General features: G+C 70.0%; 26 protein-coding genes and 1 pseudogene. 10 read left to right on the top strand and 17 right to left on the bottom strand.

Annotated features, from left to right (window positions below; all coding sequences use genetic code 11):
- Window positions 1–122: 122 nt before the first annotated feature.
- The 6 genes from CAP_RS44785 (at window position 123) to CAP_RS16595 (ending at window position 23,567) form a co-directional block, all read left to right on the top strand.
- On the top strand, window positions 123–7,328 hold the full coding sequence (locus CAP_RS44785) for a hybrid non-ribosomal peptide synthetase/type I polyketide synthase (RefSeq protein WP_081864959.1): 7,206 nt from the start codon (window positions 123–125) through the stop codon (window positions 7,326–7,328).
- Window positions 7,321–12,957 (top strand): type I polyketide synthase, encoded by a 5,637-nt coding sequence (locus CAP_RS16615; protein WP_081864958.1) that lies wholly within the window; start codon window positions 7,321–7,323, stop codon window positions 12,955–12,957. Before CAP_RS44785 ends, CAP_RS16615 begins: the two co-directional genes overlap by 8 nt.
- 1 nt (window position 12,958) lies before the next feature.
- The gene (locus CAP_RS16610) at window positions 12,959–18,754 is read left to right on the top strand and encodes a type I polyketide synthase (RefSeq protein WP_044241706.1); all 5,796 of its coding nucleotides are present in this window, start codon (window positions 12,959–12,961) and stop codon (window positions 18,752–18,754) included.
- A gap of 103 nt (window positions 18,755–18,857) precedes the next feature.
- Window positions 18,858–19,718, top strand: a complete 861-nt coding sequence (locus tag CAP_RS16605) for a lysophospholipid acyltransferase family protein (RefSeq protein WP_052375394.1) — start codon at window positions 18,858–18,860, stop codon at window positions 19,716–19,718.
- Between the two features lie 11 nt (window positions 19,719–19,729).
- On the top strand, window positions 19,730–20,650 hold the full coding sequence (locus CAP_RS16600) for an NAD-dependent epimerase/dehydratase family protein (protein WP_052375393.1): 921 nt from the start codon (window positions 19,730–19,732) through the stop codon (window positions 20,648–20,650).
- 244 nt (window positions 20,651–20,894) lie between these two features.
- On the top strand, window positions 20,895–23,567 hold the full coding sequence (locus tag CAP_RS16595) for a hypothetical protein (protein WP_044241702.1): 2,673 nt from the start codon (window positions 20,895–20,897) through the stop codon (window positions 23,565–23,567).
- Here CAP_RS16595 and CAP_RS16590 read toward each other — a convergent pair.
- Window positions 23,543–24,760 (bottom strand): hypothetical protein, encoded by a 1,218-nt coding sequence (locus tag CAP_RS16590; protein WP_044241701.1) that lies wholly within the window; start codon window positions 24,758–24,760, stop codon window positions 23,543–23,545. The two genes, CAP_RS16595 and CAP_RS16590, sit on opposite strands and share 25 nt — an antisense overlap.
- Before the next feature lie 204 nt (window positions 24,761–24,964).
- Between CAP_RS16590 and CAP_RS16585 the strand changes: the two genes are divergently transcribed.
- The gene (locus CAP_RS16585) at window positions 24,965–26,032 is read left to right on the top strand and encodes a hypothetical protein (protein ID WP_197041205.1); all 1,068 of its coding nucleotides are present in this window, start codon (window positions 24,965–24,967) and stop codon (window positions 26,030–26,032) included.
- A gap of 34 nt (window positions 26,033–26,066) precedes the next feature.
- On the opposite strand, the gene CAP_RS16580 is transcribed toward CAP_RS16585, so the two are convergent.
- From CAP_RS16580 to CAP_RS16505, 16 genes are all read right to left on the bottom strand, one after another.
- The gene (locus tag CAP_RS16580) at window positions 26,067–26,993 is read right to left on the bottom strand and encodes a DMT family transporter (protein WP_044241696.1); all 927 of its coding nucleotides are present in this window, start codon (window positions 26,991–26,993) and stop codon (window positions 26,067–26,069) included.
- On the bottom strand, window positions 26,990–28,426 hold the full coding sequence (locus CAP_RS16575; RefSeq protein WP_081864956.1) for a diaminobutyrate--2-oxoglutarate transaminase family protein: 1,437 nt from the start codon (window positions 28,424–28,426) through the stop codon (window positions 26,990–26,992). Before CAP_RS16575 ends, CAP_RS16580 begins: the two co-directional genes overlap by 4 nt.
- Window positions 28,419–29,777, bottom strand: coding sequence for a lysine N(6)-hydroxylase/L-ornithine N(5)-oxygenase family protein (locus tag CAP_RS16570; protein ID WP_063748707.1), 1,359 nt, complete (start codon window positions 29,775–29,777; stop codon window positions 28,419–28,421). The genes CAP_RS16575 and CAP_RS16570 overlap by 8 nt, the downstream gene beginning before the upstream one ends.
- Window positions 29,778–29,854: 77 nt before the next feature.
- A complete protein-coding gene (locus CAP_RS53670) occupies window positions 29,855–32,368 on the bottom strand; it encodes an amino acid kinase family protein (RefSeq protein WP_231511522.1) in 2,514 nt (837 codons plus the stop codon).
- Window positions 32,369–32,370: 2 nt separating this feature from the next.
- Complete coding sequence (locus CAP_RS16560) at window positions 32,371–33,402, bottom strand: aspartate-semialdehyde dehydrogenase (protein WP_044241695.1); 1,032 nt, start codon at window positions 33,400–33,402, stop codon at window positions 32,371–32,373.
- The gene (locus CAP_RS16555; protein WP_231511521.1) at window positions 33,399–33,881 is read right to left on the bottom strand and encodes a cobalamin-dependent protein; all 483 of its coding nucleotides are present in this window, start codon (window positions 33,879–33,881) and stop codon (window positions 33,399–33,401) included. Before CAP_RS16555 ends, CAP_RS16560 begins: the two co-directional genes overlap by 4 nt.
- A 27-nt stretch (window positions 33,882–33,908) precedes the next feature.
- Window positions 33,909–35,090 carry a fatty acid desaturase gene (locus CAP_RS16550; RefSeq protein WP_081864955.1) on the bottom strand — a complete coding sequence of 394 codons (1,182 nt, stop codon included), beginning with the start codon at window positions 35,088–35,090 and terminating at the stop codon, window positions 33,909–33,911.
- Between the two features lie 143 nt (window positions 35,091–35,233).
- Entirely contained in the window at window positions 35,234–36,583 is a 1,350-nt protein-coding gene (locus CAP_RS16545) for an IS3 family transposase (protein ID WP_063748706.1), read from the bottom strand.
- Window positions 36,584–36,623: 40 nt separating this feature from the next.
- Window positions 36,624–36,932, bottom strand: a complete 309-nt coding sequence (locus CAP_RS16540; RefSeq protein ID WP_044241694.1) for an immunity protein Tsi6 family protein — start codon at window positions 36,930–36,932, stop codon at window positions 36,624–36,626.
- 9 nt (window positions 36,933–36,941) lie between these two features.
- Entirely contained in the window at window positions 36,942–38,381 is a 1,440-nt protein-coding gene (locus CAP_RS16535; RefSeq protein ID WP_044241691.1) for a polymorphic toxin type 46 domain-containing protein, read from the bottom strand.
- A 4-nt stretch (window positions 38,382–38,385) separates the two neighbouring features.
- Window positions 38,386–38,841 (bottom strand): DcrB-related protein, encoded by a 456-nt coding sequence (locus tag CAP_RS16530; protein WP_044241690.1) that lies wholly within the window; start codon window positions 38,839–38,841, stop codon window positions 38,386–38,388.
- A gap of 25 nt (window positions 38,842–38,866) precedes the next feature.
- On the bottom strand, window positions 38,867–41,644 hold the full coding sequence (locus CAP_RS44780) for a type VI secretion system Vgr family protein (RefSeq protein WP_052375391.1): 2,778 nt from the start codon (window positions 41,642–41,644) through the stop codon (window positions 38,867–38,869).
- Window positions 41,645–41,751: 107 nt separating this feature from the next.
- Window positions 41,752–42,402 (bottom strand): ankyrin repeat domain-containing protein, encoded by a 651-nt coding sequence (locus tag CAP_RS16520; protein WP_044241688.1) that lies wholly within the window; start codon window positions 42,400–42,402, stop codon window positions 41,752–41,754.
- A complete protein-coding gene (gene tssI / locus CAP_RS44775; RefSeq protein WP_052375390.1) occupies window positions 42,402–45,191 on the bottom strand; it encodes a type VI secretion system tip protein TssI/VgrG in 2,790 nt (929 codons plus the stop codon). Before tssI ends, CAP_RS16520 begins: the two co-directional genes overlap by 1 nt.
- 124 nt (window positions 45,192–45,315) lie before the next feature.
- Complete coding sequence (locus tag CAP_RS16510) at window positions 45,316–48,090, bottom strand: DUF2169 family type VI secretion system accessory protein (protein WP_044241686.1); 2,775 nt, start codon at window positions 48,088–48,090, stop codon at window positions 45,316–45,318.
- Between the two features lie 248 nt (window positions 48,091–48,338).
- Complete coding sequence (locus CAP_RS16505; RefSeq protein ID WP_044241684.1) at window positions 48,339–49,001, bottom strand: hypothetical protein; 663 nt, start codon at window positions 48,999–49,001, stop codon at window positions 48,339–48,341.
- Between the two features lie 1,680 nt (window positions 49,002–50,681).
- Here CAP_RS16505 and CAP_RS44770 point away from each other — a divergent pair.
- From CAP_RS44770 to CAP_RS55780, 3 genes and pseudogenes are all read left to right on the top strand, one after another.
- A complete protein-coding gene (locus CAP_RS44770) occupies window positions 50,682–56,561 on the top strand; it encodes an NHL domain-containing protein (protein ID WP_052375389.1) in 5,880 nt (1,959 codons plus the stop codon).
- A 9-nt stretch (window positions 56,562–56,570) separates the two neighbouring features.
- Window positions 56,571–57,386, top strand: a complete 816-nt coding sequence (locus tag CAP_RS50475) for a DUF6968 family protein (protein WP_156040869.1) — start codon at window positions 56,571–56,573, stop codon at window positions 57,384–57,386.
- A gap of 40 nt (window positions 57,387–57,426) precedes the next feature.
- A pseudogene (locus CAP_RS55780) lies at window positions 57,427–57,576 on the top strand (RHS repeat-associated core domain-containing protein); the annotation flags it as partial.
- Between the last annotated feature and the right edge of the window lie 95 nt (window positions 57,577–57,671).

Below are 57,671 nucleotides of genomic sequence, written 5' to 3'. Positions count from 1 at the left end.
TCGCAAGGTCTCCCTGAGTCGCTGCAAGGGACTTCTTGAAACTGCCATCCCTACATCGGCGTTCACGGCTGTGTGCCGAAGTCGGATGGCGGAGCAATCCTCCTCGGTAGGTTAGGTCAAGGATGAACCTGGCTGATACGCGCAGTCGTGCGGACTCGATTGCTGTCTTGGGCATGGCGGTACGACTCCCCGGAGCAAGCGGCGTGGAGGCCTTCTGGCGACTCCTCCGCGATGGCGTCGATACCATCACGGAGGTTCCTCCCGATCGCTTCGATATCGAGGCCCTTTACGACCCCCATCCGGGCAGGCGAGGGCGGATATCGACCCGATACGGGGGTTTCCTCGCCGGGATCGACGGATTCGACAATGCTTTCTTCGGCGTCTCTCCCCGCGAGGCGCTTCGCATGGACCCCCAGCAGCGCCTTCTGCTTGAGGTCGCATGGGAAGCCCTCGAAGATGCCGGGCAGGTGCTCGATCCGAGGCATGGCTGCCCCGCCAGCGTCTTCATCGGCGTGCTGTCGAGCGACTACGACGAGCGCATCGGCGCGGATCCCACGCTCCTCGATGCCCACGCCACGACAGGCTGCAGCAGGAGCTCGCTCGCGGGACGCCTCTCCTACACGCTCGGGCTCCACGGTCCCAGCATCGTCGTGGATTCTGCGTGCTCCTCGTCGCTCACCGCTGTGCACCTGGCCTGCCAGAGCCTGCGCTCTGGCGAGAGCGCGCTCGCCCTCGCTGGAGGTGTGAACCTCATCCTCCGGCCGTTCTACAGCATCTCCTTCTCGCAGGGTGACATGCTCGCCGCAGACGGTCGCTGCAAGTTCGGTGACGCAGCCGCCGACGGGTTCGTCCGGAGCGAGGGCGTCGGTGTGCTCGTGCTCAAGCGGCTTTCCGACGCCCTCGCCGCGGGTGACTCCATCCGCGCGGTCATCCGCGGCAGTGCCCTGAACAGCGATGGAGGGCGCAGCGGAAACCTGATGACGCCCAGCCGCGCGTCTCAGGAGGCGCTGCTCCGGGATGCCTACCGCAGCGCCGGCGTTCCTCCCTGCGACGTCTCCTACGTCGAGGTCCATGGCACCGGGACGAGGGTGGGTGATCCCGTCGAGATCGAGGCGCTCGCCGCTGTCCTCGGGGAGCATCGGCCGGCAGGTCGTCCCTGCCTCGTGGGCACTGCCAAAACGAACATCGGCCATGCCGAGGCAGCAGCGGGGATCGCGGGACTGGTGAAGGCCGTCCTGTGTCTTGAGCACCAGGAGGTTCCTGCGAGCCTGCACGTCAGGACGCCAAACCCCGACATTCACTGGGCCTCCCTGCCCATCAAGCTGCAGACCCTTCGTGGCCCCTTGCCCCAGCATTCGGAACGCGCCGTCGCGGGTGTCAGCTCGTTCGGGCTCTCGGGCGCCAATGCCCACGTCGTTCTTGAAAGTGCCCCTGCACCGCACCCGCCCACGGAGACGGCGCCGCAGGGCGCTGCGTTCCTGCTTCCCATCTCCGCGCGGGCGCCACAGGCCCTGAAACAGCTCGCCGGCGCGTACAGGGACATGCTCACCAGGGATACGGTTCCGATTGCGCTGCGCGATGTCGCCTTCACCGCGTCCCTCCGGAGAGCGCACCACGAGCACCGCCTCGCCCTCGTCGGAAGCTCACGCGCGCAGATCGTCGAAGGACTCGACCGTTTCATCGCCTCCGAGGAGCATCCTGGCGTCTCGTCCGGCGCCGCAGCGTCCGAGGCCGCGAGACGCCTCGTGTTCGTGTTCTCCGGCCAGGGCTCGCAGTGGCTCGGCATGGGATGCGAGCTACTCGGGCGAGAGCCGGTGTTCCGTGCCGTCATCGAGCAGTGCGACGCGGCGCTGAGAAACCACGTCGCCTGGTCGCTGGTCGATGAGCTCACCGCCTCCCCGGAGCGCTACCGGATCGACACGATCGACTTCGTGCAACCCGCGCTCTTCTCCGTGCAGGTTGCGCTCGCCGCGCTCTGGCGCTCCTGGGGTGTCGAGCCCGCCGCGGTCGTCGGCCACAGCATGGGCGAGCCCGCCGCTGCCTTCGTCGCAGGCGCCCTGAGCCTCAGTGACGCGGCGCGGATCATCGCCGAGCGCAGCCAGCTCATGCGCCGGGTGAATGGCCTCGGGACCATGATGGTCGTCGGGTTGCCGCTCCTCGAAGCCGGCGAAGCGATTCGGGGCCTCGAAGACTGCGTCTCCGTGGCGGTCAACAACAACCCTGGGTCCACCGTCCTCTCGGGCGACACCGCGACCCTGGAGGACCTCGCACGCAAGCTCACGGCGCGCGAGATCTTCTGCCGTTTCATCAAGGTGGACGTGGCCGGGCACAGCCCCCAGCTCGATCCGCTGCTCCCTGAAATGCGGCAGGCCATGAGCGGTGTCGTCCCTCGCGCCGCCGAGGTCCCCTTCTACTCCGCGGTCCTCGGTGCGCGCATCGACGGTCGAACGCTCGACACGGAGTACTGGGTGCGCAACGTCCGGTCTCCGGTGCTGTTCTGGCAAGCCATCGAGGCGCTGAGGCGTGACGGCCACGACACCTTCCTGGAGCTCAACGCGCATCCCATCGTGCTCACCTCGATCCAGCAGGGGCTGCACGGACTGGGCGCACAGGCGACGCTCTTGCCCTCCCTCAGACGCGATCAAGGAGAACGCGAGGTGATGTTGCGCTCGCTGGGGAGCCTCTACACGCGTGGTCTCTCTCCAGCCTGGGAGCGTCTCCATGCCGAGAGGGCCAACGTCGTGAGGCTTCCCCCGTATCCCTGGCAGCATCAACGCTTCTGGCCCGCTCCTCCCAGCTCGGAGCAAGCAGCGTCCACTGCGCCACGCCACCGCCTGGTGCGGCCTGGCCACGCCCTCCTCGCCAGGCGTGTGAGCCCGGCGAACGACCCGGGGACGCACTACTGGGAAGCTGATCTGAGCCTCGCCTCCCACCCCTGGCTCGCAGATCACCGCATCCAGGGCGACATCGTGCTCCCTGGGGCCGCCTACCTGGAGATGGCGCTTTCGTCGGGGCGCGAGTTGCTCCCGGAAGAACCTCTCCGCCTTCGCGACGTACAGTTCGCGGCTCCTCTCCTCCTCTCCGAGGAGGGGACCCACACCGTACAGCTCGCGATGACGAGGCATCCCTCAGGAGAGCTGACCTTCACCATCTCCGGTGCGGCCCAGCAAGCAACGGCGGACATCACCTGGATGCAGCACGTGACCGGACGGCTCTCACCGGCATCCGGGGTGCACGCAGCGCAGCTCTCCTCCCCTTCGCGTGACGCTCTCTCCAGAGGAACACACGTCTCACGCGACGAGCACGACCGCGTCGCGCGCGCTCTCGGCCTCGATCTGGGCACGAGCTTCCAGGCGGTCGAGGAAGTTTGGCGCGCCCAGGGTGAGGCTTCCGCCAGGATCTGCGCTCCTCCGGCGCTCCAGCGCGCCGCGGAATCCCTCCTGGCACATCCGGCGCTGCTCGATGCATGTTTCCAGGGGGCGCTGCACGTACTCCCGCAGGGTGCCGGCGATCTGTACCTGCTCGCGGGCATCGATACATTGACGGCCGTCAGCCCGCTCGGTGCCGAGGCGTGGAGCCACATCGCCGTGCGTCCGTCTCCAGGAGGCGACGAGGGAATGCTCGAAGGCGATCTCGTCGTACGCGACGGCCACGGCGACATCGCGCTGCACGCGGCGGGATTGAGGTTCCGTCGTCTCCCGGGCAGCGCACCACGGCGCGCGACCTCGCACGGCGGGCTCACGCGCGACGCCCTCCTCGCGGTCGGCTCCGAGGAACGCCAGCACCGCCTCTCTGCGTACCTCGTCACCCGACTGTCCCGTGTCCTCGGGTGCCCCGAAGCCCAGATTGACACCACCCAGCCCATGGTCCGCCTGGGGCTCGACTCCCTGATGGCCGTCGAGCTCAGGAACCGTGTCAGGCTCGATCTGGGGCTCGACCTGCCGCTCGTGAAGCTGCTGCAGGGAGCAACCCTCTCGCAGATGGCGACCCTCATCGACGATCGCGTCGTTGCCACCGGAGCGACCACCTTCACGCCGGAGCTCCCTCTCCTCTCTCCCCTCGTCCACCGCCCCGTCCCCCCTGGTACGCCTCAGCCCCTCTCCTTCGGACAGCGCGCGCTCTGGTTCGTGCACCAGACCGATCCGCGCAGCGCCGCCTACAACTATGGCCTCGCCGCGCGCCTCCGCGGCAACGTGACTCCTGAGGGCTTGCGATCCGCATTCCAGGAACTGCTCGATCGTCATGACGCGCTTCGCGCGACCTTCTCCGTCGAGGACGACGTTCCGGTGCAACGTTTCCACGAGCACGTGGACCTCGATTTCACCCCTGTGGATGCCACGGGCGACGATGACGAGGCGCTCCGGACGCGTGTCGCGGCGGCGTGGCACGCCCCCTTCGATCTCGGGGCGGCGCCCCCGGTCCGCGTGAAGCTCTTCTCCCGCAGCCCTGGCGACAGCGTCCTGTCCCTCACGTTCCACCACATCGTCATCGATTTCTGGTCGCTCCTCGACCTGCTCGACGAACTCTCCACGCTGCTTTCCGGCGGTACCCTGGCGCCTCCCGCATTCCAGTACGCCGATTTCGTCCGCTGGCAGGCCGAGCTGCTCACGGGCGCCGAGGAAGAACGCCTCTGGACCTACTGGTCTCGAAGGCTCGCAGGCGACCTCACGCCTCTCGCGCTGCCCACCGACTTCCCACGCCCACCGGTGCAGACCTACGAAGGAGGCTCTGTCTTCCACGCCCTGCACCCCGATCTCACCCGATCGCTCAGGATGCTGGCCAGCCGCCACGGAGCCACGCTCCACACCACCCTCCTCGCGTCCTTCCAGGTACTGCTTCACCGTTACACGGGCCAGCAGCGCATCATCGTGGGCTCGGTAGCGTCTGGACGCAGCCGCACCGAGTTCTCCAGCATCAGCGGCGATTTCGTGAACCCCATCGCCATCGACGGCGATCTCTCGGGTGATCCCACGTTCCTCGCCTATCTTGAGCGCGCTCAGGCCGTGGCGCTCGGCGCGCTCGACCACCAGGACTACCCCTTTGCTCGGCTCGTCGAACGCCTCAGGCCTCCGCGAGACCCGAGCCGCTCACCCATCTTCCAGGTCGCCTTCGTCCTGCAGCAACCACACCGCGCCCGCGCGTCGGTGCCCTTCATGCAGGGCCAGCCGGGAGGAACCCTGCAGCTCGGCGATCTCACCCTCGAGTCGTTCCCCTTCGAGCAGCGCGCTGCGCGCTTCGACCTCGACCTGATGGCTGTCGAGGCGGACGACGCCCTCACCCTGTTCCTCCAGTACAACGCCCACCTCTTCGAGCGCGCCACGGTGGAGCGATTGCTGGGGCATCTCACCGTCCTCCTCGAGGGAATCGTCGCTGACCCGGCGCAGCCTCTCTCCGAGCTTCCCCTCCTCGGGGAGGCCGAACGTCACCGCGTCCTCGTCTCCTGGAACGATACCCGCGTCGCCCCTCTCCCCGTGATCACCGTTCACGGCCTCGTCGAGGCGCAGGTCACCCAGACACCCCACGCAGTCGCCGCTGCCTTCGGGGACGACCAGGTGACCTACCGGGAACTCGACGCCCGCAGCAACCAGCTCGCCCACCACCTGCGTCGACGCGGCGCCGCCCCTGGCGTCCGCATCTGCCTGTGCACCGAGCGCTCCCTGGACATGCTCATCGGACTGCTCGCGATCCTGAAGGCAGGCGCCACCTACGTCCCGCTCGATCCCGCTTACCCGCGCGAACGGCAGGCATTCGTGCTGCGCGACGCAGGCCCCTGGCTCCTCCTCACGACCAGCGATCTCGTCGGCATGCTCCCCGCCCACGAGGCCCACCTCGTCCTCCTCGACACGGAGCGCGAGACGATCGACCGCGAGGACCCCACGCCGCTCTCCATCTCCCTCGCCGCCACGAGCCCGGCCTACGTCATCTACACCTCTGGCTCCACCGGGCTCCCCAAGGGTGTCGAGATCCCTCACGGCGCCGTCACCAGCTTTCTCCGCTCCATGCGCGAGCGCCCCGGCTTCGGCCCGAGCGACACCCTCCTTGCCGTCACCACCCTCTCCTTCGACATCGCTGGCCTGGAACTCTACCTCCCACTCACCACTGGCGGACGCGTCGTCATCGCGGATCAAGCCACCGTCACAGACGGCACCCGCCTCGCGCGCGCCATCACCAGCACGGGCACCACGGTCCTGCAGGCCACCCCGGCGACGTGGCGCATGCTCCTCGAAGCTGGGTGGCCAGGAGACACCGGCCTGAAGATCCTCTGCGGAGGCGAAGCCCTCCCTCGGCCCCTCGCCGACGCGCTGCTCCCGCGATGCGCCTCCCTCTGGAACCTGTTCGGCCCCACCGAGACCACCATCTGGTCCACGGTCGCCGAGGTGCACCCCGCGGAAGGCTCGGTCCCCCTGGGCCGCCCCATCGCCAGCACCCAGGTCTACATCCTCGATCCCCGGGGCCGTCCCACCCCCATCGGCATCCCCGGTGAGATCCACATCGGCGGCTGGGGTGTCGCCACGGGGTATCTTCACCGGCCTGCCCTGACTGCCGAGCGATTCTTGCCCGATCCCTTCACCGACGAGCCCGGCGCGCGGATGTACCGCACCGGCGACCTGGCGCGGTTCCGAGCCAGCGGCGACATCGAGTACCTCGGACGCATCGATCACCAGGTCAAGGTCCGCGGCTACCGCATCGAACTCGGCGAGATCGAGGTGCTCCTCGGACGCCATCCTGCCCTCTCCGAGGTCGTGGTCACGGCAACCGGAAGCCAGAGTGCCGGGGGAGAGCGAGAACTCACAGCCTACGTCGTGGCGCGCAGCGAACCGCCCTCCCCGCGGGAGCTGCGTGAGCACCTCAAAGCACACCTCCCCGACTACATGATCCCCACCTCGTTCGTCGCGCTCCCGGTGCTCCCTCGGACCGCGAACGGCAAGATAGACCGCCGTGCACTCCCGGAGGGGGGCCCTCGAGCGCCGCGGCTCGTCGAGGCCGACACGGGCGAGCCCGAGACGCAGCTCCAGCAGAGCATCGCTGCGATCTGGAGGGAGATCCTCAACCTCCCTGCCGTGGGACCCGACAGCAACTTCTTCGACCTCGGCGGCCACTCGATGCTGGTCTCCCGGGTCCGCATCCGGCTGGAGGGGGACTTCGGCCGCGAGCTCACCATGGTCGACATGTACAGGCACCCCACTGTACGCACGCTCGCGCGCTTCCTGGAGCGACCGCAGGCCGACGCACCTTCCATGGCGCACGCCCACGAGCGCGCAGACCGGCAGCGGGAGGCGAGGGGCAGACGACGCGAGTTGATGAAAGGCAGGCGCGAGCATGGCTAGCGGCGAGACACAGGAATCCGCTGGAGAGATTGCGATCGTCGGAATGGCCGGGCGATTCCCCGGCGCCGCAGGGATCGACGACTTCTGGCGAAACCTCCGGGATGGCATCGAATCGATCGAAAGACTCTCCGAGGCCGCCCTCGAAGCCTCCGGCGTGAGCCCCGAAGCCTCGCGCAGGCCGACCTACGTGAAGGCCAAGGGCACCCTCGCTGCCATCGACGGGTTTGACGCCGCCTTCTTCGGTGTCTCCGAGCGCGAGGCGACGCTCATGGATCCTCAGCAACGTCTCTTCCTGGAGTGCGCGTGGGAGGCGCTGGAGAGCGCAGGGTATGCCCCGGGGAGCGAGACAGCCCGGCGCGCGGGAGCCATTGGCGTCTATGGCGGCGTCGGCATCAACACCTACCTCCTCCGCAACCTCGACCCTCCCCACGGGATCGACTTCCTGAGCGCGCAGGGCTTCCAGGCATTCATCGCCAGCGACAAGGACTTCCTCGCCACGCGCGTCGCCTACAAGCTGAACCTCAGGGGCCCCGCGCTCACCCTCCAGACCGCGTGCTCGACCTCGCTGGTCGCCGTGCACCTCGCCTGTCAGGGGCTGCTCGACTTCCACTGCGACATGGCCCTCGCGGGTGCCGCCACGGTGGGCGTCCCCCACCACGTCGGCTACGCCTACGAAGAGGGCATGATTCTCTCGCCCGATGGCCACTGCCGCGCCTTCGACGCCGCGGCCCAGGGCACTGTCCCGGGCAATGGCGCGGGCGTCGTCGCCCTCAAGCGCCTCGAGGACGCGCTCCGCGACGGCGACGAGATCCTCGCCGTCATCAAGGGCTCGGCCGTCAACAACGATGGGGCCTCCAAGATTGGCTACACGGCCCCCAGCGTCGACGGCCAGGCCGATGTCATCGCCCAGGCGCTCGCGCTGGCCGGAGTGAACGCCGAGACCATCGGCTACGTCGAGGCCCACGGGACCGGCACGCCTCTCGGTGACCCCATCGAGATCCAGGCACTCACCCGTGCCTTCCGCGCGGATACCGACAGGAGAGGCTTCTGCGCCATTGGCTCCGTCAAGACCAACATCGGACACCTCGACACGGCGGCGGGCATGGCGAGCCTCATCAAGACGGTCCTCGCCCTGAAGCACCAGGCACTTCCCCCGAGCCTCCACTTCGAGCGACCCAACCCCGAGCTCGCCCTTGAGAGCAGCCCCTTCTTCGTGAACACCCAGCTCACGCCCTGGCGCGCAGGACGCACGCCTCGCCGCGCCGGGGTGAGTTCTTTCGGCATCGGGGGCACCAATGCACACCTCATCCTGGAGGAAGCGCCACCCGCGCCCATCCCGCGACCCGCCGCGGAACGTCCGGTGCACCTTCTCACCCTCTCCGCGAAGAGCGACGACGCTCTCCGAGCGCTCTCGACGCGCTACATCGAGCACCTAGAAGCCAATCCCACGACTTCCCTCGGGGACCTCTGCGCCGCCGCTGCCCTAGGGCGACCCCACTTCTCCCATCGTCTTGCCATCACAGCCGGCTCCACCGATCAGGCCCGCGAAGGCCTGCGCGCCTTCTCGGAAGGAGAGCGGCCCTCCAGCATCGCCAGCGGCCACGGTCAGGCGGAGGACCGAGAACCGGGTATCGTCTTTCTCTTCACTGGCCAGGGTGGCCATTACCCCGGCATGGGCCACAAGCTCTTCCAGTCCGAGCCAGTGTTCCGTGAGGCCCTCGAGGCGTGCGACGCCGCGCTGCGGCCCCACCTCGATCGTCCCCTGCTCTCGGTCCTCCATGCGACCTCGAACGACCACGCCCTGCTCGACACCCCGGAGTACTGCCAGCCGGCCCTGTTTGCTCTCCAGGTCGCGCTCGCGGCGCTCTTTCGCTCCTGGAAGCTCGAACCCGCCGCGGTCCTCGGCCACAGCCTCGGTGAGTACGCCGCAGCGTACGTCGCCGGGGTGTTCAGCCTCGCCGACGCCCTGAAGCTCGTCACCACGCGCGCGAGACTCATGAGCGCCCTGACGGAGCGCGGGGAGATGGCGGCAATCTTCGCCGACGCGGCGCTGGTCGAGGAGGCCCTCGCTCCATACGCCGCCGACCTCTCGCTCGCAGCGGTGAACGGCCCGAAGCAGGTGGTCGTCGCGGGCAGGACCTCCGCGCTGCACCCCCTTCTCGACCAGCTCCGCGTGCGCGGCATCAAGTCCCGGCGCATCACCGCCTCCAATGCCTTCCACTCTCCGCTCGTCGATCCGATGCTCGACACCTTCGAGCAGACAGCACGCTCCGTCCGGTTCTCCGCGCCCCGGATTCCCTTCTACGGAAACCTCGAAGGTCGCCGGCTCGAGCCGACCGAAGTGCCGGATGCACACTACTGGCGCCGTCATACCCGCGAGCCCGTGCAGTTCCTCCGAGGGCTCGAAGCCCTCCGCCACCGTGGCTACAGCCGTCACCTCGAACTCGGCCCCGACCCGATCCTGACAGCACTGGGACGGGAGCGCGACGAGGGCCGCGACGCCCTCTGGCTCTGCGCTCTCAGAAAGGGCCGTGACGATGACCAGCAGGTGACGGAGTGCCTCGGCAGGCTCTACGCCCATGGCGTCGATCTCGATTTCCGCGCCATCGACGGCGGGCGCTCCCGCCGCCGCATCTCCCTCCCCACCTACCCCTTCCAGCGCCGACGCTACTGGGTTGAGCCCAGGCCCCGCACGATCCCGGCCCCGAGCGCCCCCATCAGCGCGGAAAACCCGCTCCTTGGCCGGAGGATCCCCCTCCCTCTCGCGGAGACTGTGTTCGAGGTGCGCCTGAGCGGCGCGCTTCAGGCACTCGATCACCATCGTTACTACCGCCGGATCACCATGCCGGCAGTCGGCTACCTCTCCATGTTCCTCTCCGCCGCGGAGACCGCGCTCAACGGCGCGCGGGGCACCGACGGCGTGCCCGGTGCGAGGAGATACTCCTGCGCAATCGACGACGCTGCCTTTCTTCAGGCGCTCCTCCTCACCGATGGCGAGGTTCGGATCGCGCAGCTCGTCCTGCGCCCCCAGGGTGACGGCGAGGCCTCTGCGCAGATCTTCAGCCGCTCCGAGGCCGGCGACGAAGCAGCCCCCTGGACGCTGCATGCCACCTGCAAGCTCAGGGCGCATCTTCCCCCACCGGTCATCGCTCTCCCCGATCGCGACGCCCTGCGCCAGCGCGCCCGGCGTCACCTCCAGGGCAGCACCCTCTACGAAGCCCTCGATGCCCGCGAGGTCTCCTTCGGACCCACCTTCCGCTGGCTCGACAGTGTCTGGCTCGGTGACGGAGAAGCACTCGGCCGGGTGGCGCCTCCGCGGAGCCAGCAAGGTATCGACACCTCCAGCAGAACCATGAGCCTCCTGGAGACCTGCCTCCAGGTCCTCAGCACCGCGTCCGGTGCCTCCTTCGTCGACGGCGGCGAGCTGTCCTTGCGGGTGCCCGTCGCCATCGAGCGCGTTCACGTGCACCGCATCCCCGAAGGTCCCTGCTGGGCGCACGCCGGCCTCCGTGACGAGGCTGATCCACGTCACGATGCGGTGACTGGAGACGTCCTCCTCGTCGACGACGACGGCGAGCTTGTCCTCACGCTCGAAGGCGTGCGCTACCAGAAAGCCACCCGCCAGGCCATGGGGCGCTCCGCCGAGGTCGCGCAACACGACGACGTCTACACCCTCGCCTGGCGCCGCGCCGACGCCCCCTTCGGCATCCAGCCCCCGACCGGAGAGCCCCTGCTCGGCGAGCACCTCGAAGGACCGGGAGCGTGGCTCCTCCTCACCCCTCCTGACAGCGTCGGTGTCCCCCTCGCGCGCCTCCTCGAAGCGCGCGGGGACACGGTCGTCATCGCGCATCCCGGCGCATCCTTCGAGCCCACGGGTGAGCGCACCTACCGCGCGAACCTCAACCTCCCCGGTGACATCGAGCGCCTCCTCGACAGGCTACCGTCCGCGCTCCCGCTCCGCGGCGTCGTCCACGCCCTCTGCCTGGATCTCGTGGACCAGAAGGGCTCTGCGCTGATGCGCGCCGAGGTCCTCGGCTGCCACGTCACCCTCCACGTCCTCCGCGTCCTCTCCAAGCGGAGCACCCCCACCCCGCCCCGCCTCTGGATCGTCACGGCCGGGGCGCAGCCCGTCGGCCCCGCTGGGGCGGCCGTGGATTTCCCGGCGCAGGCGCTGGTCTGGGGCCTCGGCCGCGTGATCCCCTTCGAGCACCCCGAGATCTTCGGCGGCCTCATCGACCTCGATCCCGCGACCCCCGCCGATCACGCGACGCACCTCCTCGGCGAGATCTCCGTCGCTTCCCGGGGTGAGCAGGTCGGCTACCGCGCTGGCGAGCGCCATGTCGCGCGCCTCGCCCGGGGCCCCGCCGCTTCCCTGTCCACGTGGCGCCCCGACCCGGCGCGGAGCTACCTCATCACGGGCGGCCTTGGCAGCCTCGGCCTCCATGTCGCGCGCTGGATGGTCGAGCGCGGCGCACGGGCCATCGCCCTCCTCGGCCGCCGTCGCCCCGATGAGACCGCGCAGGCCGCCATCGTCGCGCTCGAGGCCAGGGGTGCGCACGTCCTCCAGCTCAAGGGTGACGTCGCCCGTGCCGAGGATGTCTCCCGCATCCTCGCGCAGGTCCAGTCCACCCTGCCTCCCCTCGCAGGCGTGGTGCATGCCGCCGGCGTGCTCGACGACGGTGTCCTCCTCCAGATCGACGGGAGCCGCATGGACCGCGTCCTCGCCCCCAAGATGGCTGGTGCCCACCACCTGCACGCGCAGACCCGCGACCTTCCCCTGGACTTCTTCCTCATGTTCTCCTCCGCGGCTGCCCTCCTCGGCTCACCCGGCCAGGGCAGCTATGCCGCGGCGAACGCCTTCCTCGACGCGCTCGCCCACCACCGCCGCGCCGCGGGGCTGCCGGCCCTGAGCATCAACTGGGGGCCCTGGGCAGGAGCGGGCATGGCCGCCACCGCGGAAGCCCGCGATCAGCGCCGCAGGATCGAGCAGGGCATCGTCGATCTCGCCCCCGTGGATGCGCTCCGCCGCGTGGAGCAGCTCCTCGCGGGCGACACTGCCCAGGCTGCCGTCATGCGTGTCACCTGGTCGAAGTACCTCGATCAGTTCGCCACGGGGCCTGTTCCCCCCTGGGTCTCGGACATCGCGCGCCTCCAGCATGCCACCGCCGATGCCGCCCAGCCTCCCCCGAAGCCGAAGGGCAGCGACGTCCCGCGGCAGCTCGAAGCCGCGACCCCGCGCCGCCGCCAGGAGATCGTGCGTACGCTCGTCGAGGAACAGGCCCGCCGCGTCCTCGGCATCGCCCCCGGCGCACCCTTCGACCCGAACCGACCTCTGAGCGAGCTCGGACTGGACTCACTCGCCGCGGTGGAGCTGCGCAACGCCCTCGCAACGGCCCTCGCGCGCGCCCTGCCCGCGACCTTGATCTTCGACTACCCCACGGTCGCCGCCCTCTGCGGATTCCTCGGCGCCCCGTCGGCACCCACCACATCCACCCTGCCCACTGCCGCGCGCCGCCCGGAGCCCGAGGCCGCCTCCCTCACCGACGTCGACGACCTCTCGGGCAACGAGGTCGAAGCCCTGCTCGACGCCAAGCTCGCCGAGATCGATCGCTGGATAGAAGGCCCCTGACATGAGCAACCCGACGGAGCGGGGCGAGGACGTCTCGCGCCTGAAGCGCGCCCTCGCCGCGCTCGAAAAGATGCAGCAGAAGCTCCAGACCCTGGAGCGCGCCGCCTCCGAGCCCATCGCCGTCATCGGCATCGGCTGCCGCTTCCCTGGCGCCAGCGGACCCGACGCCCTCTGGCGTCTCCTCCGCGAAGGCCGGAGCGCCATCACCGAGGTTCCCCGGGATCGCTGGGACATCGACGCCCTCTACGATCCCGATCCCGAGATCCCCGGCAAGATGTACACCCGCCATGGCGGCTTCCTCGACGGCGTCGACGGCTTCGATGCCCGCTTCTTCGGCATCTCTCCCCGCGAGGCCATCAGCATGGACCCGCAGCAGCGGCTCCTGCTCGAGGTGGCCTGGGAGGCGCTCGAAGACGCAGGCCAGCCGCCCGACGCGCTCCAGGGCCACCAGACCGGCGTCTACATCGGCTTCTTCTCGTTCGACTACTACAACCTGCACGTCAAGCTCGGCGACGAGGTCATCAACGCCTACACGGGCACAGGCAACACCGCGAGCGTCGCCGCGGGCCGCCTCTCTTACGTGCTCGGCCTGCAAGGCCCGAGCATCGCCATCGACAGCGCCTGCTCGTCATCGCTCGTCGCGGTGCACCTCGCCTGCCAGAGCCTGCGCGCTGGCGAGTGCAACCTCGCGCTCGCGGGTGGGGTCAACCTCATCCTCACGCCTGACCGCACCGTCTACTTCTGCAAGCTCCGCGCGATGGCCCCCGACGGCCGCTGCAAGGCCTTCGACGCCTCCGCCGACGGCTACGTCCGCGGCGAGGGCGCCGGCATCGTGGTCCTCAAGCGCCTCTCCGACGCCCTCCGCGACGGCGATCCCATCCTCGCCCTCGTCCGCGGCTCGGCCGTCAACCAGGACGGCAGGAGCAACGGCCTCACCGCCCCGAACCGCATCGCCCAGCAGGCCGTCATCGACGCCGCGCTGGCCCGCGCCGGCGTCGCGCCTTCCGACATCGACTACGTCGAAGCGCACGGCTCCGGCACTCCCCTCGGCGATCCCATCGAGGCCACTGCCCTCGGCACGGCGCTCGGCCGCGGCCGCCCCGCCGACCGACCGCTCCACGTCGGCTCCATCAAGTCCAACATGGGCCACCTCGAAGCCGCCGCTGGCATCGCCGGCTTCATCAAGACGGTCCTCGCCCTCCGCCACGGAGAGATCCCCGCCCACCTCCACTTCCGAGAACCGAACCCTCTCATCCCCTGGAGCGAGCTTCCCCTCGCCATCCCCACCGAGACCCGCCCCTGGCCGCAGCGCGAGGGCGCGCGGTTCGCGGGCATCAACTCCTTCGGCTTCAGCGGCACCAACGCCCACGTCATCCTCGAATCGCCCCCGCCCGAAGGGTCACGTCGCCCCGTGAGCCCAGCCGCCTCCCTGGACGCCTCCGCCGCCGCCCCCCCTCTGGCCCTGCTCCCCCTCTCTGCCCGCAGCCCCGAGGCCCTGCGCGCGCTCGCCGATGCCTACCGCGCGCACCTCCATCGCGCGCCCACCGCCTCCCTCGACGACCTCTGCGCCACCGCTGCCGTCCGCCGCGCGCACCACGCCCACCGCCTCGCCATTCCGGCTGGCTCCCGCGCGCAGGCCCTCGGCGCCCTCGACGCCTTCCTCCGCGGCGACGCCGCGCCGGGCCTCGCCCACGGCCACCATGTCCCTGGGGAGCGCCCTCGCCTCGTCTTCGCCTTCCCGGGCCAGGGAGGCCAGTGGCCGGGCATGGCGCAGCAGCTCCACCGCACCGAGCCCGCCTTCCGCGCCGCCCTCGAAGCCTGCGAGCAGGCCATCCACCGCCACGCCGGCTGGTTCCTCACCGAGCACCTCCACACGCCCGAGGATCCAGCGCAGCGCGCCAGCATCGATCGCGTGCAGCCCACCCTCTTCGCCATCGGCGTCGCCCTCGCCGCCTTGTGGCGCTCCTGGGGCATCGAGCCTGACGCCGTCATCGGCCACAGCATGGGCGAGATCGCCGCCGCCCACGTCGCCGGTGCCCTCGACCTCGACGACGCAGCCCGCATCGTCTGCCGCCGCAGCCACCTCCTCCGCCGCGTCGGCGGCCAGGGCGCCATGGCCATCGTCGAGCTCCCCCTCGACGAAGCCCGGTCCGTGGTCACCGCCTACCCCGACCAGCTCTCCGTGGCCGTCAGCACCAGCCCTCGCCAGACCGTCCTCTCCGGCGCCCCCGCCGCGCTCCGCGAGGTCCTCGCCAACCTCGGTGCACGAGGCATCTTCTGCCGCCCCATCCAGGTCGACGTCGCCTCCCACAGCCCGCAGATGGATCCCCTGCGCGACGCGCTGCTCCAGGCCCTCTCCGGCATCGCCCCCCGACCCACGGCAATCCCCTTCCACTCCACCGTCACGGGCGCGCCGATCGAGGGCGAGCACCTCGACGCTGCCTACTGGGTGCAGAACCTCCGCGAGCCGGTCCTCCTCTGGCCCACCCTCGAGCGCCTCCTCCAGAGCGGCCACGACACCATCATCGAACTCGGTCCTCACCCCATCCTCCTCCCTGCGGTCCACGACGCGCTCCAGCACCTCGGCATCGAGGGCACCACCCTCGCGTCCATGCGCCGCCAGGAAGACGAACCCGAAGCCATGCGCCGCGCCCTCGGCGCCCTCTATGCGTGCGGCCACCCGGTCCCCTGGGAGCGCCTCCACCCGGTGCGTCCCGTGGTCTCCCTGCCCGCCTACCCGTGGCAGCGCCAGCGCTACTGGATCGACACCGACGATGCTCCCGGCCCCCCGCGTGCCCCCCAGGCGCAGCGGCCCCATCTTCACGCCGGTGCCCACGACCTCCTCGGCCGCCGCCTCCGCTCACCGCTCGTCGAGGTCCAGTTCGAGACCACGTTCCGTCGCGACGCACCAGCCTTCCTCGACGACCACCGCCTCCACGGCCTCATCGTGGCTCCCGGCGCCTCTCACCTGGTCATGGCCATGACCGCGGCCACCGAGGCAGGCCTCTGCCGGACCCCGCGCCTCGAAGACGCCTTCTTCCCCCGAGCCCTCGTCCTCGGCGACGACGAGGAGCGCGTCGTCCAGGTCCTCCTCACGCCCGACACCACCGGCTTGAGCTTCCGCGTCTTCAGCGCCAGCGCCCCCTCTGACGACGCGCACGGCGCGCACGGCGCGCACGGCACGGACGCCAGCGCCGCTCTCCCGGAGAGCTGGACCCAGCACGCCGAGGGGCGCGTCTCCGAGCGCCTCCCCGCGGCTGCCCCGGGAGGCGCCTCTGACCGCGTGAGCCTCGACGAGATCCGCGCTCGTTGCTCCGAGACGCTCCCCTCCTCGGACTTCTACCGGGCCATGGAGGCGCGCGGCTACCACTTCGGCCCGAGCTTCCGCACCGTCGGTGACGCCTACCGCCGCGACGGCGAAGCCCTCTGCCAGGTGCAGCTCCCCTCCCCTCCTCCGACCAGCCGCGCGGCGCGCGACGTCACCCTCGTCGACATCTGCCTCCAGTTCCCTGCCGCCGTTTTCCCGCAGGGTCACTTCGACACCACCTACGTACCCGTCGGCTTCAAGAGCTTCTGGTGCGACGCACCTGCGCCCACCGTTCTCTGGTGCCACGCGAGGCTCGCGCCCAGCAACGACCCGGCGAGCGACATCCTCGCGGTCGACGTCCGCCTCCTCGACGACAGCGGCACCCCTGTCGCCGAGCTGCTGGACCTCCGCGCCCGCCGCGCCGGGGCCGAGGTCTTCACCCGCGCCGCGGCCCGACCCGCCCACGACGAGGCCTACGCCCTCACCTGGGAACCTCTCCCCGCTGCCACTGCGCCGCGCCAGACCTTCCCCACCGACTGGCTCGTCATCGCCGATCACCACGGCCTCGGCATGGCCCTCGCCCGCAGGCTCGAAGAACGGAGCGCCCCCGGCCAATGTCTCCTCGTCACGGCGTCCTCGACCTTCCACCTCCCGGCCGACCCCACGCCCGACGATCCCGTTCACCTCGACCCGACCGACCCCGATCACCTCCGCCGCCTCCTCACTTCCCTTCCGCCGCGCCCTGCCTCGCGCAGCCTCGGCGTCGTCTACCTCCGAGCGCTGGACGCGCTCTCTCCCGCACCCGGCGGCGCATCTCCCGCGGACGCCTGCGACGCGGTCGTCACGGGCGCCCTGCGCCTCGCACAGGCACTCCTCGGCGCCGGGACCGAGGGCGCCCAGCTCTGGCTCGTCACCCGCGGCGCTCAGCAACCCGGCGACGCTCCCCAGCGCCTCGCCTTCGAGCAAGCCTCCCTCTGGGGTCTCGGCCGCTCCCTCGACGTCGAGCACCCGGAGCTGCACACGACCCTGCTCGACCTCGACCCCGCTGCGCCCCCCGCCGACCAGGCAGCTCAGCTCCACGACGCGCTTCGCACCTCCGACCGCGAGCGCCAGCTCGTCCTGCGCGCAGGTCGGTGCCTCGTTGCACGCTTGACCCGCACCTCCCTCACGCCCTCAGCCGACACGAAGCCCCCCCGCCTCGATCCCGACGCCACCTACCTCATCACCGGCGGCCTCGGGGGCATCGGCCTCGAACTCTCCCGCTGGATGGTGCGCCACGGCGCCCGCCACCTCCTCCTCGTCGGCCGCACCCCTCCGCGCCCCGAAGCCGCGCAGCTCCTCGACAGCCTCCGCGCCGAAGGCGTCGCGATTGTCGTCGCCACCGCCGATGTCGCCAGCCGCGATCAGCTCGCCGCCGCCCTCGCCCCCGTCCTCCCACCTGCGCGCGCTGCTGCGCGCGTTGCTGCTCCAGAGCTGGCGCCCTCCCCGGACCTGGACCCCGCGCGGCGCCCCATGCCTCCCCTCGCCGGCATCGTCCACGCCGCTGCCATCCTCGACGACGGCACCTTCCAGAACCTCGACCGCGCCCGCCTCCTCGCGCCTTTCGCCCCAAAGCTCGATGGCGCCTGGAACCTCCACCTCCTCACCCGGCACCTCCCGCTGCACTTCTTCGTGCTCTTCTCCTCCACCGCCGCCCTCCTCGGCGCGCCGGGCCAGGCCAACTACGCTGCTGCCAGCGCGGCCCTCGACGCCCTCGCCCATCACCGCCGCGCCCTCGGCCTCCCCGCCCTCAGCATCGCCTGGGGGCCCTGGTCCGACGTCGGCCTCGCCGCGGCGAGCAGCACGCGCGGCGAGCGCCTCTCCTCCCGAGGCATCGGCAGCCTCACGCCCGACGAGGGCCTCACCGCCTTCGGCCGCCTCCTCCGCGCCTCTCACCAGACCCTCGGCGTCCTCCACCTCGACCTTGCCGAGTGGCGCACCTTCTACCCGGGTGCTGCCGACGCCGCCTTCATGGACCGCCTCACGCCCCTGGCCCCCGTGGCCACTGCCCCCCGGACGGCATCCTTCCGCGCCTCCTTCCGCGCCTCCCTCCTCGCCGAGAAACCCGGACCTGCCCGCCGCGCCCACCTCGAAACCCACCTGCGCCAGCACATGGCCCGCATCCTCCGGCTCGCCCCGCACGACCTCGACCCCCGCCAGCCCCTCAACACTTACGGCGTCGACTCCCTCATGGCGCTCGAAGCGCGCAACACCCTGGAGAGGACCCTCGATCTCCGCCTCTCCGCGACCCTCCTCTGGACCTATCCCACCCTCGTCGCCCTCACCGACCACCTGGCCGAGCGCATGGAGGTTCCCCTCGAGGCATCGCCCGAGCCCGAGGCGCCTCCTCGGCCGGAGGCGCCCCCCGACAGCGATCTCGACGATCTCTCGGAGGACGAGATGGCAGCCCTCCTCAGCGCCGAACTGGCCAGCTTGAAGGGCGATGCCTGAACCTCCCCGGCGCGCGCTGACGACGCGCTGACGGCGCGCTGACGGGGCAGCGTCACCAACGAGACGTGGCATCGCCACCGCCTCATCCGTATGCTCCCACCCCATGTCGCCCCCCTACGGCGCCAAGCGAGCGCTCCTTCACTTCCTCTCCCGACGCGTGGATCCCGAGCTGGAAGCCGCCTTCGCTGCCCTGCCGAACCGTCTCAACGACCTTGGCTTCGACATGTGGGGCTTCAACCCCGCCGAAGCAGCCCGCTACTACCCCCTCGCCCGCAGCCTCTACGACTACTTCCGCACCGAGATCCACGGCGTCGAGAACCTCCCCGCGGGCCGCGTCCTCCTCGTCCCCAACCATGGCGGCCAGCTCCCCCTGGACGGCATCGTCATCGCCGTCGCCTGCCTCCGCCACGGGGCCCCTCCGCGGCTCGTCCGCCCCATGGTCGAGCGCTGGTTCCCCAAGCTCCCGTACGTCAACGAGGCGCTCGCGCGCTCCGGCGCCGTGCTCGGTGATCCAGTGAACTGCATCAACCTCCTTGAGGACGACCAGGCCATCCTCGTCTTCCCCGAGGGCATTGCGGGCTCTGGCAAGACCATCCGCGAGCGCTACCGCCTCAAGCCCTTCGGCCGCGGCTTCATGCGCCTCGCCCTCCGCACGAACACCCCCGTGGTCCCCGTCTCCGTCATCGGCAGCGAAGAGGCCATCCCCAGCGTCCACAACCTCGCGCCCCTCGCGAAGCTCCTTCACATGCCCTACTTCCCCGTCAGCCCCTTCGTGCCGCTCCTCGGCCCCTTCGCCTACCTGCCATTGCCCGTGAAATTCACGGTCACCTTCGGTGAGCCCATGCGCTTCGACGGCCCCTGGGACGACGAGGACGCCGCCATCGACGACAAGGCAGCCGTGGTCCAGGCCGAGGTGCAGCGCATGGTCGACGACGGCCTCCGCGCCCGCCACTCCATTTTCTGAGGAGGATTCTCGTGGCGACCATTCTGATCACCGGATTCGCTGGAGGCCTCGCCCGCCGTGTCGCGCGCCGCCTCCTCGACGCAGGCCACGCCGTTGTCGGCGTCGATTACCGCGACGCCCCCGCCATGGACGGCGTGACCCTCTACCGCGCCAGCTACGACAAGACGGCCATCGAGGATGTCTTCCGCAAGCACGCCTTCTCCGCGGTCCTCCACCTCGGCCGCGTCGGCAACCTCTCCAAGCAGGTCGAGCGCCGCTTCGAGCTCAACGTCCTCGGCACGCAGAAGATCCTCACCCTCTGCCGTGCCCACGGCGTCGCCACCCTGGTCGTGCTCTCCACCTTCCACATCTACGGCGCCCACCCCCGCAACCACACCCCCATCTCCGAGCAGGATCCCCTCCGCGCCGGCTACGACTTCCCCCAGATCGCCGACGCCATCCAGCTCGACAACATGGCCTCCACCTGGGTCTACCAGTACCCCGAGGTCCGCGTCGTCGTGCTCCGCCCCGTCAACGTCGTGGGCCCGACCATCAAGAACAGCATGAGCACCCTCCTCAGGCTGCCCCGCGTCCCCTACCTCGCCGGCTTCAACCCGATGATGCAGTTCGTCCACGAGGACGACCTCGCCGCCGCCGTCGAGGCCGCGATGCACGGCAGCGCCCGCGGCGTCTTCAACGTCGCCGGCAGCGACGTCATCCCCTGGCGCACCGCGCTCGACCTCGCGGAGCTGAAGACCTTCCCCATCCCCGGGAGCCTGGTCTCGCTCTACCTGCGCACCATCTCCGCGTTCCCCGGCTACCTGGTCAACTTCTTCAAGTACCCCTGCGTCATCACCGATCAGGAGTTCCGGCGCACCTTCGGATGGCAGCCCGTGGTGGGCGCGCGCGAGACCCTCCGCAGCATCACCGGCGCCACGTCCGATCTGGGCTGAGCCTCGCAGGCTCCGGGGTGAGACTTGCAGCTCCGAGGTGAGCCGCGGTGGCACCAGAATTAGGTTCGGAGCAGAATTCTGTAAGCGACCCTCCCAAGCATTTCGATAGCCTCGGAGAATGACAACCAGCCGATCCCGGACAGAGCCAAGGCTCGTCCACAAAACCGCTCTCCTCGTTCTCCCCCTCACAGTCCTCTCCGCCTGCGCGACGCCCGACATCGGGGCGCCCTCAGGGTCCCCGGACGTGGATGACACCTCACCGTCGGCAGCACACACCGACGCCCCCCTCGACCTCGACGCCACCCTGCCGGCGCGCTTCCTCGACACCTCCAGCGACCCTGCCTTCCTCGCTCCCATCCTCTCGCCCGAGTTCGGCCTGGACCAGCCCGTCACCGGCATCGCCTCGGGCTACCAGACCAACCCGGCGGTGGCCTCCGACGGCGACGGTTACCTCGTCGCCTGGACCGACTCGCGCGCCCCCTCGTGGAGCACCTTCGCCACCCGCGTCTCGGCGGACGGCGCGGTGCTCGACTCCCAGGGCATCTTCATCGGCGCCGGCATCTCACCCACCATCGCCTTCGACGGCACGAACTACCTCGTGGTCAACCGGACCGCGACGTTGAACGCCGCGCCCCTCTCATTCCACGGTACGCGGGTCAGCCCCGACGGCGTCGTCCTCGATCCCGGCGGCTTCACCCTCGGCCACGCGGCCGGAGAGTACGCGAAGCACGACGTGGCCTTCGACGGCACGAACTTCGTCGTCACCTGGGGCCAGGTGGCCACCCACCTCGCGCGGGTGAGCCCGGACGGCGTGGTCCTCGACCCGGACGGGATCATCGTCGACGCCTCGGCGTCGGGCTGGCAAAGCGCACCCTCCGTGGCCTCGGACGGCACGAGCTCGCTGGTGGTCTGGGTGGCGAGCGACGAACGCATCCACGGTGCGCGCATCGGCCCTTCGGGCGCGTTGCTCGACCCGACCGCGCTCGTCATCGGGCCGGCAGTGTCGGAACTCTATGGGCAGTCCAACCCGACCGTAACCTTCGACGGCCAGAACTACGTCGTCGCCTGGACCGCCTCCTTGCCGGCTACCGAGAGGTGCGTCGTCATCGCAGCCCGGGTCACGCCCCAGGGGATCGTGCTCGATCCGACGGGCGTCGTCGTCACCGAGGGCTCTGCCTGGGACTCGTCCTTCAACGATCTCAATGCTGCCTTCGACGGGCAGAGCACAGTCTTCACCTGGACCCTCTTCTCCGAGAGTCCCGGGCACTGGATCTACCGCGCGCGGTTCAGCCCTGCAGGTACGGTCCTCGATCCTGGCGGAGTGCTCCTCGACTCGGAGGTCATGCAGAGCAGCGTCGCCAGCAACGGCAGCGGCAGCCTCGTCGCCTGGCTGGATGGCTCCGCCTCCAACGGGCGCGGCAGCAACACCGTCCGCGGCGCGCGCCTCGCGCAGGACGGCAGCCTCCTCGACGCCCCGAGCCTCCCCCTCGCCACCAGCAGCAACGGCCAGCTCTACCCCGCCGTGACGTTCAACGGCGAGAGCCACCTCGTCCTGTGGAGCGACGACCGCAACGACATCAAAAATGGGTCGAGCAACGACATCATCGGCGCCCGCGTCGGCCCCACGGGCGAGGTCTACGACCCTTCGGGCATCGTCATCGGCGCCGGCCCGAGCCTGCAGACCAGTCCCATCGCCGTCTTCGATGGCGCGAGCACCCTCGTCTCCTGGTTGAGCACCTCTCTCGGGGGCGACGGAGACGGGGATGCCTTCTACAATCCCCAGATCGCGCGCCTCACCCCCACCGGACAGATCGTCGGACCGGTGGTGACGCTCCCCTTCCAGACGATCAACGCAGAAGCGCCTCCCGCCCTGGCCTCCAGCGGCAACGGCGCTCTCCTGGTCCTCGCCAGCGGAGAGGCCCTGAAGGGAGTCGCCATCGCGCCATCCGGCACGGTGGGTCCCGTGTTCTCCGTCGAGGCGAGCTTCAATACGGGCTTCAACGACTTCACGGCCCTCGCCTCCGATGGCGACGGCTACCTGCTCGTCTGGGGAGCCGCGGGCGAGGCCTTGTTCGGCGCGCGGCTCACCGCCGACGGACAGACCCTCGATCCGGGTGGTTTCCGGATCACCCCCGTGGGAGCCGCCATCAGGAGCGCGCAGGTCGCGTTCGACGGCGACCATTACCTGGTGGTCTGGGAGGATCGCGCGAGCGGCGGCGACGGCGCCGTCGGCGCGGCGCGCGTGACCCCCTCCGGCACTGTGCTCGACCCGCTGGGCATCGTGGTGACGCCTGCCACCAACGTGCCGCTCGGCGGCTGGAACGGCCCGTACAACGACACCTCGGGCACCCTGCCTGCCGTCACCTGCCAGGCGGGCCACTGCCTGGTCGCCTGGAGGCACCGCGCAGCCTCCGTGCCTTCCGACGCCGTCGACATCCACGCCGCGGTCGTCGATGGCGCGGGCACCGTATCCTCGAGCTGCGTGCTCGCTGACGGCCCTGGCCCCGAGGGTGCCCCTGCCCTCTCGGCGGGCACCGTCGAAGCGCTCGTCGCCTACTCCCGCTTCACCGCAAGCGCCACGACCAGCTCGGAGCGCATCCTGAGCCGCAGGGTCGCCTGGATCCCGTGCACCACCTCGGCCACCTGCCCCTCCGAGGGCACCTGCGACGAGGGCGTCTGTGTAGGGCCCCTCGGCATCGGTGAAGGCGGTGACGGCACCAGATGCAGAGAACCCGTTGACGCCGATCCCGACGCCGGCGGCGGATCCGGATGCAGCGTCCCCGGCACCGGCCTGAGCACCTCTCCCGGAGCCCTCCTGCCCCTCGGCGCCCTCGGCGCCCTTGGACTCCTCGCCGCCCGCCGCCGCCGGATCCTCCGCGACGCCGCCCAGCCTCAGGGCCGGCGCAGGATCCGCTGATTGCCGTAGAACGCATCCACCGCCACGATCACGTCGTTCGGGCTCCGCTCGAACAGCCCTGGCGTGTAGTTCTTGTCGGACCCCGTCCAGATCGCGCTCGTCCCAGACCACGTCTCGAAGTTCGTCGTCGTCTGCACGTACCCCACGTGACACGACCGCAGGTCCGGCGGCGTGCTCGCCGCGTCCGGCGCCCCCGCCTTGTCCTCGTCGGTGCAGAACGCCACCCCCACCGGCCCGTTCCCCACCCGGATCGCGTACGGCGCGTACGCATTGAACCGCCGCCCCGTCCCCGCGTGGATGCGCGCCTGGTACGGCGTGCGCCGCATCGTGTCGTCCCACGTCCGCCCCCCATCCCACGATTGCGTCGCATGAATGACGTTCGCCCGCGCCCCGCCCGACGGGAACGGCTCCACCCCTTCCACCACCGCCATCAGCCGATCGCCCCCGAGCTGCACCACCGTGGGCATCCCCTCGCGCGAGAGCGCCCCCGCGGCCTTCTCCCGCGACACCGTGGTCACCCCGTACGCAGTCCAGGCCCCCGCCGTCCCGGAGCGCCCCTGCATCGCGATCCACTGGTGCCCCGGGTACCCCTTCTGCGCCGCCAGCTCCTCCGAGTCGTAATAGACCTGCAGGTCCCCGTTCCCCCGGATGAACAGGAACGGCGCCCCCACGAACCGCGACACTGGCCCCACCACCGTGCTGTCGTACACCCAGCTATCCCCGTCGTTGTTGCTCCGGGTGATGGTGACCCGGAACTTCCCCGCGCTGTACTCGCGGAAGGCGCAGAACACGGTCGTCGTCCCCGGCACCCGCAGCATGGTCGCGTCCCCGAAATCGACGCTCGGGTTGTTCGCCACCGATCCTCGCCGATACCAGCTTTCCCCCTCGTTGTTGCTGGCCCAGACCTCGATCTCGTGCCCCGAGCTGCGCGGCCCGAGGAGCTGCCCATCCGCGCGCCGGAGGATGCTCCGGATGGGCGCCGCCCCTCCCGCTTGCAGCACCGTCCACCCGGCCCCCGAGAGCGCCTCGTCCTGGTGGGCGACGGGCTCGCCGCTGTGCTCCCCTTCCTCCACGTCCTCCGGCGCGCCCTCCTCGTCGACGGGAGCACACCCGGAGAGCGACGCCACGCACGCCAGCGAGACACAGGTGAGCAGGACGCGGGCGTGGCGGAGGTGCTTGCGGAGAGGGTTCATGGTGCGGCCATGGTACCCACAGGAGTCGCGGCCCTGGCCCCAGCGACGTACGATCGCGCGGGCCGGGAATTTTTCGGGCGCAACCCCGATCCCACATCACCCCTATCCCGCATCGATGAGGCGCCGGTGAGAAATGCACCGCGGGTGCAAGACGGCTCCGGCGCTCCCCGTTCTGCGACGGTGCACCGCGGCCCCATCTCTCTCATGCGCCTCACGGGCCTGATCCTTTCTCTCGCCTGCGCCTCGACCGCGCGCGCTGCCGACGACCCGCAGGCCGTCCCGCAGGCCCCCGAGGGTCCCAAGGCGCCGCTGCAGGTCGCGACCGAACCTCCGCCTCCTCCCGAAGCCCCATCCCCTCCCGAAGCTTCACCCCCTCCCGAACCCCAGCCACCAGCCGCCGTCGCGGTCCCGCCGCCTCATCCCCCGAACCCGGACGCCGTGCGGGTCGCGATGCCCGTGGATCCCCCGCGATCTACCGACCCGAAGCTCATCGGAGGCTGGGGCATCGGTGCCCTGGCGCCGATCGTCTCGGTGGCCCGGGGGAGCGCCCCCTTCTCCTTCACCTGGTTCGGGGTCTCGCTCCTCGCCTACTCGGGACGCGGCTGGCTCCTGCCGCCCCCCAACGAGAGCGGGCACCTCCTGCGGTTCGGGGGGAGGCTCTCCGTGGCCGAGGCCATGCCCCTTACCGCATGGCCGCTCGACGTGGGCGTCGAGTACGGCCAGCGCCTCGCCCTGGGCGCGGACAACCACCTGTACCTCGCGGCTGGACTGCACGGCAGCGCGGCCGTGACCACCCAGCACGAGCTCAACGTGCTGCACCTCCCCGAGGCGAGCTTCGGATACCAGCGTCACGGGCGCGCGGGCCTCGTCGAGATCGGTGGGCTCGGAGGGCTCTCGGTGATCGGAAGGTATGCGGTGGGCACCAAGATCTCCGAGGAAGACGACGGCTCCTACTTCGCCTCGACCCACACGCTGAGGCCCTATGTCGGGGCCCACGCCTCGGTCCTCCGCGCTCCGGTCATGGTCTCCTTGCTGGGGCGCAGAACCTTTCTCTTCGAGGGAGACACCGGCCGCGCGCTCGACCACGTGCAGGGGATGGCCTGCTGGCAAGTCATCCCCGACAAGCGCAGCCTGAGCGTCGGCGGCTGCGTGACGGCGGACGTGTTCCACGGAGAGGTCGTGCGCGTCGCGCCTGCGCCAGGGCCTGGTGGCGAGATGGTTTCGCTCCGCGTCGGGCTCAACGTCACGGTGGCCCAGGTGGTGGGCCCGTAGACGCGAGGAGGCCGCGGAACGGGTAGCTGTAGCGTCAAGCGGCGCCTCTGGCCTCCACCTCCCGCGCGCTCGCGTGGCTGTAGGTGACCGCGAGAATGGACGCGACGATGCAGACCATGCCGACGAGGTGCGGCCAGATGAAGCGCTCGCCCCCGACGGCGTACGAGAGCAGGACGGCGCTCACCGGCATCACCCCGGTGAAGACCGCGGCTGTGCTCCCCGAGACCTTGGAGACGCCCGCGAACCAGATCATGAACTGAAACACCGAGATTCCCACGCCCATGAAGACGATCGCGCTCCAGCTCGTCCAGCCGGGCGCGCTGAAATCGAAGTGGAGCGCCTGGTAGATCGCGAACGGCAAGAACGTGATCAGGCCGAAGATGTTGACGTAGGCGGCGATGGCCAGCGCACTGAGCCGCCCAGAGGCCAGCTTGGCGGCGATCGTGAACAGCGTCTCGCCGATGACGCACCCGAAGATCAATCCGTTGCCGAGCCACGGATCGGGGCCGCGCGCCGAGGAGAAATCGCCGTCAGCGACGTTCAGCACGAGGATCCCGATCATCGTGAGGAGGACGGCCACCACGCCCCAGCCCCCCAGCTTTTCCTTGAGAAAGACCACCGCGACCAACGTCGTGAAGATCGGCACCGTGCTGGTGATGATCCCGCTCTCGGCCGCCGTGGTGTAGCGCAGGCCGAGGAGCAGGAAGACGGTGAACATGAAGATGCCGCCGAACGAGCAAGCGAAGAGCCAACACGCCTCCCTCGCTTGCAACCTCGGGAGCCGGCCCTCGCGGACCAGCAGCATCATCGTCAGGATCGGAGCCGCAATGATGAGCCGCAGCCCGGCGGCGAGGAACACGGGGAACGTGGTGGCGAGAAACTTTCCGGCGACCACGACCCCTCCGCCCATCGCCATGGCCAGCGCGCACTCGAAGTAGGCAATCCAGCGGCTCGTCTTCATGAGAGCTCCGCCCCGCTCGCAGGCGTGCCTTGCGCCGAGCAGCCGCGCAGCACCTCGATCAGGATATCCATCGCAGCGTCCACCGTGACGCGGGTGATGTTCAGGGGCGGGAGGAAGCGCAGCACGCAGTCCTCGCGCCCGCCGAGCTCCAGCAGGAGCCCCCGCTGGAGGAGCGCTTCCTGGAGCCTCGCCGCCGTGGCAGGTGAGCCACGCCCGGTCCGTGGATCGACGATCTCGACGCCGAGCATCAGGCCGAGCCCACGGATGTCACCGACGATGGGCAGCGCGCCGCGGACCGCCTGGAGACGTTCGAGGATGCGCTGGCCCATCGCCACCACATTCTCGAGGACGCGTTCCCGCCGCATCACCTCGATCATCTCCACGCCTGCCGCGAACGCGAGCTGGTTGCCACGAAAAGTGCCGGTATGGGCCCCTGGCCGCCAGACGTCCAGCGCGCGATCGTAGAGGATCGCCGCGACGGGCATCCCGATCCCGCCGAGCGCCTTCGAGAGCACGATGACGTCGGGCTCGATGTCGAAGTGCTCGAAGGCGAGCCACTTGCCCGTACGACCGCAGCCGCTCTGGACCTCGTCGATGACGAGCGGGATGCCTCGCTCCCGGGTGATACGGCGGACCTCCTTGACGAACGCTTCGTGGGCCGGGATCACCCCTCCCTCTCCCTGCACCACTTCCATGATGACCGCCGCCGGGGTCCTCACGCCGCCGTTCTCATCGGCCAGCGTCTTCTCGAGATACTGCACACAGTTGATCGAGCAGGTGGACGGCGCGAGGGAGATCGGGCACCGGTAACAGTGGGCGTAGGGGAAGAAATGGACGCCGGGCATCAGGTTGTGGAGCTGCTCCTTCGGAGGCCGGAGGCCTGTCAGCGCCATCGTGCTCTGCGTGCTGCCATGAAAGCCGCCCTGGAAGCTGATGACATCCGCGCGCCCGGTGGCCGTCTTGCAGAGCTTTATCGCCGCGTCGACCGCGTCGGCCCCCGCGGGTCCGCAGAACTGGATCTTCATCCGGTCGCGCATCCCCGCGGGGAGCATCTCCAGATGCATCCGGGTGAATTCCTCCTTGATGGGTGTGGGGAAGTCCAGCAGGTGGGTGCTCAGGTGGAGCTGCCGTCGGACCGCGTCGACCAGCGCCGGGTGGTTGTGACCGAGCGCGAGCGCGCCCGCTCCGCTCAGGAAATCGATGAAGAGGTTGCCGTCGACGTCCTCCAGATACGCTCCGCTCCCCCGCCGGACGGCGATCTTGAGCTTGCGCGGGTAGGTCCGCGCGCTCGATTCCCGCTGCTCCTGAACCTCGAGCATGGCCCGGGATCTCGGCCCGGGAATCGAGGTGCGGAGCACCGGTCGCCCGTCCTGGGGGACTTCGAGCGGCTCGGGAGAGGCTGCCTCGCGGATCTCGCTCCTCGGCTCAAGCATGATCCCGCCCCCCCTGCGCGCTGGCCCCGCCCGGGCTCACCGCTGCCGACCGCGGCAGGTTCGGCCGCTGCCCCAGGGCGCGTCCGATGGACTCGGCGAGCTTGGCCGAGCGCAGGGACAGCAGGCTGAAGGAGCCGGCGTCGCTGATGCCGTGCGACGCCTCGCACAGACCATTGAGAAAGAGCGGCGGGAGTGACCCGCCTGGATCTCTGGGCGAGACACTGTAGTCGAAGTTCACGTGGAGGACGCCCCGCGCATCGAGCTGGAAGTGGCGCTCCAGCGGCGCGAGCAGGGGTGGCAGGCGCTCCTGGTGCGGCCCGGGGCCGAAGTCCCGGAAGCCAGTGGCGAGAATCACGGCGTCGACCATGCGCTCGTCGCGGTCGCGCCGGTAGCGCCCCTCGGCGGTGATGCGGAGCCGATCGCCTTCGCGCGAGGCGCCCTGAATGACGTGGTTGTTCAGGAGGGTGACCCTTTGCCGGGCGTCGATCTCGTGCTCGTACAGCGTCAGGTAGAGGTCCTTCAGGACGTCCATGTCTGCCGCGGAGTAGTTCAGGTAACGGAGGTCGTCGTTGATCCGCTCCTTGTCCTCGCTGGAGGCCTCATAGAAGGCGGCGACGTGCTCCGGGTGCACGCTGGCCTCCATGAAAGGGCTGGTGTCCTTGAGGCGGAAGCCGAAGTGGCGCAGGTAGCTCACGGGCTCGACGCTCGGGAAGCGATGGCAGAGATCGAGGAGGATCTCCACCGCGCTCTGGCTGGCGCCGATGACCGCGATCTGCGTGGCCCCCCTCTCCACGAGGCGCGCGATCCGGTGGCCGTAGTGGTTCAGATGAAAGACCCGATCCGAGCCGAGCGCCTCGAAGGGCGCCGGGATGTACGGCGTCCTCCCGGTCGCGAGCACCAGGATGCGGCCCCGATACGAGGCCCCTTCCTCCGTCGTCACCAGGTAGCCCTGCGAGCCGGGCGTGGACCCGATCAGCGAGATCTCCCGGACGCGCTGTCGGTAATCGACAATGGAGTCGAACTGACTGGCGGCCCAGCGGATGTACCTGGCGTAATCCTTGCGGAGCGGGTATTCGAGCCCGAGGTTGAAGTGCTTGAAGAGCAGCCCGTTCTCGAACAGGTAATTGATGAACGTGTACCGACTGCGGGGGTTGCGAGGCGTCACCAGGTCAATCGCCGGGTGGTGCTGGATGTTGGCGCGATGAATCATCATTCCGTCCTGCCAATCGGGGGCAGGCTTCGCCTCGACGAACCTCGCCTTCACGCCCGGCAGGACCTCCTCCATTGCGATCGCGAGCGCCAGGTTGCCTGGACCGAAGCCGATCCCGATTACATCGTATTCATTCGACATGGATGTCTCCTCAGTGCCGGAGGGGGTCCAGCCGGCGCGGCGCACGAGCCCGAGGGCCTCGCCGGAACGCTGGATGTCTAGTCGCAGAAGTGCATGATGTCGGCCTTGAGCTTGGCGTACATGTCGAACGCCTCGGACCTGACGACGGCCGCCAGCATCTGCTCGTTACGCCGCTTCGTGGCCTCGCTGAAGCTCAGGTTCCCGGTCTGAAAATAGCGGATCGCGCCGGATGGATCGCGGAGCGGGACGACGGCAGAACGGGCATGGCGGCTCGGGCTGAAGGGGATGTCGAGCCGGCCGTCCGCGAAGGCCCGCACGATCGCCGCGGGGAGGTCGGCCTCGCCGAGCACGGGAGCGACGATTTCCTCCGCCTCGGTGAGGATGGCCGTCACCTCCTCTTCCACCTGATCCTCCGGCACGCTCACCAGCTCGAAGAGCGACGAGGTTGCAGCGCGCGCCATCCAGATCCCCGCGATGTTCGCCTCCACGCTGGGTATCCCGAGCGCCTCCTCGTAGGTCTTGTTGATCAGCTTCGTGGCGCGACCTTTGTGGGCCGTCAGGGCGCCATAGAAGATCGTCGCGTCGGCCGTCTGCCGGACCGACGAGAAGGGTCCCATCCACTCGTGGAAGACCGGGTAGACCTCGACGTCTCCGGGCAGGTGCCGGGCGGCGAGCCGCCGGATGGCGCGCAGCGCTGCCAGGTCCTGGACGAAGTGGCCGCTCTGGCAGGTCGCGATGGACAGGCACTTCACCCCTTCGCGCGCGGCGAGGAGCGCCTCGAGCAGGGTCATGGCGAGCGACAGGGAGGGCGGGATCAGTACCGCAGTGAGTGTCCCGAAGAGCTCCCGGTCCACGAGGATGCCTTCCCGCGCGAGCTCACCGCAGCGCCGGTCCACCTCTTGCCAGCAGCGGAGCGAGTGCGCGAGCGGGACATCCTTGCAGTAGGGCAGGTTGTAACAGATGCCCCCCCCCTCGAAGGCCGTGATGCCGGCGGCGATCGCCACGTCGAAGAGCGCCCGCGGGTCCGGAGAGCCGTGACGGATCTGGAGCGGGGCCCGCAGCGCGGCGTCGAGTTCGCGACCGCGCAGATGGCCATGGCTGACGAGTGGGTAACCGTTCAGCCCCTGCGGATCGACCTCGAGCATGTGGCTGGCGCTCTCGAAGCGGCAGAGGCGCGTGTAGGAGTCGATGGTCAGCGTGAGGATGTCCGCCTGAGCCTCGCCCTCCAGACGTTCGAGCAGGCGCCTCATGGCCTCGTGGCCACCCACGCCGCAGCGCGGCTGGATCAGCAGGCGTCCCTCGCCATCGGCGCGGCGGAGCACGTCGCGCACCGTGGGCTTGCCGAGGGACCGGAGATGACCGATCACCTCGTCCCACGGCGGCGTGTCGACACCGGGCGCGCTCCCGGTGGCGTGACGCTGGCGGTGCGCTCCGCTCCCGTTCGCCCTCGGGGGCACGGGGAGGAGGTGCTCCGCGACCGTGGCGGCGCTGGGGACCGGAGCGGGGGCGACGGACTCCGCCGGTGGCGGCGTCGGAAAGAGCCGGTCGTGGAGGGCCTGCCCGAAGGCAATGGCGTCCTCCTCGCGCACCACGTCGCGGCGCGGCGCGGCGCCCTGCTCGAACGTGCTCACCAGCCGCAGGCCCGACGCGGCGGCCTGGATGCCGTGCTCGGCGAGGAAGCGCACGGCGTCGAAGAAGCCGCAGGTGACCACGAGGCGACGCGGCGCCTCGGCGCCGAGCATCACCACCGGCACCTTGGCAGCCTGGAGACAGGCGCGCGCGCGCTCCAGCGCGTCGAGCGTCTCGACGTCGAGGACGAGGCTCCTCTGATCCACGACGACCGACCGCGGCTCCGGGCCGTCGCCGATGATCGTCCCGATGCGGTAGTCCCCGCGGTTGAGGCGGCAGACGATGCGCACGCCGCGCCGCGACGCCTCCGCGACCGCACCATGGTGCAGGACCTTGGCCCCGGAGAGGGACAGATCGATCACGCCCTGATAGGAGACCCGCTCGATGAGGCGCACGCCGCGGAGGAGGTTGGGATCGGCGCTGTAGACGCCGCAGACGTCCGAGTAGATCTCGCACCCGTCGAGCCCGAGCGTCGCGGCGACCACGACCGCGGTGAGGTCCGAGCTGTTCTTGCCGAGCATGGTGGGTCGGACCTGAGCGTCGACGGCTTGCCCGCCGGGGACCACCACCACATCCGCCGCTTCCAGGGCACGCCGGAGGGGGCGGGCGTCGATGCTCTGGATGCTCGCGCGCGTGAAGTTGTCGTCCGTGACCACGCCGAGCTGGGAGCCGGCGAGCGACGTCGCACGAAGCCCCGCCTCCTCGGCGGCGACGCGCAGGAGACCTGCCCCGAGCGTGTCTGCCAGGGGCAAGAGGGCGTCCAGCGCCTCGCGCGAGGGTGCGGGATGCAGCCCCTGGGCGAGACCGCGGAGCCGCTCGGTGAGGCCTGCCATCGCGCTCGCCACGAGGACGATCTTGTCGGCATCACCCGCGAGGCGCGCCTCCAGGTGGCCGGCGACGCGCCGGTAATCTTCGAGATCCACGAACGAGGATCCCCCGAACTTGAGCACCAGGATGCGCATGCTCAGAGCAGGTCGTGGGCAATCGCCATCTCGGCGATCTGGAGGGCGTTGAGGGCGGCGCCGATGCGGAGGTTGTCCGTCACCAGCCAGAGCCAGCCGGCGTGAGGGTTGTCAGGGACGACCCGGATCCTCCCGACGTGGACCCGGTCCGGATCGGGCAGGAACCGGGGAGTCGGGAACCCCGCCGCGCCCTCGCCGTCATGCACGACGATCTCCGGAGCGCCGCGGAGGATCTCCACGATCTCCGCGCGGTCGAGGGGCGCCTCGCACTCGAAGTAGACGGCCTCGGAGTGCCCGTTGAAGACGGGCACGCGCACCGCCGTGGCGCTCACCAGGAGATCGTCGCGCCCCAGGATCTTGCGCGACTCCTGGACGATCTTCTGCTCCTCCAGCGTGAACCCGCTGCCCTGCATCACGTCGATGCTCGGGACGACGTTGAAGGCGAGCGGCACCTTGAAGCGCCCCGAGCTCGGCTCCACCCGCTCCTCCGAGAGCGATGCGCGCGCGCCGCTCCGCAGCTCCTCCATCCCCGTCAAGCCAGCTCCGGAGGCCGCCTGGTACGTGCTGACGACGATCTTCCGCACCCCGTAGCGGCGGTCCAGGGGGGCGAGGGCGCGCACCACCGGGATCGTCGCGCAGTTGGGGTTGGCGACGATCCCATCCTCCGGCCGGCGCCGCAGCAGGTCGCCGTTGACCTGCGGGACGACGAGCGGAGTCCGCGGGTCCATCCGGAACGCGCTGGTGTTGTCGATGACGAGGGCTCCTTGCTTCGCGGCGGCCCTGGCCCATTGCAGGCTCACCGCGCTCCCCGCGGAGAAAAAGGCCAGGTCGATCCCCGAGAAGTCGAAGCGCTCGAGAGCCTCGACCTGATACGTCTCGCCCCGCGCCACGATCGTCCGGCCGGCCGATCGCGCGGACGCCACGAGCGAGAGGGCATCGAACGCGAGCTGGCGCTCCGAAAAGAGCGCGAGCAGCGTCTCTCCGACTGCGCCGGTCGCGCCGACGACGGCGATGCGCAGCGCGCTCCTGCTCATCGCGCCCCCCCGGCCGCGACGCGGATCGGGGCGGCGGCCCTCTGCTGATCGCGCAGCCGGAGCAGGTGCTGCCCGAGCTGCTCGGGGGACTCCAGGATCATCGTCACCCCCACCTCCTGCAGGTCGGCTTCGAGGCCGTCGCGCTTCCGGCTCCCCACCGAGAGGTTGCCGCCGAGGATCACCGGGCAGCGCACCTGATGGCGCTGCTTCAGCAGCTTGAGCTCGCGCAGATCCTGCAGGGCATGTCCGTTCATGCTCCCGATGGCGATGGCGAGGGCGTCGCGGTGCTCGTCGTAGGCGCCCATGAACTCGGAGACGGGCGTGCAGACACCGAGGTTGATCACCTGAAAGCCGAGCCCGCGCAGGTAGTGCGCGATCAGGTGATTGGCGACCGCGTGCGCGTCGCTGGCCGCGACGCCCAGAATGACCTTGCCGGCGTCCGGTACAATGGCTGCGTGGGTGGGGGGGAGCTTGGACACGGGAGACTCCTTGTCGTCGAGGGAGGTTCAGGGCTCTGTGCTGTGGATCGAAGGGTGCGCGGCGAGCGCGGAGTTCCGGAGATCGCCGCCAGCCGCGGCCGGGAGCCGCGCCAGCGCGTCGAAGACATGCTGGATGGCCACGTGCAGACCCCAGACGTCCCTGTACTCCGGCCAGCCGCCGTGGCCCGCGTCGACGTCGGACTGGCGCGCGTATGTCGCCTGAGGCCAGTCCATGGTCCCCGGGTGACGGTGATGAAAGTCGTGCTGGGGCGCGTCGCCCGCCAGTACGAGAAAGCGCACGGGGAGGTGATAGAAGAACATCACCGCCGTCCACCGGATCCAGGCAATCACCCGCGCGCCTGCGGGCAATCCCGCCTCGGGCAAGGGGCTGGCGCAGAATCGCCCCCAGCAGCGCCTGGCGACGAATTCACGCGGGGTCTCGCCAGGCACCGGCGCGAGGAACCAGGCGTGCTCGGTGAGCAGCTCGAGGAAGGCGCTCTGGTGGTACAGAAAGAAGACCGGCACGGCGAAGGCCACGAGCCACACCTTCCACATCCCCTCGACGAGCAGGATGAGGCAAAGCCACGCGCCCAGGTACCCCCACCCCGCGATCCGCCGCGCTCCGCGCGTGGAGAACAGGTTGTACTTGAACCGGGAGTGGAGATACGACCCGTGGAAGTACGGCGAGAACATCGTCTTCAGCGTATTGACCCAGAGCGACCGCCTGGAGAGGCCGGCGCGAAAGCCGAAGCGCCGGATGAAGATGACGACCGGATCCTGATCCGTCGTGAAGCTCCTGGGGCCGTGGTGAAGCTTGTGATGGTCGTGGCGGTAACTCACGACGTCCTGAGAGACGAGGAGGACAGAGAGGCACTCGCCGACGAACCGGTCGACCTTCGCGTTGCCCGTGAAGCGGTGATGGCCACACTGGTGCACGAGCACCAGGGCCATGTTGCGGCTCCCGTTCAGGCACAGCCCCCAGCCCAGGAGCACCCAGAGCGCCGGGGCGGGCAGCGCGCCCACGACGGCGAGGGTGCTCATTGCGAAACCGGCGCCGAAGGTGAGCACCGTCCGGAAGAGATAGCCCCACGGACCCACCGGGAAGCGCGGCTTTTGCCCCGGCAATGCCTTCCCTGTCAACCATGTCCAGAAGCCCTGGGTGAATGCAGGGAATCGCTGCAGGGCCTCTCGCACGTCCGGTTGGCTCATCGTCTTGTCCCTCCAGGGCCTCGAAATGCAGCAGCCCGTCCGCGCCCACGCGGAGGCCCATGGCCGAGCGGCGGCGCGTTCGTCCGGCGCGACGTTCGACCTTCACGGACAACTACGCTAACCGGAGCGTCGCCTCGTCGGATTCACCGCCGCTCGGCGCGGGGGAGCGACGCCCCGAGAGGAGCCTCGGTCGGTGTCAACGTCCGTGTCGCCAGCGGCGCAGGTTCGATTGCGGTGCCGTGCAGCGCGTGGCCCTCGACGCGCAGCCGCCCCCTGCGAAGGAGGACCGGGCCGGCGGGGGCCCATCTCCGCGTGCTGCGAGCCCAGCGCCCCGGGTGCTCCTGTCGCGCGCGGTCGTACACGCGCTGGCGATGCGCGAGCAAGGGCACCTCGCGTCCATGGTGCCTCTGGTCCGGGGTCACGAACTGGATCCCGCCGTGCAGGTGCTCTCGGTTGTACCAATCCACGAAGTCGGCCACCCACGCGCGGGCCTCCGCGAGCGAACGGAACGCCTTGCCGGGGTACATCGGCTGGCGCTTGAGGGTGCGAAAGAGCGCCTCCGAGAAGGGGTTGTCATCGCACACCCGGGGCCTGCTGAACGAAGGAACGATCCCCAGGTCTCGCAGGGTGGCGAGCATCGTCGATCCCTTCATGGGACCGCCATTGTCGGAGTGTAATACCAGGCCACGCGGCGCGACGCCGGCCTCCTCGCACGCCCGGCGAATGAACGCCGAGGCGAGTTCCATGGATTCGGCGGTGCTCACTTGCCAGCCCATGATGCGGCGGCTCCAGACGTCCACGACCATGTAGAGGTAGAGCAAGCCCTCTCGCGCTGGCCCCTTCATGTAGCTGATGTCCCAGCTCCACACCTGGTTGGGCCCCAGCGCGAGGATGCCGCTGACGCACGGCGCCTGCCGTTCCAGACCGGCACCTGCGCAGCCAGCGTGGCCCGCGGAGCGGCGCGTTCTTCGGAGGAGCCTGTAGATGGTCGACTCCGAGGCCAGATACACCCCCTTGTCGGCGAGCCTCGGGACGATCTGCCTGGGGGAGAGGCCCCTGTAATCGTCGGAGGTGACCAGCGCCAGCACCTGCCGGCGCTCGTCTTCGGAGAGGCGGTTGGCCGGCGGGGTTCGCCGCGCTGCGCGCCGATCTCCGCGCAGGTCCGGTGTTCGCCAGCGCTGGATGGTCCGGGCCGACAGTTCGAGCAGGTGACATGCGGCCCCGAGGCGCGCTCCACCCATGACGGCCTCGTCGACGAGGGCGAGCACGGACTCCCGCAGGGCGGGCCCGTGAAATCTCCCCCGTCCTCCCAGCGCCAGCCCCCGCCTCTTCCGGGACAGCGAGAGCAATGCCGACGCCTCTGCGAGCGCCTTCTCTTTCCGGCGCAGCTCCCGCTTCAGCGCCGCGGCTTCCCTCTTCAAAGCGGCCCACGCGCTGGAGCCTGCCCCGTCGAAACGCGGCCTTCCTTTCGAGCTTCCCGCGCTGGGGTCCATGGGGGTCCTCCGTGTCGACGCGGAGCCGTCCGACCCGCGGCTACTTTCCGGGCGGCCAGTATCTCCAGGCGTAGTTGAGCAGGTGGAGCCGGCTGTTCAGGTCCGCGAGCTCCGGCGTCTCCGCTGGCTCCAGCTCGCGCACGACGATGAGGCCGATGTTGATACGCCCTTGCTGCTCCGGCGTCGGATCGCCCTGCGCCGACCAGAAGGTCATCGCCCGGAGCTGCTCCTGGATCCCGCGCCAGCACGGGTGAGTGGGCTCGCGCTTGACGAGATCGTCGAGTTCGGCGCTCGTCTCGGCCAGCATCCGGAAGAATTCCTCGCGGCTCGCGATCAGCGGTCTGGCCATGATCTCCTCTCAGGGACCTCCGTCGAGCAACCCGCCGCCGAAGCCCGTGCCCACCCCGCCCGCGGGGATGCTGGGGGGCGTGAAGGCCCCGTCGCCGCGCACGGGGAGGCCGCCCGAGCTCCCCCCGGGGAGGGTGGTGCGGCCCGGCTGCAGCAGGCCGGGGCTCGCGGGCACCTGACCCCCGACCGGCCGCATGGAGCCGCTGTTGCCGATCATGATCTGCTGACCGCCACCCCCGGAGTGCTGGGCCACGGGGGCTCCCGTCGGGCTCTTCGTGCTCCAGGTGTCGATCTTGGGCGAGGACCTGCTCACCAGCACCTGCGTGCCCGCGGGGACCTCGTAGTTCTGGATCACCTTCGGCGCGGCGGTGCTGGTCCCTCGGTTGTAGCCCATCGGGCCGATGCCGAGCCGGTCCGCGGGCGTGTTCTGCCCGGCGATGTAGTTGCCCCGAGGACCGCCCGGGTGCTGGTACTGGCCGAACACGGTGGGCCTGTCGATGGTCCGCACGGCCACTGGCCTGGTGAAGTCGATGCCGCTCATGTGCGAGTCGATGTCCGCCGCGCTCCTGCCGGCGAAGTCTGGGGACTTCGTGTAGTACTCGCGCGCCACGTTCTGGCGCGCCTGGATGTGCGCGGGCGTCGCGCCTGGCATCCGCGCCAGCGTCGCCTGCGGGAGCCGCGCTTCCAGGGCACCGCCGCCCTTCGCGCCGAAGGCGCCGCCCACCATCGAGCCGAGGAAGCTTCCCGCGGTCTCGCCGATGACCCTGCCCTTCTCGCCGAAGATCCCGCCGATGGCCCCGCCGAGCTTGCCGCCGACCCACCCGCCCGCGAACCCGCCTGCGATCCCGCCCAGCGCCGCGCCGAGGCCCACGGTGAGGATCGCGCCGCCCGTGGCGATGGCCGCGCCGACCCACATCGCCACCTGGAGCGTGGTCACCAGCCAGCCCGGGACCTCGGGCTCCATGTCCAGGTACGTCCCCGTGGGGCCGCCGAAGAAGACGTCGGGCTGACCTTCCCGGATGGGCCCTGAGCACTCCGTCTTGTCCGTGCGCCGCGCTGCGGGCGCCTGGTTGATGAAGACATCAACGCTGCCCTGGGCGATGAGCTTGTCGTCGTGGTCCTCGCAGGCGACCTTGTCGATCGTGGCCCGGGCCGCCTTGCGCATGCCCGTCCCCAGGAAGGTGTTGGGGGAGCCGGTACTGATCGGCCCCTTGGGATCGGACTCGAACATCGAGCCGATCTTCATCCCCGCCAGACCACCCCCGGCCGTGCCCGCGATCAGCCCGCCGATGACGACCGCCGCGGCCCCGCCGGTCGCCACCGTGGCCCCGGCGGCGAGCAGGATCGCTCCCGTCACCAGGAACCCCACGGCGAGGCCCACGAGCAGCCCTTTCATGGCGCTCGTATGGCCGATTTCGTCGCCGAGCCGGGCTGCCTCGAGCGCTGACATGCCCTTAGCTCACGCCCTCGCCGCCGCGCACGCCCGGGATCTGCACCGTCGCGAGGATCCGGTTCATGGTCGACTCCATGTCCACGCCGGCGGTCCTGGGCACGGTCGCGGTGATGCTGAGCACGAGGCGCTTGCCCGTCGCGCACATCACCAGGCGCTGATCGACGAGGCCGCTGCTCCCCTTCCAGGTGAACCGCAGCTCCACCGCGGGCAGGCCGCTCACGGTGACGTCCGAGCGCTTCTGGAGGGTGAACTTCTCCAGGCGCTGGGCAAGCTCCACCATGCTGCGATCGGCGTAGCCCGCCAGGTTCTCCCCGGGGCTCAGCTTGTCGCGGGTGAGCACGACGTTGGGCCCGGTCTTCTTGCCGGGCGCGAGCGGCGCGCTGAAGGCGGCCACCGAGCGATCCTCCCAGTCGCGGGGGACCTCGAAGCTCACGTCGGGGTGCTCGTAACGAGGCATGTCGCGTTCTTTCCTTCTCTCCGGCTCAGCGATCCGACTGGCCTGTCGGCAGTACCTGGTGGAAGACCCCGGCGCCGTTCCCCCGGAACAGCGCCACGCCCTGCTGCCCGAGCGCCGCCGAGTGCGCCTCCGCGGTCGACAGCCCGAGCACACGGTTCTGGGCGAAGGCATTGCTGAGCGCCGTCCCATCGAGCTTGGGCGGCGCCGCCTGCGTGCGCAGGGCCATGAACTGCTGCACCCCGGCGGGTAGCGCCGCAGCGCCCGACACGCCCGCCGCTGCTGCTGCTGCGAGGGGAGCCGCCGCCGCGCCCGGCATGCCCGCCGCTGCGGCTGCGAGGGTGGCCGCCGCCGACCCCGGCACGCCCGCCGCTGCGGCGCCTGCCGAGGCGAGGTGGAAGATGCCGACCTGCTGCCCCTGCCCGAGGATCCCCACCAGATCGCTCCCGGTCAGGCCGCCGGTGATGGGGTTCGTGAGCACCGGACCGAGGACCTGCTCGCCCACGGGGGACTGCACCAGGGTCAGGGCCTGGCTCATCGGATCGCGCGCCAGGAAGGATCGCGCCGACTCGACCGCGTCGATCACGGGCGCGGCCTTCGCGACCGCCGCGTTGATGGCGGAAGCGGCCCCCCCGCCGATGTTGATGGCGGCCGGCACGGCGGACGGCGTGGGCGGCGGAGCGAGCGAGGCGAGATCGATGGTCACCTCCTCGAACCCCCCGGGCTCCTCCACCGTGCCCTGACCGGAGAGCTTGCTCTGCGCCTCGATGGTCTCGCCGCCACTCCCGGGGCCACCCGGGGGCTTCGGCGGGCGGGCCGGATCCAGCGTGGGCACGTTGGCGGAGGCCGCAGCATCGCAGTTCACGTACACGTTCGGCTTGCCGTCGATCTTCACCTCGCCGCCGGAGAGCCGGAGCGTCCCGTTGGCCGTGATGTGCAGGTCCCCCTGGGCGTCGAGGCGCAGCCCCTCTGGCGTGAAGACGATGGACGCCACCTTGTTCGTCAGGGTGATCGTCTGGTCCTTGTTGAAAGCGTAGCCCACGCCCTCCGGACCCACCGTGCCGCGGATGGTGTCGCCGGCCTCGATGCTGTCGGCCTTGGCGATGGTGGAGACGCGGCTCTCGCCGACGTCGTTCTTCTGGCTCTTGCCGATGGTGTGGCTCTGGCTCTGGCCGACGTTGAAGCTCTGGCTCGCGCCCACCGTCATCGAGTCGTTGGCCGTGATGCTCGCGGAGCGGTTGTTGAGCACCGTCGAGCTCTGGTTGTTCTTCACGAGCTCCGTGAAGTCCTTCTGAGCCTGGATGTGGATCACCTCCCGGCCGGCGGCGTCCTCGAAGGACAGCTCGTTGAAGCCCCCGGCGCCCGGCGAGGTGGCGCTCTTCCACCCGCTCTTCGTCTTGTTGTCGGGCAGCTTGTAGGGCACCCCGCGCGTCTGGCTGAAGACCCGCCCGGTGACCACGGGCCGGTCCGGGTCGCCCTCGAAGAACTCCACGAGCACCTCCTGCCCCACGCGCGGCAGGTTGAGCAGGCCGTAGCCGGCCCCGGCCCAGCCCTGGCTGACGCGGATCCAGCAGGAGCTGTTGTCGTCGAAGGTGCCCTCGCGATCCCAGTGGAACTGCACGCGCACCCGCCCGAACTCGTCGACGTGGATCTCCTCGCCCGCGGGGCCCACCACCACGGCGCTCTGCACGCCGCGGATGCGGGGCCTTGGCGTGCGCCGCTCGGGCCGGTAGGTGGCGTCCGTATACACGGCCTCGCCCTTGAACGTCCAGGCGGCGCCGGGCTCGCCTTCGAACGACGCGGCGATCGCGAGGAGCTTCTTCTGGGCGATGTCGCCGCGCGGGTGGGCGTCGATGGTGAGCAGCGCGCCCGGCGCGAGGTCGGCCACGTTGGCCTCGTAGGACAGCATCCGCCGCGTGCGCCGCTCGCCGTCGAGGGCGCGCGTGACCAGCTTGTTGCCTTCCTTCTCGCTCGTGCGGGCGATGCCCTTGTCGTCGGCGACGGGGGTGTCCCCGCCCCGCCCCGGCTCGTACCAGAACGCGCCGGGCTCGTAGCTGTACTGCTCGTAGGGCAGCTCGGTCGCCACCTGCGCCCGCGCCTCGGAGAGGAGCTGGTAATCGAGGCGGTTCCTGAAATCGAAGTCGCGGAAGGTGAAGCGCCCCGGCTTCACCCGCTGGATGAGCTTCACCTTGGTGATGTACTCGTGCTCCGCGTCGTCGCCGGGGTTGTCCACGAAGAGGAGCGGCGCCCGGGCGTTGCCCGACGTCGGCTCGTCGCTGAGCACCAGCACGGACTGCGACCCGTCGTAGGCGAAGAAGTAGGCGATGCCCGCCTCTTCGAGGAGGCGGTTCACGAAGGCGAAGTCGGTCTCGCCGTACTGCACCCGGTACTCGTGCTGGAGGTACTCCCCCGAGAGCCGCAGCTCGGGCACGATCTGCCACTCCGCGAGCACCTTGGTCACGATGTCGGGGATGGAGATGTGCTGGAAGATGCGGTTGTTGCGCCGCAGCGTCGTCCGCCACAGGGCCGGCGCGATCTTGAGGAAGTAGGTGGAGAGCCCCGTCGACTCCACCTGGAGCAGCTCCATGTGGCTGCAGATCCCCGTCCAGACCCGGGGCGTGGTGATGCCGCCATCCATGGCGAAGCCCGCGCCCTGACCGACGATGCTCTCCAGGTCGATCTCGTCGCTCGGCGAGCGCGCCAGGATGGCCACCTCGAAGAGGTTCGAGATCTCCTCACGGACCGCGAAATGCCGAACGGACAGCGAGTCTTCTTGCGACGCGAAGGAGAGCTCGAGGAGCGGCATACCAGGCGAAGGCTAAGCGAACCACGGATCTACCCGCAAGCGCCCCGAGCACCCCGTCATGCGCCCATCCGCGGTCTTCGGGCGCACCTTCGCCGCGCTGCCCGCGGTTACTCCGACGCGCCGATCCGCGCCATGACGCGCTCGCGCCATGGCTCCTGCGGCGACCCCGGAGGGATCCGCTGCCGCACGAAATCGCGCAGCCCGAGGCCATTCACGTCGGTGCGCGTGGGATCGGCGCCGCGCTCCAGCAGGGCGTGGACGCGATCGAACTGATGCAGCGTGGCATAGAGGTAGGTCGCCGTCTGCTTCGCGGGGCCCGTCTCGTCGATCCGCGCCCCGCGATCGAGCAGGAGCTGGGTGTTGTCCCACCGGCCGTAGGGGACCAGGAGCGTCAGCAAGGGCTCGTCGAACTGGTTCTTCAGGTTCGGATCGCCGCCCTTCTCGAGCAGCACCTCGAGCCAGCGCGGATCCTCGCTCGCCCCGGCGACCAGCATCGGGGACGCGCCCGTCGCCGTCAGCGCGTTCGGGTCGGCGCCCGCGTCGATCAAGGTCCGCACCGCGACCTCGTTGCACGCCGCGATCTCGTACATGAGCAGGTTGACGCCCGAGGGCTGCACCGCGTCGAGGTCGAAGATGCGGAGCGCACGGATCTGCGCCGCGTCGCCGGCCTCCGCCAGCGCCGCCGCCCGACGCAGGTCCTCGTCGGCGAAGACCTCGGCGACGGGAGGGACACGTCGCGCAGGAGTCGCGTCGATCATCACAGCATCCCCCGGATGGTCCGCACGTCCTCGGCCTTCTGGAACTCGATCCCGTCGATGTAACGCGAGTGCCGGTCCACGCTCTCCATGATGCCGTTCTCGGGAGCCGCCTCGAACGTCGGCTGGCCGCTCGCGTCGAGGAGGGTGTCGCCGTGCGCGCCCGTCCTCGTGCGGACCGCGGGGAGCGGGTACTGGTTGCCGACCGCGTCAGGCACGAGGGGCACCCCCTGGACGGTGGTGAGCACCTCGCCATCCACGGTGTGGTTGTCGACGTTCGCGGCCGCGGAGCGATCGAGGCCGTAGTAGAGGTACGACATCGGGTTGATGCCGGCCGCGTTGAAGGTGTCGGCGCGCCGGCCCGTGGCCATGGCGCCCGTGGCGGCGAGGCCACCCCCGAGCGAGTGCCCCGTGAACTCCAGGTTGTTGCCGTACCGCGCCTGCGCCTGCCGGGCCACGCTGGCCGCCTGCGCGTACTGCGGCGAGGGCACCCCGGCGCCCTGGGTGAGGTTGCCGTGCACCCAGTCCTGCCAGGTCGCGGGCTCCGTGCCGCGGTACGCCACCACCGTCCGGCCATCGATCTGCGAGCGGTACGCGACCGCGTAGAACCCGCTCGGAGACTCCCACGTCTCGAGGCGCTCCCACCCCTCGGGCGCGCCGCTGGTGTTGTACGTGTCCGCGGCGAGGCGGGCATTCTCCACCGCCCGGTTGTTCCTGGAGAGCCGTGAGGCGGCCGCCAGGAGCGCGTCGCGCTCGGGGCCCGGCGGCATCCCCTCGGCCTTCCGGCGCGCGTCCTCGATGAGCTTCAGCCGCTCCTCCAGCCGCAAGCGCTTGGCGTCGCGGTTGAAGTAGACGTTGGGCCTCCCGTCGATGGCCACCTGGTCGGCCGAGACCTTGAGCAGGCGCCCCGCGCTGATGGTGATGTCGCCCTGCGCGTCCAGGTACATCCCGTCGGGCGTGAAGACCACGGACGCGACGCCGTTGGTGATCAGGATGAGCTGATCGTCGCGGTAGACATAGCCCACCCCCGGCCCAACCACGCCGGTGATCACGTTGCCCGCGTCGATGGTGTCGCTCTGCGCGATGGTCGAGGTGCGGTCCTCGCCGATGTCGTTCGCCTGGACCTTGGCGATGGTGTGGCTCTGCTCCCCGCCGACCGAGAAGCTCTGGCTCCCGCCCACGGTCATCGAGTCGGCCACCGTCACGCTCGCCGAGCGGTTGCTCCGCACGTTCGACGACTGGTTGTTCTTGATGATCTCCGTGAAGTCCTTCTGCGCCTGGACGTGGATCTCCTCCCGGCCGGCGGCGTCCTCGAAGGACAGCTCGTTGAAGCCCCCCGCGCCGGGGTACGTCTCGGTCTTCCACCCGCTCTTCGTCTTGTTGTCCGGCAGCTTGTAGAGGACGCGCCGCGTGTAGCTGAAGACCCGCCCGGTGATCACCGGCTGATCCGGGTTCCCCTCGAAGAACTCGACGAGCACCTCCTGCCCCACCCGGGGGATGTCGAGGAGGCCGTAGCCCGCGCCTGCCCAGCCCTGGCTCGGGCGGATCCAGACGGCGCTGTCGTCGTCGTAGGTGCCCTCGCGGTCCCAGTGGAACTGCACGCGCACCCGCCCGAACTCGTCGACGTGAATCTCCTCGCCCGCCGGGCCCACCACCACCGCGCTCTGCACGCCCTCCACGCGGGGCCTCCGGGTGCGCCGCGCGGGGCGGTAGACCACGTCGGTGTAGACCGCGCGCCCCGTGCTCGTCCACTCCTCCCCGGGCGCGCCCTGGAGCGTGGACGCGATGACCAGGAGCTTCTTGCCGCCGATGTCCTGCCGGGGGTGAGGATCGATGGTCAGCAGCACGCCCGGCGCGAGATCGACCACGTTGGTCTCGTAGGCCAGCGCCCGCCGCGCCCGCCGGTCCCCGTCGAGCTTGCGCTGGGCGAGCTTGTCGCCCTCGCCCGGGTTCGTGCGGGCGATGCCCTTGTCGTCGGCGACGGGCGTGCCGCCGCCTTGCCCGGGCTCGTACCAGAACGCGCCGGGCTCGTAGACGTACTGCTCGTACGGCGTCTCCGTCGCCGCGCGCGCCTCGGCGAAGAGCTGCGCGTCGAGCTTGTTGCGGAAATCGAAGTCGCGCACCGCGTAGCGCCCGGGCTTCACCTCCTGGGCGAGCTTCACCTTGGTGACGTACTCGAACTCCGACGCATCGTTGGGGTTGTCGGCGTAAGGCAGCGTCGGCCGGGCCTCTCCCGCCGTGGGCTCGTCGCTGAGCACGAGCTTGGTCTGCGACCCGTCGAAGGTGAAGAAGTAGGCGATGCCCGCCTCTTCGAGGAGGCGGCTCACGAAGGCGTGGTCCGTCTCGTCGTACTGGGTGAGGTACTCGTGCTTCAGGTACTCCGCGCTGAGCCGCTTCTCGGGCACGATCTGCCACTCGGCGAGCACCTTGGTCACGATGTCGGGGATGGTCAGGTGCTGGAAGATGCGGCTGTTCTTGCGCAGCGTCGTCCGCCACAGCGCCGGCACGATGGTGAGCGCGTAGGTGGAGAGCCCCGTCGACTCCACCTGGACCAGCTCCATGTGGCTGCAGATCCCGGTCCAGGCCCGCGCCGAGGTGGTCAGGTGGACGACGCCGCTGTCGAGCGCGAAGCCCGCGCCGTGCCCGACGATGCTCTCCAGATCCAGCTCGTCCTGCGGCGACCGGGCGAGGATGGTGATCTCGAACAGCCCCGAGATCTCCTCGCGGACCGAGAAGTGGCGCACCGACAGCGAGTCCTCTTTCGAAGCAAAGGAGAGCTCGAGGATGGGCATCGCCGGTCGAGGTTAGGGGGAAGCTCTTCGGCGCAGCAAGAGCGGACTGCGGACCCCGGAGCGGGGGCGTCGGGGAGTCTCCCCCGATCGCGACCCCGCCGCTCGCGATGCCCGCGCCCGGCCATCACCGCCCCGAGCCCCTCCACGACGCCGCGCCGCGCAATCCTTCGAGCTGGAGCGACCGCCCCAGAGCCACGGCCCGGAGCGCGTACGGGCTCGCCTCGTACGGGTCCTGCTGCAGGTGGGCGCTGACGATGAGGCGCGCCTTCATCACCACCAGCATGGGCAAGGTCTGATCGAGGTGCTTCGGCAGGTAGACCGGGATCGCTCCCTCCGCCCCGCTCCCGCCCCCGCCCGTGCTCGGCGCGACCAGGAGGGCGCGGATGAACTCGCCCCCGAAGACCTTGCGGATGGAGTAGTGCCGCTGCTCCAGCAGGAGCCGCTCCACGTGGGTGTCCAGGTAGCTCGCGGGGAGCGCGCGGTTCACCTCGCGGAACTGCTCGCGCAGCTCCCGGGTGACCTTCTCCGCCACCCCGGTCGACCCCTGGAAGTAGTCCGTCTTGAGGAGCCCGCTCACGGAGTCGACGTTGTCCTTCAGCCGCTTGTCGCTCCCCACCATGGGGGTGATGGTCACGATGTGGGCCCGGAGCGTCTCCACCTCGTCGAAGGGGAAGCGCAGCTCCCCGCCCACCAGCGCCAGCGGCGGGTTGAAGCGCCCCCGCTCACCCACCGCCTCCACGATGGCCTGCGCGACCCCGGCCGTGTCGATCACCGGGGCATCGCTCATGATCCCGAAGACGTTGTGCCGGCTCCGCGCCTTCTCCGGATCCTCGACGCCGAGGTCACGGCGCGGATCGGAGGGCTCGAAGTCCAGCGCGGTGACCAGCTCCTCCCACCACGCCCGGACGCGCGGCACGTAAGCGTCGTCGTACCAGATGAGATCGAGCACCTCGCCCGCCGCGACGCGCGGTGACTTCTCGACCGCAGGCAACGACGCGGGCGACGACCCGACCGGCATCGGCGAGAGGATGGGGCGGGACGAAGCGTCCGCCGCAGCGTCGGAGGCCGCAGCAGCGCTGCCTGGAAGGCCCGCGCCGACGGGCCCACGGGGCGCGGAAGGGGGAGAGCCCACGGGAGCGGGCGCGACCGGGGCCGAGAACGCGTCTCCGCGGGGAGCCCCGGAGGCCCACGGGCTCATGGCCCCCACGGCCGCCACCGACGCGGGCGCCGCCACCGCCCCCATCCGCGCCGCTGCATCTCCGGCGTAGAGCGGAGGCGGGCTCACGGCGGCGGGCGGCGCGAAGGACCCCATCCCCGAGAACGAGGACGCCGCGGGGTTGTGCACGGGCGCGGGCGGCGCGACAGGCGCAGGCGACGGCATCGCCGCGGGCGGCGCGGGCGCCGCGGGCGACGCGGGCGGCACGGACGGTGATGGCGGCGACGGCACGCTGGAAGGCGCGGGGGCTCCCCCTGGCGAAGCGCCAAACGGCAACCCACCTGCGCCCTGGGGCCCCCGCACCTCCTCGACGGCCGGCAAGGCGCCCGACTGCATGAACGGCAACCCGCCCCCGCTCTTGGGCGCCCGCCCCTCGTCGCCGGCCGGAAAGACGCCCGACTGCATGAACGGCAGCCCCCCGGAGACCTGGGGCACCCTCGCCTCGTCGCCGGCAGGGGACGCCCCCGGCTGCATGAACGGCAGCCCCCCCGGGTTCTTGGGCGCCCGCCCGTCGTCGGCAGCAGGGGGCGCGCCCGGCTGCGCGAACGGCAACGACGACGACCGCGCGTGATCCATGGGCGCCACCAGCGTCTGCGCCCGCTTCATGGTGGGCATGGGCGGAGGGTCCGTCCGCGGGCTGACGTTCAAGGCCGTCACCTCGACATCTCCTCCCCCCTTGCGCGCCATCCGCTCCACGTCGGCGTACGTCAGCGTCTGCAGCCCTTGCTCCATGGCGATCAGCACCCGCCCGGACTCGCTCGCGTGGCTGAGCGGCAGGATCCCCCGGAACAGGAGCGAGCACACCCCGCGGTCGGTATCGATGAGCAGCGTGTCCGGGCGCATCTCCAGCGCCTGCGTCGCCCCCTGGCGCCCGTCCACGAACGCGCGCGGCCGGATCCCGGGCAGGCTGGTGACCAGGCGCGGGTGGTCCGGGTGCAGGTTCTCCAGGACGATGCGCTCGTTGTCGCGGAGCGCGTCCACCCACTGGTCCGGCGGCGCCACGTTGAAGAAGGCGTAGTTGAATCCCTCGGGAAGCGGCGCGTACGCGAGCGACGAGGTGGTGAACGACGCCGCGTTGAGCCCGAGCTTCTCCCGACGCACGGGCCAGGTCGGCGCCATCGGCCCGAACCCGACCGGCTCCACGAAGTCCTCCGGAGCGTGCACCACGACGCCGGGCGGCTGCAGGTTGGGCACCCCCATCCTCCCGTAAGCGTCGCGCACCCCGTGCCGGATCCCCGCCAGGTTCCAGGTCCCCGGGCCGCCCGACGCGCGCTCGTACACCAGCGGCATGCGGGTGAAGCGCTGCCCCTCGTGGAGCGCGCCATCCTGGGTGAAGTGGCGATCGCACATCACCTCGATGGACTTCTCGGTGGTCCCCACCGTGAACCCCGCGATGAGCGACCGCACCGGCTGCCCCTTCGGCGCGAACGCCTGCCCGACCAGCACCACCTCCGCGCGCGGCTTGGTGGGGATCAGATCGCTCGCGGAGTGCAGGCTCCGCCACTCGTCGTCGTTCCAGTGGTTGTCGGCCTCGACCACCGGATCCTGGGTGGGCGCGAGCTCCGACCGCGAGGGCGAAAGGGTGAAGGTCACCTTGTAGAGGACCGAGAGCATGAAGCTCCCGGGCTTCGGCTGCCACACCAGCCCCGCGGTTCGAGGGCTCGAGAGCGAGATGACGTCCATGGGGATGGCTACTACCTCGATCGCTACCGATGTGCGGGACAGCGCCCCTGCCATCTACGTTGGTGCATCGCCCGGGCACAGAAGCCCCCGTGCGGCGCCCCCACGGTACAGGAGTGCGGTGCGCCGTACGAGTCCCCCTCTCGTCGACGCCGCGAGCGCCCCCTCACCTCAGAGGCACCCCGGCGCGCCAGCACCACCGCAGCCACCAGAGCAGGAGCCGACGAGCCCCTGCTCCGGCGTCACCGCGCTCAGCTACTGACCATCATCGCCACCCAGGGCGTGTAGTCGGTCTGCCCGTTCGGGAGGTCGGGATCGATGGCCCTCACCCGGCAGTAGAGGGTCTCGCCGGGGGTCTGCCCGGAGAGCCGGAACTTCCCCTTCGAGCTGACGATGGGCGTCGAGAACGTCGACGGATCGTCGGGGTTCGTCGCGTGTTGCACCATGTACCCCCGGTTGCCCTTGCGCGTGGTCCACACGACGCTCGCCACTCCCGTCGTGTTGCTGCGCCGCGACTGGAGGCCTTCCGGCACCACCGCGAGCGGCACCGGCCTGCGCGTCGCCACCGAAAGCCCGAAGCGCTGCACCCGGTCCTTCGACCCATCGCAAGCCGTCTCCACCGCGCTGAGCACCACGCGCTTGCGGGTGTCCCACCGCCGCATGGCGGCGACCTGGGCGCTCCGCGCTGCCGACAGCTTGCTCTCCAGCTCGGCGATGGTCTTGACGCTCGCTTCCAGACTGTCGTTCTCCACGAGCCACCCCTCGGTCGCGGTTTGCACGTCGGGCGCCGAGGCCCACTCGGGGCTGTTCTGGAGCGCGGCGATGTGCACGGCGCCCGCGGCAATCCTGGCGGCGGGCGTGTGGCTGGGCTCCGTGAGCACGGGGACCGCACGATCAATGACGATCTTCGACATGACAGACCTACCTCTGCTTCGCCCCTCATCGAGCTGCCGACCATCGGCGCCTCCCGGGAGCGAGTGCGTGTTCCTCAGGGCAACGCCACCCCGGCCGACCCCCCATCCCGCACAGCACGATCCCGACGGTGCCCCCTTCCGGGTGGTCCGCATGACGCTCCGCGGCCGCGCCTTGCCGAATTCCCGCCAGAGTCTCGGAAAGTCCGCCCTGCCCTTCCGTCGCCCCCAGCCGCCCTTCGGAAAGTCTGCCCTGCCCTTCGGAAAGTCCGCCCTGCCCTTCCGTCGCCCCCAGCCGCCCTTCAGAAAATCGGACCTGCCCTTCGGAAATTCCGCCCTGCTATTTGGAAAATCGGCCCTGCTATTCGGAAAGTCCGCCCTGCCCTTCCGTCGCCCCCAGCCGCCCTTCGGAAAGTCTGCCCTGCCCTTCGGAAAGTCCGCCCTGCCCTTCGGAAAGTCTGCCCTGCCCTTCGGAAAGTCCGCCCTGCCCTTCCGTCGCCCCGCTGGACTCGCGGAAGGTTTGCCCTGCCCTTCCGTCATCCCCAGTCGTCTCTCGGAGCGTCTGCCCTCCCCCTCGGAGCGTCTGCCCTCCCCCTCCGTCGCCCCCGGCCAACGTTCGGAAAGTCCGCCCTGCCCTTCCGTCGCCCCGTAAAGGTGCTGGATCTCACTGTAGCCAGGTGCTGGATCCCACCGTAACCAGATCATCCTGTCCCGGTTTCTCCCGATCCCGGCATCCGCTCTGAGCGCTCAGTTGCACAGGAATACGCACGTGCAGTGGAGCGGGAGGTTCACCCGGAGGGCGTGTATTGCAGGGCGCGTGTCCAGTGGAGCGCATGTATTCACGGAAAGCCGCGCCCTGCGGGAGTGCCGGGCGCACAGACGTCCAGTGGAGGCGAGGTATCGGTGGAGCGCGCGTATTGCAGGGGCCCATCCAGTAAAGCGCGTGTATTTCACGCTTTCATGACGCCCTGTGGAGGTCCAGTGGAGCGCGCGTATTGCAGTGGAGCGCGCGTATCCTGCGGCGAGGTTATCGTCATTCGCTCCGGCATGCGGTCTGCATCCAATGCACATCCGAGGATTCCGATGGCCAGCAGTGGCCAGGAGCGAGGCGGGATGCGTACGAGTGCCTGCGGCTTCTTCATGGGTAGTCTTGTGCTGCTGGTGAGCTGCCAGCCGCAGGAAGCGACACCGTACCGGCAGGACGTCGGCCCTCCCCCGTCTCATGGTCAGGGGGGATTAAGCGGCAGCAGCGGGGGCCATGGCGGGGCTACGAGCACTGCCAGCGCGACCGCGACCGCGACCACGGGGACGCAGGGCGGAGGCGGGGACGGCGGTGCTGGCGTCCCGGGAAGCGGTGGAAGCGCGGGGAGCGGCGGTATTCACACCTCCTCCGGCGAGAGCGGCGGCCAGGGTAGCCAGAGCGGGACTGGCGGGCAGGGTGGCACTGGAAACGGCAGCGGCATCGGAGGACAGGGGGGCGGCAGCGGCATCGGAGGACAGGGGGGCGGCAGCGGCATCGGAGGACAGGGAGGACAGGGGGGCGCCGTGGCAGGCCCGCCCTGCATGCCTCAGGGCAGTGCCAGCCCTCCCGCACCCGCAGGCGTCCCTTGTCCCGACGCAGATCCTTGCAATGGCACCGAAGCCTGCGATGGCGCCGGCCACTGCATCTCCGGACCTCCTCCGGTGCTCGACGATGGTGACCCCTGCACCTTCGATGCATGCGACCCTGCGGCGGGTGTCCTTCACACCGCCTGCGCGCCGCTCGATCGCACCGTCGCGACCCTCCCTGCGGAGGGCCTGGCATTCCTCGTCGAAGGAGCCGATCCCCTCCAGCCTGGCGCCGATCTCTCCCTGTTCACGCTCTCGCCGCAGCGTGTGTCGGGCCTTCATGGCGCCGTGCGCGCCGTGGATGGCAGTCCTCTCGCGGGCGTGACGGTCTCGCTCCTCGACCACCCCGAGATCGGCAGCACCCGCACCCACGCCGATGGCGCGTTCACCATGGCGGTCCAGGGAGGAGGTCCCCTCGTGGTCACCTACCACGCCGAGGGGCACCTTCCCGCGGCCCGGAAGGTCGACGTGCCCTGGCAAGGGCATGCGCACGCGCCGGACGTCGTCCTCGTGCCGCTCGACGCGCACGTCACGCCCATCGATCTCGACGCAGCACCGCCCTACGCCGAGGCCCGAGGCAGCGTCGTCGTCGACGCGGACGGCACCCGCCAGGCCACGGTGCTCTTCCCACCGGGCACCACCGCCGAGCTTCTCCTCCCCGACGGCACCCTGGAGCCCGTGACGACCCTCAGCCTGCGCGCCACCGAGTACACGGTCGGCGCGCGTGGACCGGAGGCCATGCCCGCATCGCTCCCGCCGACCAGCGGATATACGTATGCCGTCGAACTCAGCGCGGACGAGGCGCTCGCGGCAGGCGCCGTCAGCGTCTCGTTCAACCAGCCGCTGCCCTTCTACGTCGACAACTTCCTCGGCTTCCCCGCCGGTACCGTGGTGCCGATGGGGTATTACGATCGAATCCGGGCAGCGTGGGTCCCGTCCGACAATGGCCGCGTCGTCCGGATCGTGGCTATCACCGCCGGAATGGCCGAGCTCGACACCGACGGCGATGGCGCTGCCGACGACGGCGCCGCCCTCGACCTGCTCGGCATCACCCCCGAAGAGCAGTCCAAGCTCGCCGAGCTGTACCCACCTGGTCATTCGTTGTGGCGCGTGCCGATTCAGCACTTCACGCCGTGGGATTGCAACTGGCCTTATGGGTTTCCGGAGGATGCGTGCGTTCCGCTGAGCCTCACCTGCTCGGGTGACGGTGATGACGACACCACGTCCAGCGGCAATGGCAGCGCTTCGAGCGGGAGCGCGACCACGTCGGGGAGCGGTGGCGCCGGCGGCAGCGGTGGCGCTGGCGGCAGCGGCGGCGAAGGTGGACGCGATCCCGACCGCAACGAGCCTGAGCCGATGGCCTGCGAGGAGCAGGGATCGATCATCGATTGCGAGAACCAGGTGCTCGGCGAGGCGCTGCCCCTGGCGGGGACGCCGTTCTCGCTGCATTACCGCAGCGATCGCGTCGCTGGACACCAGGGTCGCAGCACCCTGACCATCCCGCTTGCGCGCGGGGGTGTTCCTGCCTCCGTCAAGCGCATCGATCTGGTCGTCGAGATCGCGGGGCGCCGCGTCGAGCAGTCGTTCCCTTGCCCCTGCGCGTCGAGCCGCGAGACCACGTTCGAGTGGGATGGGAAGGACGTGTTCGGCCGGGAGACGCAGGGGGAGCAACCGATCTCCGTGGAGATTGGCTACATCTACGAGGGCGTGTACCTGGCGCCCTCGGACTTCGCGCCAGCGTTCGGTGCGTTCGCGGGGGAAGAGATCTCGAACAGCCGCACCCGCGGGGAAGTCACCACCTGGAAGCGCTGGCGTGGGCGGCTGGGCGGCCTCGATGCCCTCGCGCTCGGCCTCGGCGGCTGGACGCTGAGCGCGCACCACGTCTACAGCCCTGGCGCCGATGTCCTTTACCTGGGCGATGGGCGCCGCAGGACCGGCGCGGCGCTCGGCACCGAGATCCGCACGCTCGCAGGCAAGGGACAGATCACCGGAGCGCTCGGCGATGGGGGGCCCGCGCGGAGTGCGCCGCTCGACACGGTCTCCGGGGTGGCCGTGGGGCCGGATGGCAGCGTCTATCTCAGCGACACCGGACACGCGCGGGTCCGGCGCGTCGCGTACGACGGCACGATCTGGCCCGTCGCCGGGACCGGCACCAGCGGAGGCGCAGGCGATGGGGGTCCTGCCGCGCAGGCACAGGTGCATGTGCCCCGCGGCCTCGCGCTCGGTGCTGACGGCAGCCTCTACATCGCCGAGCCAGGAGGGCACCGCGTGCGGCGGGTCGCGCCGGATGGGGTGATGCACACCGTGGCGGGCACCGGGCAACAAGGCTTCTCCGGCGACGGGGGTCCAGCGAGCCAGGCGCGCCTCAGCGGGCCGTTCAGCGTGGCTGCGGCCGCGGATGGCACGCTGTTCATCGCCGACACGCTGAACCACCGCATCCGCCGGGTAGGCACCGATGGGACCATCACCACGGTCGCGGGGAACGGCACGCCTGGCCACGCCGGCGATGAGGGGCCCGCGACGGAGGCCCGGCTCCAGGGGCCTCGCGGGGTCGTGGTGGCCCCTGATGGTGGCCTGTACATCGTCGACACGCAGAACCACCGGATCCGGCACGTCGACCGGCGCGGGAGGATCACCACGGTCGCAGGCACGGGCCAGGCCGGCTTCAGCGGGGACGAGGGCCTCGCGATCGCCGCGCGCTTGAACAGCCCCACCGCGGCGGTCCTGACGCCGGATGGAACGCTCTTCGTGGCCGACAGCGCGGGCTACCGCATCCGCCGCCTCTCTCCGGACGGGTCGATCCACGCTTTCGCCGGGACCGGAACGTACGCCGTCGATCCGCCTCCGGAAGGTGCGCGGGCGCTGACCACCGAGATCGGCGTGGCGGGTCAGCTCGCGCTGGGTCCGGACGGGGCGCTGGTCGTCGCGGAGATGCTCTCGCACCGGGTGCGGCGCATCGCGCGGACACCGATGCCGGGCGTCGCCCTGGGGGAGCTGGCGATTCCGACCGAGGACGCGCGGGAGGCGCACGTCTTCAGCGGCCTCGGGCGCCACCTGCGCACCATCGACCTGCGCACGGGCACGCCGCTCTGGACCTTCCAGTACGACGCCGCTGGCCTCCTCGCGTCGGTGCTGGATGCCGAGGGGAACGTGGTCACGATCACCCGGGACGCTGCCGGGGCGGCGACGGCGATCACCGGGCCGTTCGGGCAGACCACCACGCTCACGGCACACGGCGACGGGATGCTCGCTTCTGTGGCCAACTCGGCCAGCGAGGTCACCACGCTGAGCTACGGCAATGGAGGGCTCCTCACGGGGCTGGTCGACGCGCTCGGGCGGGCGCACGCCTTCACGTACGACAGCGCCGGGCGGCTCCTCAACGATGCCGATCCCGCGGGAGGCAGCAAGTCGATCGCACGAAGCACGCTCGCCAAGGGACGGGCGGTCACCGTCACCACCGCGCTCGGCCGCAGCACGACCTACGCCGTCCAGAAGCCCGGCGCGCTCGATGCAGCCCGGACCATCACCAACGCCGCCGACCTGACCGGAACAGCAGCCCCGGATGCTTCGGGGCAGGTGGTCACGCAGCTCCCTGATGGGCGCACGATGCGCTGGGCGCTCGCACCGGATCCGGTCTTCGGCATGCTGGCGCCGTACCGGAAGCAAGAGCGCGTCACCACGCCGGGTGGACACACGCTGACCGTCAACCGGTCCCGGACTGCCACGCTGCTGAACCCTGCGGATCCGTCGAGCTTCACCGCGCTCCAGGAGACGACGACGCGCAACGGGAAGAGCTACACCGACGTATATACGCGCGCCACGCGGCTGACGAACCACACCACACCTGCGGGAAGGAGCGTGTTCATCACGGCCGATACGCAGGGCCGGGCTGCGGAGATCGTGGTAGCAGGCATGGTTCCCGTGCAGCTCACCTACGACGCGCATGGCCGGCTCGATACCCTGACGCAGGGCGCGCGCACGCTGACACACGCCTATGCGGCGGATGGCTTCCTCGCCAGCGTGACGGATCCGCTCGGCCAGGTGGAGGCGTTCGTCAGGGATCCGATCGGGCGCGTCGTCGAGGCCTACCGGCCCGATGGCGAGGCCGTGCTCTACGACCATGACCTCGTGGGCAACCTGCTCTCCGTCACCCCACCAGGCCGGCCCGCGCATCTGTTCGGCTACACGCCGCTCGACCAGCGCGCGTCGTACGATCCGCCGCTGCCCGCGAGCGGGGCGCCGCTGCCGACGACCTGGAGCTACGATCTCGACCGGCAGCTCTCCTCGACCACGCTGCCGGACGGCACGGCGCTGAGCCACAGCCGTGACTTCGCGGGCCGCCTGACAGCGCTGGGCTTTGCGGGCGGAGCTGGCGGGAGCTTGGGAAGCATCGCCCGCACATTCGACCCCGACACGGGCAAGCTCGCGACGCTCAGCGGTCCTGCAGGCGTGGCGCTGGCCTTCGGCCACGATGGGCACCTGCTCACCGCTGTCACCTGGTCGGGTGCGATCAGCGGGGCGCTCCACCGCAACCACGACGACGACCTGCGGGTGGTGCAGGAGCGCGTGAACGGCGGGCACCCGGTCGTCTTCGGTCACGACCTGGATGGGCTGCTCACGAGCGCGGGGCCGCTGACGCTGAGCCGGCATCCCCAGAACGGGCTGCTCACTGGCATCACCGTGGGCAGCGTGGTCGAGACACTCACGCGCGATGCGTTCGGGCAGATCACCGGGCGCACCGTGACCGTCGGCGGCGCGCCGTTGCTGACCGCCACCTACGAGCGCGACCTCCTCGGGCGCGTGTTCGAGAAGACCGAGACGCTGGGCGGCGTCACGCACGTGGACGGCTACGAGTACGATCTCGCCCGCCGCCTGGGCGACGTGCTGCGTGACGGTATCCTGGTCACCCACTACGACCACGACGAGAACGGCAACCGCCTCGCGCGGGTGACGGCCATGAGCACCGAGGCGGCGACGTTGGATGACCAGGACAGGTTGCTCACCTACGGGGATTTCACCTTCACCTACGACGAACGCGGGGTGCTCCAGAGCCGCACCGACACCACCACCGGGGCGACGAGGCTCACCACCTACGACGCCCTCGGCAACCTGCGGGAGGTGACCCTGCCGGATGGGACCGTCATCGCTTACGTGGTGGATCCGCTGGGGCGCCGCGTCGGCAAGAAGGTCAACGGGGCGCTGGTCAAAGGCTGGCTCTACCGGAACACGCTCCAGCCTGCGGCGGAGATCGATGCGGGCGGGGCAGTGGTGGCGCGGTTCATCTACGGAGACCGGCCCAACGTTCCGGAGGTGATGCTCAAGGAAGGGGTGACGTACCGGATCGTGAGCGATCAGGTCGGCAGCGTGCGGCTCGTAGTGGATGCGGCGACAGGGGCCATCGCCCAGCGCCTCGATTACGATGAATTCGGGCGGGTGCTGCTCGATACGAACCCGGGGTTCCAGCCCTTCGGGTTCGCAGGGGGGATGTACGACCCGGAGACGGGGCTCGTGAGGTTCGGCGCCCGGGACTATGACGCCGAGACCGGCAGGTGGACCGCGAAGGATCCGCTGCTGTTTGAGGGTGGGGATACGAATCTGTATGCGTATGCACTAGGCGACCCGGTGAATCGCAGCGATCCCACGGGGCGCTCAGCCGTGACCTGGGAGTGGGTCGCTACAGGGGTGGGCGTGCTGACGGCTCCCATCGTCCTGCCGGCGCTGACGACAACGGCGCTTACCGGCATATGTATCGCGATGATGCTCACGCTGGACAATGACATCCCTGACTTCGAGGAAGAGGAATCGCTCAGAAGGGAGTGCGAGGTCCTACGCGAGAGCGACGTGGCTACCTGTAACCGCATCAGCAAGAGGAAGTATGCATGTTTCGCGAGTTCCAACGAACGTTATGCCGCTTGCGTGACACGAAAACCTTTGCCACGCCTCATTCTAGATTAGAGGATCAAGATGACGCCCGTCAAAATCCGCGGCGAAAGCAGTTGGATTGCTCTCACAGAATTGGCGTGCGACCTGGGTCAGGGCTCGAAGAGTCAAGTAACGGTCGCGATCTCAGCCCCGGTCACCGATGCAGACCGAGGAATCTCTCGATGTAGCTTCCGTATCGCAGGACTGCGACAAGGGACCATCGAACAAGAGACCTGCGGCGCAGACACCTATCAGGCACTGGTGCTGTGTGTGCAACGGGTCGGAATAGAGCTGGCGCTCGCGAAGCGGCACCAGCGATTGACCTGGGCAAATACCGAGGACGACGACCTTGGCTTTCCGGTCGATGTCTTTGAGAACGTCACGAAACCACGACGGACGGCATACTTGCCCAAGCCTGACTCCTCTCTGCGAGAATCTATCCGAGAGGGTTTTTCGCTGCTCCGTCTGGATCCTGGGCAGGCTGGCAAGGTTCTTGGCCGGCTCCGAAGGCGATGTCTTCAGCTTGACCTCGTCGATTCAGCCACGATGTGTCTCCAGGGCGAGCTGGCCGCGGCAAGGGCGATGAAGAATGTCGCTGAAGAGTCTCGGCTGACACGGCTCCTCGCCCGACAACAACCCTCGGCGGACAACCTGCTCGCAGTTGCAGAAGGCTTCGTGAATCAGGGAAAGCAAAATGATGCGAGGAAGTATCTCCTCCAAGCGAGCGCCGTAGCCGAGCACGGCACAACGCTTCACCGCCTGATCACAGAGAAACTTGCGGCGCTGCGCGGTCCGCAGCAGAAGCCGGGAGCGACGGTTCGACCCGCAGTTGGTCTCCGAAAAAGGCGTAAACGGTAGGGATTCCTGACGCCGACGTTGCCGGGGAGCAGCGCATGGATACGATGAATTCGGGCGGGTGGTGCTCGACACCAACCCGGGCTTCCAGCCCTTCGGGTTCGCGGGGTGGCTGTACGATCCGGCGACGGGGCTCGTGAGGTTCGGCGCGCGGGATTACGATCCGGAGACCGGCAGTTGGACCGCGAAGGATTTGCTACTCCAGCGCAAACGAGAGATATGCAGCATGCATCGTCGACAAAACAATGCCGCCTCTCGTCTCGACTTGGGCACTTTTGCGCCCAGCAC

Source organism: Chondromyces apiculatus DSM 436, from assembly GCF_000601485.1.
GTDB classification, from domain to species: Bacteria; Myxococcota_A; Polyangia; order Polyangiales; family Polyangiaceae; genus Chondromyces; species Chondromyces apiculatus.
The sequence above is the reverse complement of the archived record's forward strand: the minus strand, read 5'-3'. Positions and strand labels throughout refer to the sequence as shown.

Bases quoted from the DNA above. Each gene is read 5' to 3' on its own strand.
- CAP_RS50475 (WP_156040869.1), top strand. From the start codon at position 56,571: ATGACGCCCGTCAAAATCCGCGGCGAAAGCAGTTGGATTGCTCTCACA.
- CAP_RS16590 (WP_044241701.1), bottom strand. From the start codon at position 24,760: ATGAACCCTCTCCGCAAGCACCTCCGCCACGCCCGCGTCCTGCTCACC.
- tssI (WP_052375390.1), bottom strand. From the start codon at position 45,191: ATGCCCATCCTCGAGCTCTCCTTTGCTTCGAAAGAGGACTCGCTGTCG.
- CAP_RS16570 (WP_063748707.1), bottom strand. From the start codon at position 29,777: ATGTCGAATGAATACGATGTAATCGGGATCGGCTTCGGTCCAGGCAAC.
- CAP_RS44780 (WP_052375391.1), bottom strand. From the start codon at position 41,644: ATGCCGCTCCTCGAGCTCTCCTTCGCGTCGCAAGAAGACTCGCTGTCC.
- CAP_RS16540 (WP_044241694.1), bottom strand. From the start codon at position 36,932: ATGGCCAGACCGCTGATCGCGAGCCGCGAGGAATTCTTCCGGATGCTG.
- CAP_RS16605 (WP_052375394.1), top strand. From the start codon at position 18,858: ATGTCGCCCCCCTACGGCGCCAAGCGAGCGCTCCTTCACTTCCTCTCC.
- CAP_RS16505 (WP_044241684.1), bottom strand. From the start codon at position 49,001: ATGTCGAAGATCGTCATTGATCGTGCGGTCCCCGTGCTCACGGAGCCC.
- CAP_RS16615 (WP_081864958.1), top strand. From the start codon at position 7,321: ATGGCTAGCGGCGAGACACAGGAATCCGCTGGAGAGATTGCGATCGTC.
- CAP_RS16560 (WP_044241695.1), bottom strand. From the start codon at position 33,402: ATGAGCAGGAGCGCGCTGCGCATCGCCGTCGTCGGCGCGACCGGCGCA.
- CAP_RS16530 (WP_044241690.1), bottom strand. From the start codon at position 38,841: ATGCCTCGTTACGAGCACCCCGACGTGAGCTTCGAGGTCCCCCGCGAC.
- CAP_RS44785 (WP_081864959.1), top strand. From the start codon at position 123: ATGAACCTGGCTGATACGCGCAGTCGTGCGGACTCGATTGCTGTCTTG.
- CAP_RS53670 (WP_231511522.1), bottom strand. From the start codon at position 32,368: ATGCGCATCCTGGTGCTCAAGTTCGGGGGATCCTCGTTCGTGGATCTC.
- CAP_RS16610 (WP_044241706.1), top strand. From the start codon at position 12,959: ATGAGCAACCCGACGGAGCGGGGCGAGGACGTCTCGCGCCTGAAGCGC.
- CAP_RS16510 (WP_044241686.1), bottom strand. From the start codon at position 48,090: ATGGACGTCATCTCGCTCTCGAGCCCTCGAACCGCGGGGCTGGTGTGG.
- CAP_RS16575 (WP_081864956.1), bottom strand. From the start codon at position 28,426: ATGCTTGAGCCGAGGAGCGAGATCCGCGAGGCAGCCTCTCCCGAGCCG.
- CAP_RS16585 (WP_197041205.1), top strand. From the start codon at position 24,965: ATGCGCCTCACGGGCCTGATCCTTTCTCTCGCCTGCGCCTCGACCGCG.
- CAP_RS16580 (WP_044241696.1), bottom strand. From the start codon at position 26,993: ATGAAGACGAGCCGCTGGATTGCCTACTTCGAGTGCGCGCTGGCCATG.
- CAP_RS16520 (WP_044241688.1), bottom strand. From the start codon at position 42,402: ATGATCGACGCGACTCCTGCGCGACGTGTCCCTCCCGTCGCCGAGGTC.
- CAP_RS16545 (WP_063748706.1), bottom strand. From the start codon at position 36,583: ATGGACCCCAGCGCGGGAAGCTCGAAAGGAAGGCCGCGTTTCGACGGG.
- CAP_RS16535 (WP_044241691.1), bottom strand. From the start codon at position 38,381: ATGTCAGCGCTCGAGGCAGCCCGGCTCGGCGACGAAATCGGCCATACG.
- CAP_RS16550 (WP_081864955.1), bottom strand. From the start codon at position 35,090: ATGAGCCAACCGGACGTGCGAGAGGCCCTGCAGCGATTCCCTGCATTC.